55 protein-coding genes (2 of these 55 running past the window's edge) are annotated in these 56,252 nt (G+C 59.4%); 21 read left to right on the forward strand and 34 right to left on the reverse strand.

The genetic code is table 11. From position 1 onward, the window contains the following. From J8C06_RS08610 to J8C06_RS08630, 5 genes are all read right to left on the reverse strand, one after another. A protein-coding gene (locus J8C06_RS08610) for a ketopantoate reductase family protein (protein ID WP_211428302.1) crosses the window boundary here: on the reverse strand, positions 1-246 show its 5' end (the start). The gene continues 780 nt to the left of window position 1, outside the view; 246 of the gene's 1,026 nt are visible here — the first part of the coding sequence; its start codon is at positions 244-246; its stop codon lies off the left edge, out of view. Continuing rightward, positions 243-554, reverse strand: a complete 312-nt coding sequence (locus J8C06_RS08615) for a lycopene cyclase domain-containing protein (protein ID WP_211428303.1) — start codon at positions 552-554, stop codon at positions 243-245. Before J8C06_RS08615 ends, J8C06_RS08610 begins: the two co-directional genes overlap by 4 nt. Further along, the gene (locus tag J8C06_RS08620; RefSeq protein WP_211428304.1) at positions 551-877 is read right to left on the reverse strand and encodes a lycopene cyclase domain-containing protein; all 327 of its coding nucleotides are present in this window, start codon (positions 875-877) and stop codon (positions 551-553) included. The genes J8C06_RS08615 and J8C06_RS08620 overlap by 4 nt, the downstream gene beginning before the upstream one ends. A gap of 240 nt (positions 878-1,117) precedes the next feature. Then, a complete protein-coding gene (locus J8C06_RS08625; RefSeq protein ID WP_407064900.1) occupies positions 1,118-1,897 on the reverse strand; it encodes an ABC transporter ATP-binding protein in 780 nt (259 codons plus the stop codon). A 23-nt stretch (positions 1,898-1,920) separates the two neighbouring features. Beyond that, positions 1,921-3,393 carry an HlyD family secretion protein gene (locus J8C06_RS08630; protein ID WP_211428305.1) on the reverse strand — a complete coding sequence of 491 codons (1,473 nt, stop codon included), beginning with the start codon at positions 3,391-3,393 and terminating at the stop codon, positions 1,921-1,923. Positions 3,394-3,666: 273 nt separating this feature from the next. On the opposite strand from J8C06_RS08630, the gene J8C06_RS08635 reads away from it, so the two are divergent. The 5 genes from J8C06_RS08635 (at position 3,667) to J8C06_RS08655 (ending at position 8,350) form a co-directional block, all read left to right on the forward strand. Further along, positions 3,667-5,034: an amidohydrolase family protein gene (locus J8C06_RS08635; RefSeq protein ID WP_211428306.1), complete on the forward strand. Its 1,368-nt coding sequence runs from the start codon at positions 3,667-3,669 to the stop codon at positions 5,032-5,034. A 144-nt stretch (positions 5,035-5,178) separates the two neighbouring features. Then, positions 5,179-6,060 (forward strand): YicC/YloC family endoribonuclease, encoded by an 882-nt coding sequence (locus tag J8C06_RS08640; protein WP_211428307.1) that lies wholly within the window; start codon positions 5,179-5,181, stop codon positions 6,058-6,060. Next, positions 6,050-6,748 carry a guanylate kinase gene (gene gmk / locus J8C06_RS08645; protein ID WP_246602014.1) on the forward strand — a complete coding sequence of 233 codons (699 nt, stop codon included), beginning with the start codon at positions 6,050-6,052 and terminating at the stop codon, positions 6,746-6,748. The genes J8C06_RS08640 and gmk overlap by 11 nt, the downstream gene beginning before the upstream one ends. Continuing rightward, positions 6,726-6,974: a DNA-directed RNA polymerase subunit omega gene (gene rpoZ / locus J8C06_RS08650; protein WP_211428308.1), complete on the forward strand. Its 249-nt coding sequence runs from the start codon at positions 6,726-6,728 to the stop codon at positions 6,972-6,974. Before gmk ends, rpoZ begins: the two co-directional genes overlap by 23 nt. A gap of 218 nt (positions 6,975-7,192) precedes the next feature. Continuing rightward, complete coding sequence (locus J8C06_RS08655; protein ID WP_211428309.1) at positions 7,193-8,350, forward strand: hypothetical protein; 1,158 nt, start codon at positions 7,193-7,195, stop codon at positions 8,348-8,350. Between the two features lie 21 nt (positions 8,351-8,371). Here the strand turns inward: J8C06_RS08655 and J8C06_RS08660 are convergent, their stop codons facing one another. The 3 genes from J8C06_RS08660 to J8C06_RS08670 all read right to left on the reverse strand — a co-directional run bounded on the left by J8C06_RS08660 (position 8,372) and on the right by J8C06_RS08670 (position 12,760). Continuing rightward, complete coding sequence (locus J8C06_RS08660; protein ID WP_211428310.1) at positions 8,372-10,078, reverse strand: amidohydrolase; 1,707 nt, start codon at positions 10,076-10,078, stop codon at positions 8,372-8,374. A gap of 30 nt (positions 10,079-10,108) precedes the next feature. Continuing rightward, a complete protein-coding gene (locus tag J8C06_RS08665) occupies positions 10,109-11,044 on the reverse strand; it encodes a DUF808 domain-containing protein (protein ID WP_211428311.1) in 936 nt (311 codons plus the stop codon). Positions 11,045-11,182: 138 nt separating this feature from the next. Beyond that, positions 11,183-12,760 (reverse strand): ATP-binding response regulator, encoded by a 1,578-nt coding sequence (locus J8C06_RS08670; protein ID WP_211428312.1) that lies wholly within the window; start codon positions 12,758-12,760, stop codon positions 11,183-11,185. A 253-nt stretch (positions 12,761-13,013) separates the two neighbouring features. Between J8C06_RS08670 and J8C06_RS08675 the strand changes: the two genes are divergently transcribed. Next, positions 13,014-14,321 (forward strand): PP2C family protein-serine/threonine phosphatase, encoded by a 1,308-nt coding sequence (locus J8C06_RS08675; RefSeq protein WP_211428313.1) that lies wholly within the window; start codon positions 13,014-13,016, stop codon positions 14,319-14,321. Positions 14,322-14,496: 175 nt separating this feature from the next. After that, the gene (locus J8C06_RS08680) at positions 14,497-15,207 is read left to right on the forward strand and encodes a prepilin-type N-terminal cleavage/methylation domain-containing protein (RefSeq protein WP_211428314.1); all 711 of its coding nucleotides are present in this window, start codon (positions 14,497-14,499) and stop codon (positions 15,205-15,207) included. A gap of 101 nt (positions 15,208-15,308) precedes the next feature. Here J8C06_RS08680 and J8C06_RS08685 read toward each other — a convergent pair whose 3' ends face one another. Continuing rightward, positions 15,309-16,157 carry an alpha/beta fold hydrolase gene (locus tag J8C06_RS08685; protein ID WP_211428315.1) on the reverse strand — a complete coding sequence of 283 codons (849 nt, stop codon included), beginning with the start codon at positions 16,155-16,157 and terminating at the stop codon, positions 15,309-15,311. 18 nt (positions 16,158-16,175) lie between these two features. Further along, positions 16,176-17,471 (reverse strand): M16 family metallopeptidase, encoded by a 1,296-nt coding sequence (locus tag J8C06_RS08690; RefSeq protein ID WP_211428316.1) that lies wholly within the window; start codon positions 17,469-17,471, stop codon positions 16,176-16,178. A 134-nt stretch (positions 17,472-17,605) separates the two neighbouring features. On the opposite strand from J8C06_RS08690, the gene J8C06_RS08695 reads away from it, so the two are divergent. Beyond that, on the forward strand, positions 17,606-17,848 hold the full coding sequence (locus J8C06_RS08695) for a hypothetical protein (RefSeq protein ID WP_211428317.1): 243 nt from the start codon (positions 17,606-17,608) through the stop codon (positions 17,846-17,848). Positions 17,849-17,852: 4 nt separating this feature from the next. Here J8C06_RS08695 and cysS read toward each other — a convergent pair whose 3' ends face one another. The 8 genes from cysS to J8C06_RS08735 form a co-directional block, all read right to left on the reverse strand. Then, positions 17,853-19,259, reverse strand: coding sequence for a cysteine--tRNA ligase (gene cysS / locus J8C06_RS08700; RefSeq protein ID WP_211428318.1), 1,407 nt, complete (start codon positions 19,257-19,259; stop codon positions 17,853-17,855). Between the two features lie 247 nt (positions 19,260-19,506). Next, the gene (locus J8C06_RS08705; protein ID WP_211428319.1) at positions 19,507-22,854 is read right to left on the reverse strand and encodes a VPS10 domain-containing protein; all 3,348 of its coding nucleotides are present in this window, start codon (positions 22,852-22,854) and stop codon (positions 19,507-19,509) included. Between the two features lie 149 nt (positions 22,855-23,003). Further along, on the reverse strand, positions 23,004-23,948 hold the full coding sequence (gene hslO, locus J8C06_RS08710; protein ID WP_211428320.1) for an Hsp33 family molecular chaperone HslO: 945 nt from the start codon (positions 23,946-23,948) through the stop codon (positions 23,004-23,006). 69 nt (positions 23,949-24,017) lie between these two features. Next, positions 24,018-25,613, reverse strand: a complete 1,596-nt coding sequence (gene rpoN, locus J8C06_RS08715; RefSeq protein ID WP_211428321.1) for an RNA polymerase factor sigma-54 — start codon at positions 25,611-25,613, stop codon at positions 24,018-24,020. Between the two features lie 29 nt (positions 25,614-25,642). Beyond that, entirely contained in the window at positions 25,643-26,413 is a 771-nt protein-coding gene (gene lptB, locus J8C06_RS08720; RefSeq protein WP_407064913.1) for an LPS export ABC transporter ATP-binding protein, read from the reverse strand. Between the two features lie 142 nt (positions 26,414-26,555). After that, the gene (locus tag J8C06_RS08725) at positions 26,556-28,811 is read right to left on the reverse strand and encodes an ATP-dependent helicase (RefSeq protein WP_211428322.1); all 2,256 of its coding nucleotides are present in this window, start codon (positions 28,809-28,811) and stop codon (positions 26,556-26,558) included. Positions 28,812-28,942: 131 nt separating this feature from the next. Beyond that, positions 28,943-29,206: an NfeD family protein gene (locus J8C06_RS08730; protein ID WP_211428323.1), complete on the reverse strand. Its 264-nt coding sequence runs from the start codon at positions 29,204-29,206 to the stop codon at positions 28,943-28,945. Further along, positions 29,181-30,131, reverse strand: coding sequence for a hypothetical protein (locus J8C06_RS08735; RefSeq protein WP_211428324.1), 951 nt, complete (start codon positions 30,129-30,131; stop codon positions 29,181-29,183). The genes J8C06_RS08730 and J8C06_RS08735 overlap by 26 nt, the downstream gene beginning before the upstream one ends. A 341-nt stretch (positions 30,132-30,472) precedes the next feature. On the opposite strand from J8C06_RS08735, the gene J8C06_RS08740 reads away from it, so the two are divergent. Both J8C06_RS08740 and J8C06_RS08745 read left to right on the forward strand, forming a co-directional pair. After that, entirely contained in the window at positions 30,473-31,048 is a 576-nt protein-coding gene (locus J8C06_RS08740; protein WP_211428325.1) for a class I SAM-dependent methyltransferase, read from the forward strand. A 93-nt stretch (positions 31,049-31,141) separates the two neighbouring features. Then, positions 31,142-31,960, forward strand: a complete 819-nt coding sequence (locus tag J8C06_RS08745; protein ID WP_211428326.1) for an SAM hydrolase/SAM-dependent halogenase family protein — start codon at positions 31,142-31,144, stop codon at positions 31,958-31,960. 77 nt (positions 31,961-32,037) lie between these two features. On the opposite strand, the gene gatB is transcribed toward J8C06_RS08745, so the two are convergent. Genes gatB through J8C06_RS08760 form a run of 3 tightly spaced genes read right to left on the reverse strand, consistent with a single transcriptional unit; the run spans position 32,038 to position 34,742 of the window. Beyond that, positions 32,038-33,534 carry an Asp-tRNA(Asn)/Glu-tRNA(Gln) amidotransferase subunit GatB gene (gene gatB / locus J8C06_RS08750; protein ID WP_211428327.1) on the reverse strand — a complete coding sequence of 499 codons (1,497 nt, stop codon included), beginning with the start codon at positions 33,532-33,534 and terminating at the stop codon, positions 32,038-32,040. 36 nt (positions 33,535-33,570) lie between these two features. Next, positions 33,571-33,942 (reverse strand): response regulator, encoded by a 372-nt coding sequence (locus J8C06_RS08755; RefSeq protein ID WP_211428328.1) that lies wholly within the window; start codon positions 33,940-33,942, stop codon positions 33,571-33,573. A 35-nt stretch (positions 33,943-33,977) separates the two neighbouring features. Then, positions 33,978-34,742, reverse strand: a complete 765-nt coding sequence (locus J8C06_RS08760) for a rhomboid family intramembrane serine protease (protein ID WP_211428329.1) — start codon at positions 34,740-34,742, stop codon at positions 33,978-33,980. Positions 34,743-34,947: 205 nt separating this feature from the next. On the opposite strand from J8C06_RS08760, the gene J8C06_RS08765 reads away from it, so the two are divergent. The 5 genes from J8C06_RS08765 to J8C06_RS08785 all read left to right on the forward strand — a co-directional run bounded on the left by J8C06_RS08765 (position 34,948) and on the right by J8C06_RS08785 (position 38,900). Next, the gene (locus J8C06_RS08765; RefSeq protein WP_211428330.1) at positions 34,948-35,451 is read left to right on the forward strand and encodes a 3-hydroxyanthranilate 3,4-dioxygenase; all 504 of its coding nucleotides are present in this window, start codon (positions 34,948-34,950) and stop codon (positions 35,449-35,451) included. An 83-nt stretch (positions 35,452-35,534) separates the two neighbouring features. Next, positions 35,535-37,607, forward strand: coding sequence for a phenylalanine--tRNA ligase subunit beta (pheT, locus tag J8C06_RS08770; RefSeq protein ID WP_211428331.1), 2,073 nt, complete (start codon positions 35,535-35,537; stop codon positions 37,605-37,607). Between the two features lie 91 nt (positions 37,608-37,698). Next, positions 37,699-37,983, forward strand: a complete 285-nt coding sequence (locus J8C06_RS08775) for a hypothetical protein (protein ID WP_211428332.1) — start codon at positions 37,699-37,701, stop codon at positions 37,981-37,983. A gap of 154 nt (positions 37,984-38,137) precedes the next feature. Continuing rightward, positions 38,138-38,476, forward strand: a complete 339-nt coding sequence (locus J8C06_RS08780) for a cell division protein ZapA (RefSeq protein WP_211428333.1) — start codon at positions 38,138-38,140, stop codon at positions 38,474-38,476. 58 nt (positions 38,477-38,534) lie between these two features. Beyond that, positions 38,535-38,900, forward strand: a complete 366-nt coding sequence (locus tag J8C06_RS08785; protein WP_211428334.1) for a hypothetical protein — start codon at positions 38,535-38,537, stop codon at positions 38,898-38,900. A 195-nt stretch (positions 38,901-39,095) separates the two neighbouring features. Here J8C06_RS08785 and J8C06_RS08790 read toward each other — a convergent pair whose 3' ends face one another. From J8C06_RS08790 to J8C06_RS08820, 7 genes are all read right to left on the reverse strand, one after another. Further along, positions 39,096-39,419 (reverse strand): hypothetical protein, encoded by a 324-nt coding sequence (locus J8C06_RS08790; protein WP_211428335.1) that lies wholly within the window; start codon positions 39,417-39,419, stop codon positions 39,096-39,098. Between the two features lie 48 nt (positions 39,420-39,467). Further along, on the reverse strand, positions 39,468-40,469 hold the full coding sequence (locus J8C06_RS08795; RefSeq protein WP_211428336.1) for an FHA domain-containing protein: 1,002 nt from the start codon (positions 40,467-40,469) through the stop codon (positions 39,468-39,470). Between the two features lie 67 nt (positions 40,470-40,536). Further along, positions 40,537-41,277, reverse strand: coding sequence for a metallophosphoesterase family protein (locus J8C06_RS08800; protein ID WP_211428337.1), 741 nt, complete (start codon positions 41,275-41,277; stop codon positions 40,537-40,539). A 30-nt stretch (positions 41,278-41,307) separates the two neighbouring features. Continuing rightward, positions 41,308-41,571: an HU family DNA-binding protein gene (locus J8C06_RS08805; protein WP_211428338.1), complete on the reverse strand. Its 264-nt coding sequence runs from the start codon at positions 41,569-41,571 to the stop codon at positions 41,308-41,310. Positions 41,572-41,704: 133 nt separating this feature from the next. Continuing rightward, positions 41,705-42,742 (reverse strand): lysylphosphatidylglycerol synthase transmembrane domain-containing protein, encoded by a 1,038-nt coding sequence (locus tag J8C06_RS08810; protein WP_211428339.1) that lies wholly within the window; start codon positions 42,740-42,742, stop codon positions 41,705-41,707. A gap of 139 nt (positions 42,743-42,881) precedes the next feature. Next, complete coding sequence (locus J8C06_RS08815; RefSeq protein WP_211428340.1) at positions 42,882-44,900, reverse strand: VWA domain-containing protein; 2,019 nt, start codon at positions 44,898-44,900, stop codon at positions 42,882-42,884. A gap of 95 nt (positions 44,901-44,995) precedes the next feature. Next, the gene (locus tag J8C06_RS08820) at positions 44,996-45,829 is read right to left on the reverse strand and encodes a hypothetical protein (protein WP_211428341.1); all 834 of its coding nucleotides are present in this window, start codon (positions 45,827-45,829) and stop codon (positions 44,996-44,998) included. A 182-nt stretch (positions 45,830-46,011) separates the two neighbouring features. Here J8C06_RS08820 and guaA point away from each other — a divergent pair, with 182 nt between their 5' ends. The 3 genes from guaA to J8C06_RS08835 all read left to right on the forward strand — a co-directional run bounded on the left by guaA (position 46,012) and on the right by J8C06_RS08835 (position 48,583). Further along, a complete protein-coding gene (gene guaA, locus J8C06_RS08825; protein WP_211428342.1) occupies positions 46,012-47,556 on the forward strand; it encodes a glutamine-hydrolyzing GMP synthase in 1,545 nt (514 codons plus the stop codon). 356 nt (positions 47,557-47,912) lie between these two features. Beyond that, positions 47,913-48,167, forward strand: a complete 255-nt coding sequence (locus J8C06_RS08830) for a FitA-like ribbon-helix-helix domain-containing protein (protein WP_211428343.1) — start codon at positions 47,913-47,915, stop codon at positions 48,165-48,167. Further along, positions 48,164-48,583 carry a type II toxin-antitoxin system VapC family toxin gene (locus J8C06_RS08835; RefSeq protein ID WP_211428344.1) on the forward strand — a complete coding sequence of 140 codons (420 nt, stop codon included), beginning with the start codon at positions 48,164-48,166 and terminating at the stop codon, positions 48,581-48,583. Before J8C06_RS08830 ends, J8C06_RS08835 begins: the two co-directional genes overlap by 4 nt. 231 nt (positions 48,584-48,814) lie before the next feature. On the opposite strand, the gene J8C06_RS08840 is transcribed toward J8C06_RS08835, so the two are convergent. The 6 genes from J8C06_RS08840 to J8C06_RS15515 all read right to left on the reverse strand — a co-directional run bounded on the left by J8C06_RS08840 (position 48,815) and on the right by J8C06_RS15515 (position 53,913). Further along, positions 48,815-50,713: a restriction endonuclease subunit R gene (locus J8C06_RS08840; RefSeq protein ID WP_246602015.1), complete on the reverse strand. Its 1,899-nt coding sequence runs from the start codon at positions 50,711-50,713 to the stop codon at positions 48,815-48,817. Next, complete coding sequence (locus tag J8C06_RS15190; protein WP_246602016.1) at positions 50,689-51,477, reverse strand: DEAD/DEAH box helicase family protein; 789 nt, start codon at positions 51,475-51,477, stop codon at positions 50,689-50,691. The genes J8C06_RS08840 and J8C06_RS15190 overlap by 25 nt, the downstream gene beginning before the upstream one ends. 268 nt (positions 51,478-51,745) lie before the next feature. Continuing rightward, a complete protein-coding gene (locus tag J8C06_RS08845) occupies positions 51,746-52,192 on the reverse strand; it encodes a zeta toxin family protein (RefSeq protein WP_246602017.1) in 447 nt (148 codons plus the stop codon). 11 nt (positions 52,193-52,203) lie between these two features. Then, a complete protein-coding gene (locus tag J8C06_RS15505; protein WP_246602018.1) occupies positions 52,204-52,698 on the reverse strand; it encodes a hypothetical protein in 495 nt (164 codons plus the stop codon). After that, positions 52,656-52,913: a DNA methyltransferase gene (locus J8C06_RS15510; protein ID WP_246602019.1), complete on the reverse strand. Its 258-nt coding sequence runs from the start codon at positions 52,911-52,913 to the stop codon at positions 52,656-52,658. The genes J8C06_RS15505 and J8C06_RS15510 overlap by 43 nt, the downstream gene beginning before the upstream one ends. Then, entirely contained in the window at positions 52,831-53,913 is a 1,083-nt protein-coding gene (locus J8C06_RS15515; protein WP_211428345.1) for a site-specific DNA-methyltransferase, read from the reverse strand. Before J8C06_RS15515 ends, J8C06_RS15510 begins: the two co-directional genes overlap by 83 nt. Positions 53,914-53,961: 48 nt before the next feature. On the opposite strand from J8C06_RS15515, the gene J8C06_RS15520 reads away from it, so the two are divergent. The 3 genes from J8C06_RS15520 to J8C06_RS08870 form a co-directional block, all read left to right on the forward strand. Further along, the gene (locus J8C06_RS15520) at positions 53,962-54,309 is read left to right on the forward strand and encodes a hypothetical protein (RefSeq protein WP_211428346.1); all 348 of its coding nucleotides are present in this window, start codon (positions 53,962-53,964) and stop codon (positions 54,307-54,309) included. 232 nt (positions 54,310-54,541) lie between these two features. Next, positions 54,542-55,357 carry a TatD family hydrolase gene (locus J8C06_RS08865; RefSeq protein ID WP_211428347.1) on the forward strand — a complete coding sequence of 272 codons (816 nt, stop codon included), beginning with the start codon at positions 54,542-54,544 and terminating at the stop codon, positions 55,355-55,357. After that, positions 55,354-56,252 carry the start of a hypothetical protein gene (locus J8C06_RS08870; protein ID WP_211428348.1) on the forward strand. Its footprint extends 1,024 nt past the window's final position, so the window shows 899 of its 1,923 coding nt (coding positions 1-899); the start codon lies at positions 55,354-55,356; its stop codon lies off the right edge, out of view. Before J8C06_RS08865 ends, J8C06_RS08870 begins: the two co-directional genes overlap by 4 nt.

Genomic DNA, 56,252 nt, shown 5'->3' on the forward strand with positions numbered 1-56,252 from the left:
GGCTTTGACACTCAGCAGGATGGCATCGCCTGGGCTTGGCTTGAGCCTCGTCACGCTCGATTCGGCCGGCACGTCAAGGGTGAAGACTTCCGTTGGCGTTTCGAGTCGCAATCCCCGGTCGGCAATGGCGGAGACATGAGACGGACGAGCCATCAGGCAAACCTTGCGGCCGGCACGGTAGAGCAACCCACCGACGACGCTGCCCACGGCACCCGCGCCATATACAATGTAACGCTCAATGGTCATGCGCGTAGTTCTTTGGGAAGGAACAAGACCAGGCTTTGGGAGACCAGCAGGCTGGTTAGAAAAAAGAAAATAACTTCTTCGAGTGGAACGATACCAAGGTGAATACCCAGAATCTGATTGGCATCAAACAACCAGATTCCCTCGGCAATGGCCAGTGAGTCGGCGACGATGAAATACAGTCCGACGGCAATCACCGGAACAAAGACGGCGCGCGCGTTGCGCGTCAGAATCCGCCAACCAATGACCCACTGGAGAATGACGATAGGGAGCATCCACCCCAATAAGTGAAACAGGTAGTTGGTTTTCATGCCGGCCCTTCCTTGGAGTCCGGCGTTTGGCGCGGCCGCAGCAGGGCGACCGTCAAAAACCCGACACTGATGGTTTGCAGGAAGAAAAAGCCATATTCCTCAATCGGAAGCCGCCAAATACGGAACAAAATTTTGTCTTCCGGGAAATCCCAGATGCCAAGCTTGACGGCATGATTGTCCCACGGGGTCGTGAAGACAAAGACAATGAGACAGACCAGCCCAAGCCAGCGCGCGTGAGCGCGGGAAAACTTGCCACGCGCCAGCCAAGCCGTCACGAGGAGCAGTGGCAGGCTGAAGTAGAGGTGAAACTGCAAGTACGTCATGAAAGGAAAATAACCAGGGAACGCGCTAGGGGCAATACAACTGGGGGCCAGCGTATCCAAGCTCCTTGGGCAGAGGAAAGTCTATGGCTTTCCTTACCTAAGAAATAATCAACGTGACACTGGACTGCGCTCCCAACCCGCGCAAGGCAGGTCAGGTCGCCAGTGCCTCGGCACGTCCCAGCGCCGGCAGTTTGCGGTTCAGCTTGCGGTTGCGTCGTGAAGTCCCGGCACCGATTCGGGTCAGGTCGCGGAGGCATCGCTGCCTAATGCGTGACGGCGGTTGGGGTTGAGCATATCCGTCGCGATTTGTCCGTCCCGAATCGTCAGCACGCGATGGGCATGCGCGGCGATGTCAGGCTCATGGGTGACGACAATGATGGTGTTGCCGCGTTCGTGCAGCACATCCAGCAACCCCATGATCTCCCGACTCGTCGCCGAATCGAGGTTTCCGGTCGGCTCGTCCGCCAGAATGATGGATGGGTTATTGACCAGTGCGCGCGCAATGGCAACCCGCTGACGCTGCCCACCGGAGAGTTCATTTGGGCGGTGGTGCATCCGGTGCGCCAAGTCAACCTGCTCCAGCGCCCGCTTGGCCCGCCGCAGTCGCTCCGCCGAAGGTACGCCGCTGTAGATCAGTGGCAGTTCCACGTTATGAAGGGCGGTAGCGCGCGGCAGCAAGTTGAAGGTCTGGAAGACAAAGCCAATTTCCTGATTGCGAACCTGGGCAAGTTCATCGTCATCCATGGACGACACCAGCTTGCCGTTGAGCCAGTATTCGCCCTTGGTCGGCGTGTCGAGACAGCCGATGAGGTTCATCAGCGTGGACTTTCCCGACCCGGACGGCCCAACGATGGCAATGTACTCATTCCGCTGAATCGTGAAGCTCACGCCGTGTAGCGCGTGGATGATTTCCTCTCCCATCCGATACGTCTTCCACACATCTTTGGTCTGGATGACCGGCGGGGTGTGAACGATTGGGGGGATGGCGTCTGCCGTGATTGATGTGGTCTCAACAAACATAATTGGGCGGGGGTACTGAGGGATTATCCCTTGGCTTTGTCAACATTGCCGGTTTGCGCGTCACGGGTAATCGTCGCGCCAGGTTTCAGGGTGCGCAGGAGCCGGTATGGACCGACCACAATGTTTTGCCCCTCAGACAGGCCATTGACAATTTCAATGTCCGTTTCACCGAGGATGCCGGTCGTGACAGGAACAAACTTTGCCTTGCCACCTTCTTCAACGAAGACGCCTGAAACTTCAGCGCGCTTGGCCGGTTTCTTCTCGGTGTCACTGCCGGCCGCAGGTGGTGGGGTGGACGGCGTCGGTGCGGTGGATACATCGGCCGGATCGCGGCTGACCAGTGCTTGGAGGGGAATCACGAGGACGTCCCGCCGGGTGTCAGTCGTAATGACGGCCGTTGCCGACATGCCCGGCCGCAGGCGAGCCCGGTCTTTTTCGGAAGGGTTGAGACGAATCTTGACCTTGAAGTTTTTGGCTTCCTGGGACGTCGCATTGGCGGCAATGGTTTGCCCAGATCGGGTCACAGCGCTTTGACCGACTTCGGCAACCTGGCCGGGAATCTCCGTGTCACCGAGTGAATCCACCTTGACCTTGGCCGGCTGTCCAATGCGGACGTTGGCAATATCGGTTTCATCAACCTGGACCTCGATGTTGATTTCTGACATGTCAGCAATGGTCATCAGCGCCGTGGTATTGAGATTGGCAACGGCGAACTCACCGACGCGCACGGGCAAGCTTGACACCACGCCGTCAATCGGAGACTTCCGAATGGTTTGATCGAGAAAATACTGGGAGTTGACCAACTGCGCGCGCGATGCCTTGACCCGCTGCCAGGCCGACTTGCTCGACTCCTCAGCTCGTTGAACGCCAATTTCGGCGTCCTGGACCACCTGCTTGAGCCGCTCAATCTGAATCACCTGCGCATCGTAAGCGGCTTTGGCAACCTCATAGTTGGCCTGGGCGGTATCGAAGTCGGCCCGTGACACTACACCGGCTTCAAGCAGCTCGGTGGTGCGGCGGAGCTGGATTTTTTGTAAATCGAGCTGCGCCTTGAGCCGACTGAGGTCGGTTTCCGCCGCAATGAGCTGGGCCTTGTTCTGCGTGACCAAGTTACGGGCACTGAGGACTTGGGTCTCCGTGGCGCGCGCATCCTGCTCGGCGGCTCGGTAGTTGGCCTCGGCGCTCTGCTGAGAGGTCAGTTGCTGGGTGGGGTCCACCTTGACCAGAGGTTGCCCCTTGCGCACGACATCCCCTTCCTTGACGAAAATATCGGTGACACGCCCAGGAACTTCGGCCGTGAGGTTGTACAGTGCAGCCGGTCGAACTTCGCCCGAAGCCGACACTTTGGCTTCGAGAAGTTCGCGCCGCTTGACTTGTTCAATCTGCACGCTAATGGCATCGGTGCGGCGGGTCAGCAGACTGGCAGCCATGATACTGACGACAAGCAGGGTTGCTCCGCCGACAATCAGCAACTTTTTGGTTCGACTAAGCGCCATGATGTGTGGAAGCCTTGGAGTTCTCGAGCAGGTTTAGACGGCTTTGGCGTTGGTAGTATTACCAGACGTGATGCGGACGCTTACGCCGAAGCCGGTACGCAGGTTTCAAGAAAATACATGGAGCGGCAACGTGCGTTTCAAAATTCAGTTCTGCGCTGCGGGACCAGACGATAGCCAAGCTTGGACTTTGTGCTTGATGATACGCCGCCGAACGGCCAGGCTGTGTGTGGCGACGTACCTTGACCCTGGGGACACCAACTCAATCACGCTGCGATGACAATACTTTACACAGCTCAATGGGTGATACCGGTGGCCGGTGTACCGATCCAGGATGGCGCGGTTGCGGTCCAGGACGGAAAGATTCTGACGCTTGGCCCAGAGTCAGAAGTCCGGGCACGACTCGCGCGCTTCGGCAATCTGGAAACTGTGGCACTCGGAAATGCCGCCATCTGTCCGGGTTTCGTCAATGTCCACGCCCACCTTGAGCTGACGGCGCTCCGTGGCCGCCTCGAAGACCTGTCGTTCTTCGATTGGATTCGCACGCTCACCGACTTGCGCGGGGCATGGATGCAGGCCGAAGACCTGGAGCTTTCAGCCCAGTGGGGCGTCGTCGAGGCAATCCGGGCCGGCATCACCACGCTTGCCGATACTGAAACATCCGGCGCTGGTTTTCGCGCCCTGTGCGCCGGTGGTCTGCGGGGCATCGCCTACCAGGAAGTCTTTGGTCCTGACCCGATGCAGGCCAAGAAAAGCTTAGCCGGACTCAAACGGCGCATCGAGGCGCAGCGTCCAGCCGAAACCGACTTGGTACGCCTCGGGGTTTCGCCCCATGCCGTGTATTCCGTCTCGGCGCTCCTGTTCCGACTGGTCATCGAATATGCCGAACGCCAGGGGTTGCCGGTGGCCATCCACTGCGCAGAATCACAAGCCGAGGACGATTTTCTCCGCACTGGGCAGGGACCTTTTGCCGAGTTTTTGCGCAGCCGTGGCATCGGCTGGACCCCACCCCGCGTGTCGGCGATTCGGTATCTCAGCGACCTGAACGTACTGCGTGTCAAGCCGCTACTGATCCACGCCGTCCGCGCCACAGAAGAAGACATCGGCCTGCTGACCTTTCATGGCGCGCGCGTTGCCCATTGCCCCAAGTCGAACGCCAAGTTCGGGCACGGCATTGCCCCGGTAAGCCGAATGCGCCAGCGTGGCGTGCGGGTTGGACTGGGGACGGACAGCGTCGCATCGAACAATGTTTGCGACCTTCTCGATGAAGGGCGGTTTGCCCAGCTCCTGAGCCGCGCCACGCAAGGGGATGGACAGATGCTACCGGCAGCGGCGCTCTTGCAGTGGATGACCCTGGATGGGGCATGCGTGCTCGGACTCGACGACCAAATTGGGACGCTGGAGGTCGGCAAGGACGCCGATCTGGTCGGTATCTCACTGGTTGGACCGCACCTCGAGCCGGTTTATGACCCGGTGGCGACGGTGACAACGGCCGCTACCGGGCGCGACGTGGTGTTGACCGTCGTCAAAGGGCGTGTTGTTTACGATGGGAAACGGGTTCTGACGCTCGATGAAGAACAACTGCGCGACCGCCTTCGCGCGCTCGCCGGGCGCTTGCATCCATCGCTTGCATCCATTAGGTGATACGCTTGAGACCGGCAGACGATAGCAAATCCATGAAACCTGGATTTTTTGGTATCATCCACCAGGTGCCATAGCGAGAAGCCCCTGTGGGCGGGCAGTGGAGGCGCGTAAGCAGCGGGAAGTTAGCGACAGGTGTTTGTTGTCATGAAGAGCATGACGGGTTTTGGCCGCGCCACCGTGGCCACCGATGAATTTTCCCTCACCGTTGAGTTGCGCGCGGTCAACAACCGATTTCTGGACATTCATGCGCGCTTGCCATCCGAGTTGACAGCCACGGAGGCAGACTTTCGCAAGCTTGTGCAGTCACGGTTGCAGCGGGGGCGGATTGACGCCACAGTGAGCTTGACCCAACACCGCCCGGTGACCTTCCTGGTCAATATCCCGCTCGTGCAGGGCTATGTCACGGCGCTCCGCCAAGCCCAGGCGGCAACGGGTGTGGCTGGCGACTTTGACCTGAGTTTGTTGGCACGGCTGCCGGGGGCAATTCAGCCCGCCATGGAGACGGATGAAGTGTTTGCTGCGCGCTTGTCGAATGGACTGCTTACGGCAGCGGGGCAGGCCCTCGACGCCCTCGATGCCATGCGCCAAACTGAAGGACGAGCGCTTGCCATGGAAATCTCGGCGCGGCTGGAGGCAATTGCCGAGCGCATTCCGGTGATTGAGGCGGCGGCAGCCACAGTTTTTGACGCTCAACGGGCGCGATTCGAACGGCGCATGCAGTCTTTGCTCCGCGATCTGGGCAGCATTGATGAAGGCCGCTTGGCACAGGAAGCCGCCTATGCCGCCGAACGCTGTGACATTACAGAAGAAATCGCGCGACTGCGGAGTCATGTTGCCCAAATGCGCGACTTACTCGTTCGTGAGGCAGCCGGTATTGGCAAGGCAATGGATTTTCTCTTACAGGAAATGAATCGTGAAGCGAATACGATGCTTTCCAAGGCCAGTGACACTACGGTTCACGATGTAGCGCTTTCGGTCAAAACCGAAATCGAAAAGATTAAGGAGCAAGCCCAGAATGTTGAATAGCCACCTGCATCCTCGACGCCGCGGCATGCTGGTGGTTGTCTCTGCGCCATCCGGGGGCGGCAAGTCCACCTTGCTGCGGCGGCTCTTGGCTGAAGTGGACAATCTGCGCTACTCAATTTCTTACACCACGCGCCCGCCCCGGCCTGGCGAGCGGGACGGTGAGCATTACTACTTTGTGTCGCCGGATGACTTTGAGCGCATGCGCGAGCACGGGGAATTTTTGGAGTCGGCGCTCGTTCACGGGCACTTTTACGGCACGCACCGCAAGTTTGTTGAAGCAACCTTAGACCGCGGACAAGACCTCATTCTCGATATTGATGTTCAAGGGGCCGAAAGTCTGGCCAACATCATGCCGGAAGCGACGCGAATTTTCATCATGCCGCCAAGCTATGACGTGTTGTGCCAGCGGCTGCGCGCGCGCGGCAGCGATGACCCAGCGATCATTGCGCGCCGCTTGCGAAATGCTGGGCAGGAAGTCAGGCGCTTTCGCGAGTTTCACTATGTCGTCGTCAATGACGACCTCGACCGCGCTCTTCAGGCATTGATCTGTATCATTGGCGCCGAGCGCGAGCGGTGGCGGCTCACCGAAAAAGCGCTCGATGCCATCGTTGCCACTTTTCAAACTGGAATCACCTTGTTGCCAGTAGAAGGAGGATACCCAAGCTATGACGACACCCAAGGAAACTAAAACCGAAATACGTACCATTCCCGACAGCAAGTATCGGTTGATCCTGGTGGCCGCCGCGCGCAGCAAGCAAATCCAAAAGGGACGCGAGCCGCGGGTGCGTTCCGCCAATCACAAACCTACCCGGATTGCACTTGAAGAAGTCAGCCAGGGGTTAGTGCCGTTTGAAGTGCTGCCACCTCGTGAATCAACCATTCCCCATCACGAAGATGGCATCATTAGTATTTAGCTTGGTCAGGATTGATTTTCGGATGCGCACACTCTGGTGGATAGGTTCTCATCCAGGTGTGTTGCTGTTGCCGGGATGAATGCCCGGCAACAAAACCGAAGAGAACCAAAGCTGCGCGGAGCCTCCCCACTTCGCTTCGGCCACCGGCGGCGGATTGCGCCGCTGGTGCGCCGCCCTTGCGGGCGCAAATGCTGCACGGATAGCCAGTCGTTGACCCTATGCGAATGATAGCCAGCCACGCTGACGATGCGTGGCATGTGTTGCGCCAACCAGGCGCTTATGAGTGGTGGTACTTTGATGCGCTGTCGGAAGACCAAGACTATGGGCTGGTGGCCATTTGGTTCTGCGGCATGCCGTTTTCGCCGGATTACAACGCGCACGTTGAAGCCTATGAACGCGGCCGGGCTGCGGCTCCAGACCCCTGCGATTACGCGGCCTTTTCGTTTGCGCTGTATCACCGCGGGCGTCCGATTGCCTACGCGCTTACTGAATACGATACCTTCACCGCCTTGACGACGCAGCCGACGGTTTGCACCGGTCGGAACTGGTTTACCTATGACGCGGCGACAGCAACTTATCACCTCGTCGTGGACGTGGATTTAACGGAAGTCACAACTGCGATTCCGGTTGCCATCGGACGCCGTCTGACCGGAACGATGACCTTTCGCAACCTGACCGAGAACTGGTTTTCGCCAGCGCTGGCGGCATCGAGTCTCGGCCGGTTGTCGTCTGCCAACGGAACGCATACCTGGAATCTGGTTGCGCCCGTGTGCGCAACGCAAGGGACGCTCGAAATCACCGCGGCCGACGGACGGCGCGAGCGGCAGGTAGCGTTTGCCGGACGCGGCTACCACGACCACAACTACGACACGGTTCCGATGTCCCGCGCCATCAACCGCTGGCACTGGGGACGTTGCTGGCGTGGCGACCGCATGCTGATTTACTACCGCAACGAGCCGTTGCCTGGGCAGCCGGGAGACTTTTCATTTGGCGCGGTGTTCGACGGTGAGCGCCCCCAACTGGTCACGGACGCCATTGATGTGGCCTTTGAGGCCCAGCAGCGCAATTGGTTGGGGTTGAAGTATCCGCACCGCCTGCGGGTCACATTGCCGTCCACCGGCGAAACCTGGATGATTCGGCAGCGGCACATGGTGGACTCCGGGCCGTTTTACATCCGCTTTCTGAGCGGCTTGGAAGCCGAGTCCAATGACGATGCGCACGGCGTCTCAGAAACACTGGACGGCGTGCGCCTGCGGTGGCGGCTGTTCCGTCCGATGATCAATACGCGCATTCAACGGCCACCCAGCCGCCGGGCCCTGCTCCCAGCTCCGGTCATGCGATTGGGAAGGACGGCTCTGATCTGGCTCGTCACCTAGCCGGGTTGGTATCGTTTGGCGTCACTTGGCGCTGAAGACGATCTCGCCGCCGACAACGGTCATCACACACCGCAGCTTGAGGATGTCAGCTTCTGGGACGGTAAGGAGATCGCCGGACAAAATCGTGAAGTCGGCCCGTTTGCCAACGGTAATCGTCCCACTCTCTGCGTAGTCCTCGAAAGCGGCGTAAGCCGGCCAGAGCGTGAGCATTTTCAAGGCTTCAAGGCGGCTGACGGCCTGTTCGGGGTGCCATCCTTCGCCAGAAAAGCCGGTCAAGTCTTTCCGCGTGACGGCAGCGTAAAACTCAATCAGTGGCTCGCCGCGCTCGACCGGCGCATCGGACCCACCCGCGATGATCGCGCCGGCCTCGAGCAGTGACCGCCAGGCGTAAGCTCCGGTCAATCGCTCCAGGCCGAGCCGGCGCGGCGCAAAATGAAGGTCGCTGATGGCATGGGAGGGTTGCATCGAAGCGATGACCCCAAGCCGGGCAAAACGTGGAATGTCGGCCGGGTTGAGAATCTGGGCGTGTTCGATGCGCCACCGCACGTCACGGCCTTGCCGTTGCCCAACCGGGGTTTCAGCCAGGACTTGTTCATAGATGTCCAGGACTTGCCGATTGGCCCGGTCGCCGATGGCATGGGTTTGAATCTGAATTCCAGCGCGCAGCGCCTGCCGACAGAGCGCCCGCAGGTCATCGGGTGGCGTCAGAACGAGGCCGGACGTATCGGCATCGGCGTAGGGTTCGAGCAATGCTGCCCCGCGTGATCCAAGCGCGCCATCCATGTAAGCCTTGATGGTTCGCATGGTGAAGCGGCCGCCGGCCTCACCGACAATCGGACCGCTCCGCAGTAGCGCCTCGACTTCGAGGGGACGGTTGGCGGCCGCGTTATAGACCCGCAGTTTAATTTTTCCAGCACGGCACAGCCGCCGCAGAATGTTGGTTTCAAGCAAGGAGCTACCGGCGTTGTGAACGGTGCACCAACCAAGCGATAGCTCGCGCTGCGCACCGGCCAGGGCGGCTCGTTCGTAATCTTCCGGTGACAGGCGTGGCAACACACGTCGGACGAGGTCTTGTGCGCGGTCAATGAGCATGCCGGTCGGTCGGCCGGTGGATTGCTCACGCAAGATGTCGCCGCCAGGTGGATTGGGCGTTGTTTCGTCGAGTCCGGCCAGCTTGAGCGCCAGCGAGTTGACCACCGCAGCGTGACCATCGGCGCGTGTGAGAAAAACGGGGTGGTCAGGGGCGATCGCGTCGAGTTCGGCGGCGGTGGGGAACGTCGGAGGCGTCCAGAAGGTCTCGATCCATCCACGTCCAATGACCCATTCGCCCTTTGGGGTTTGGGCGACACGGGCCGCAACGGCCGCCAAAAAGGCTTCGCGGGTGCGTGTGCCTTCGAGGTTGAGCGTCAGCTCCCGCTCGCCAATGCCAAACAGGTGGCAATGCGCATCGGTGAAACCGGGATACATAACCTGACCGGCGAGGTCGACGATGCGTGTTTTCGGGCCGCGATAAGCAAGGGCTTTGGCCCTAGCCCCAACGAAGACGATGCGCCCGCGCCGCACCGCAACGGCGGTAGCTTGTGGTTGTCGGTCATCGAGTGTGTGGATGAGACCATTGATGAACAGTGTGTCGGCAGGCGGAATACGCCCCAACGCCACCACCGGGAAGCTCATGAGCCACCCGATACAGAGCAAGGTTGCCGTCCAACACACCACCGACTGCCTCATAAGTCACTGAACTTCCATATCAGAACTGGTTCAAGTGGCCCGAGACATCCGAACCCGACCAATGACTTGCTTGCCGACCATCACCAGAAGCAAGACGACGGCGCCAACTAGCACGCCAAATAACCCGTCGCTAATGGGGCTGACGAACCAGGCCAAGACTCGCCCAACGGCCGGGACGGTCTCTGTCCCATGCTCCAGCGCTTCCACCCAGTGATGCACCAGCGGCAAGCCATGGACCAGAATTCCACCACCGACCAAAAACATGGCGGCCGTGCCGGCAATCGAAAGAAACTTCATCAGATACGGAGCCAGCCCAACGATGCTCCGCCCGATGGTGCCCAGTGTGCCGGTGTAACGCTGGCTGAGATACAGCCCGGCATCATCCAGCTTCACAATTGCCGCGACCAGCCCATAGACGCCAATCGTCATGAGAACGGCGACCGTCGCCAGCACCCCAACTTGGATCGAAAAAGGCTTGGCGGCGACTGTTCCAAGGGCAATCACGATAATTTCGGCCGATAGGATGAAATCCGTTCGGATGGCGCCAGCAATCTTGTTGCGTTCATCGCCAGGTGTCTCGGATGCGCCGTTCGGCGACTCCTGTTCGGACGCGCCATGGTCCGCATCATGAGGCAGAAACTTGTGAACAAGCTTCTCGACACCTTCAAAGCACAGAAACGCGCCGCCGATCATCAGCAGTGGAATCACGAGCCAAGGCAGCAGGGCACTGATGGCCAAGGCGCTGGGCACAAGAATCAGCTTGTTGATGGATGACCCCTTGGCCACCGCCCACACGACGGATAGCTCCCGGTCGGTCCGCACCCCGGTGAGTTGCTGGGCATTGAGTGCCAGGTCATCACCAACGACACCGGCCGTTTTCTTGGCAGCTACCTTGGTCATCACTGAAATGTCATCGAGCGTTGACGCAATATCATCGAGCAGCAGAAGAAGGCTTCCACCAGGCATGGCTGGGCTCCCAGGGTAGGTGAATGGAGCGCAAAGCATTCCTTGACGCCGATACCTTGCAGGGAGCGCTTTGCGGCAATCGTTTGAAGTGCGTTTTCAAAATACCATGCTGGCCGTGGAAAACCACTCGTCGGACGTTCAAGTTTCTGACGTTGAGCCGCGAGTGGTTTCGCGCGCGCCGTTCACTTCCGAATCACCAGAGCTTGCCGGTAAGTAAATATCAAACCGTGAGCCTGAACCGACACAGCTTTCCACTCGAATAAATCCGCCCAAGTTTGCGATTGACAAGGCAACGGTGGCAAGGCCCAACCCAGTGCCCTCGTCCACCGGCTTTGTCGTGAAGAATGGCGTAAAAATGTTGGCCAGCGTTTCAGCGTTCATGCCAACGCCGGTGTCACTCACGGAAAGCAGGCTAAATTGCGCCGGTAAGCGCGTCAGCCAGGCGGTAACATCACCAATGACCCGCCCTGTCGTCATCAGCCGCTGGGCGGCGTTGCTGTCAAGCTCAATCAGGTCGGTACAGATGGTGACGCTCCCGCCATCTGGCATCGCGTCATTCGCGTTGACCAGAAGCGTTATCACCACCTGCAACAACAGCACCGGATCGGCGTGAACGTATGGAGGATTCTTGGCTAGCACGAAGTGCAGGCTAACCAGTGGACCAAGCGCCTTCTCTAGGGAGGCCCGATCCTGTTCAAGCAATGTGTTCAAATCAATTGGCCGTGGGTTCAGCCCACCAGGGTGCGCATAGGTCAGGAGGCGTTCGACTAACTGGTGGCCGCGGATGGCGGACTTTCGGATGTCGTTTGCCCGCCGGCGCTGGCGCGTTTCAGCTTCTGGCAAGGTGCGCAGCATCATTTCGCTGTAGCCCTGGACAACTGTGAGCAAATTGTTGAAGTTATGGGCGATGCCCCCGGCGATGTGGCTGAGGAGTTCGGCCTTTTGGGCTAGACGCAGGCGCTCTTCCTGCTGACGACTTTCCGTGAAGTCAAGCGCAACCACGAGAAAGCGCGCTTCTGGCGCTGCATCGCCTTGCACTGGGACAACTTTGAGATTCCACCACCGCAGGGCTTGGCCCTGACGGGCCAGCAAGGATTGCGCCGTGGCCACTTGCCCACCACGCGCCTGGTCAAGCAGGGACTTTAAGGTTTCGGCTGCGGTGGGCGTCCAAAGCTGAAGCCAGTCCTGACCCTGCACGTCCCTCAGCGCGTTCGCCCCCAAGGATGCCAGCCCGGTCGGATTGATGAACTGTACCCGCCCACCGTCGTCAAGCAGCTCAATACTGGCGGGCATGTGATCCAGAATGAGCCGGTTGAGCTGATCGGCCTGCGCCAGCGATCTGGCGAGCCGACGCCGCTCCATAGCATGACGGATGGCGTGCCGCAGGGAGGCGATACCCAATTCGCTTTTTGCCAAGTAATCCTCGGCCCCAGCCTGGAGCGCCTGCATGTCCAGATCGCTTCCTAGCTCAGCCGTGAGCACGATGAGGGGCAAGGTTGGCGCGGCGGCCGACATGGCAGCGACCGTGGCCACCCCCTGCGAGTCAGGCAAGTTGAGATCGAGCAGGCAAACGTCAAAGGACTCCGCCGCAGCCAGGGAAAGTCCGTCGGCGAGTAGGGTCACATGATGACACTCAACCTCTGGGGCAAGGCGTTTGAGGTACCCCTGTGCCACGGTTGCGTAAGCTACATCGTCTTCAATGAGCAGGACACGCATCTGAATTTCCAGCCTAAGTTCATGGGACAGCCTTCCGTATCCGGGGGACAGCCTTCTATGGAAGCAATGGTTGTCGGTTTAACGAGCAATCCGCCGCGCCAGCTTGTGAGTGTCCAGCAATACCGACGGCATAGCAAGCCATCCATCCTGGCCGGTGCCTAGATGGCCAAGGGGCAAGACGGGTCGTCAGCGTGTGAAAACATGGCATTGTGAGTCCGGAAACGCTAAGGTCATGGCAGGGGAAGAAACCATCATGTCTGCAACCTCCACCGACGCCACCGACACCGCCCCCTCAACCGCGACCGAAGCCCTTTCATTTGAAACAAAGTTTCGGCTCCTGCTTGAAATCACACGCGCCATCAGCACTTCGTTGGACCTCGATGAGACTTTATCGCTCATCATTGATTCCGTTAAGTCTTTTGTTCCCTACGACGCGGCGGCCATTTACATTCTGGAAACAAACGGGCGTGACCGGCGGATTCGGGCAACCGTTTATCGCGGCTATGATGAAGCCGCCATGGAGCGTATGCTCCATCTGGGCGAAGGCTTCGTGGGATGGGTCATCCAGTCGGGTGGCGCCATTGTCATTCCAGACGTGCGCAACGACCAGCGTTATATTAGCTCCGACCCGCTGACGATGTCGGAAATCGCCGTGCCCATCGTTGCCAACAATCGAATTATCGGCGCGCTCAACCTGGAAAGCCGAACCCTCAATGCTTATCGAGCGGCTGACCTGGAAGTGCTGACGTTGTTTGCCTCCACGGCGGCCATCTCAATCGAAAAGGCTATTCTACACCAGGAACGGCTTGAGAAGCGTCGTCTGGAAAGTGAGTTGGCCATTGCGCGTCAGGTTCAGCGGAGCCTCCTGCCGAATCACGCCCCAGCACTCGACGGCTTTGACATTGCCGGACTCACCGTACCGAACGAGGCCGTCGGCGGGGATTATTACGACTTCATTCCGTTCCCAAACCATCAGCTTGGGATTGCCATTGCGGATGTGTCGGGCAAGGGCGTCCCGGCGGCGCTCATCATGGCAACATTCCGGGCCTGCTTGCGCGCCCAGGTGCGCAACGACTTTTCCATCCGGGTCATTTTACGCAAGGTCAACTACCTGCTCTGGGAAAGCCTGGACAGCTCACAGTACGTTACGGCGATCTATGGCGTGCTTGATCCGGCAAACCGGCTCTTTAGCTACGGCGACGCCGGACATAACCCGGCGCTGCTCATCCACGCCGATGGCAGCCATGAAAAGCTTTCCTGTGGAAACACCGTCCTGGGGCTGTTCGAAGACCGAAAATACATCGAGTGTTACCGCGCCCTACAACCAGGTGACATCGTGGTACTGTACACTGACGGGGTGACCGAGGCAGAGCGGGACGGAGAGGAGTTTGGCACGGAGCGGCTCTTGGCAACCGTGCAGCGTCACCGGCAAGCTTCAGCCCAGGAGATCGTCCAGGCAGTCTATCGTGAAGCCCAGGCCTTTGCCGGCTCATCGGCCCTCGGCGATGACCTTACAGTTGTCATCATCAAGGCACTTGACGTTTCCACGGATGCAACTTGAAGTGGCTCAAATGGCACTAAAAGTAACACTCCTGAGCAACCCTCCGGCAGCGCGGCTTTTCCTTTGGAGGTAGCCATCTGATAGAAAAGCACTTAGCCTATGTGAGCGCGTGGCACTGAGTTTGCTGCTCATGCTTAGTAGATTGGAGTTATTGGCAAAGCGGAGGCTATCCACGATGAAGACGCGAGCTGTCACACACACCGTCCGGCGCATTCGGCGCCAACGAGCGCGGCAATCCGGGGTGACACTGATTGAACTCATTTTGGCGCTGATGATCTTGTTTGTCGGGATGTTTGGCGCGTTAGCGTTCATGTCTATCGCGCTGACGAGTTCACTCAACGCCAACAAGTTGCTTCTGGCGCGCAACCTCGCGGAAGAGACGCTCAATCAGATTGTCATGATTCGTGAAATGAATGCCTTTGGTGGGATTCCGTCGCCAGAAAACCGAAATGGCAACACATTTCGCCGGTTGAGCAATCGCCCTGACAGTGATGGGATTTTTCCACTTGCGTTTCAGCCGGTTTACAACAGTCCGGGTTCTGACATGATCCGGGCCACCGGAGACACCGCTGAAGTGGGAAGCGGTCTCGACCCACGGTATGAATCATTTTCCATCCGCGTCTTGGTGCGGACCTCAGACGCCACGGTGCCCAACTTAGGCAACCCGACTGGCCCACCGCTTCCCATTTGCTTTGACCGGGAATATGACAACGAGTACGACCTCGGCAATACTGGCAACTGCCCGGAGGAAGGCATTGGGGATACGGTCAAGCGCGTGGTTGTGCAGGTGCGCTACCCATTCACCCGCGCGAATGGCAGCGCACTGCGGACGGTACAGATTATGACGCTCTTGACACAACCGCCCTCCCAGATTCGCGGTATCTGATCGCGGGCGACATCGCGCCAAATAACATCGCGCCAAACAGAAGCCTCCAGCCGCCAAAGCTGGAGGCTCGTTACTTTTCAGAAACTGCCTGTTGTCAAGCTCTATCTGTAGCCGGTGTCTTGCTGAAACTCGCGCAACAGCGTATTGACTTGCTCCGGTTGATCTTCGTGCGGGCAATGTGAAGCATTTGGCAAGACTTCCAGCCGCGCATTGGGCATGACCCGCAGAAGCTGTCGTCCACGGAGCGGCGGGACGAAGGTATCGCGTTCGCCCCACACAAGAAGCGTCGGCTGCGCGATACGGCGCGCCATCGCGTCGTCCATCACGAAGTCATAAAACTGCTTTGTCACTTCAAACACGATTTCGCGGTTTTCAGGCGCAAAGAAACACTCCCGGTAATGCGCGATGACCTCTGGGGTGACGGCCGCCGGGTTGGCATACAGCCGGTTGCGGATGTTCCACTCGACGAAGCGCGGCTGCACCAGGGTGTCAAAGAGCGGACGTCCCAGCAGTGGCGTCCGCATAAGCAAAAAAGGAAAGTTGACCAGCGAGCTTTGCAAGTAGCTCGCCGCGCCGGCCGAGGCAATGAGCACCAGCTTGGCAACGAGGTCTGGCCGTTGGTCGGCCACGCAGGCAGCGATGAGTCCGCCGAGCGAGTTGCCGGCCAACAACACCGGACGACGCACGACCGCCTCCAGAAAGTCTGTCACTTGAGCCGTCCACAGCTCGACCGTATAGGTGATGTCACGCGGCTTTGCCGAGCGCCCAAAGCCAAGCAGGTCGGGCACGAATACGCTGAAGTCAGCTTGAAGCGCGGCGACTTGGTGTCGCCATGTGAAGTGCGAAGTCGCATGGCCATGGATGAGCACCACCGGCGGAGCATCTGGATGACCAAGCGCTTGGTAAAAGCAGCGCCGACCGCGCCAATCAAAATACGTTCCGTCCTGCATCAGACATTGACCAACCAATCAGGGATTGACCAGCCATCCAGTGGTGCGATTGTCGCGGTGTAGATAGGCCGCGGTCACCCGCTGGATATCTTCGGCCGATACTTGTCGCACTTGGTGCAGATAGGCATCGAGGTAGCGATAGCCACGGGCTTCGGCAGGAATCCGTTCTCCGCAGGCAATGGTTTCATATTCGCCCAAAAGCATGGCCTGGTTGAGGATTTCCTCGTTGCCGAGAATGAATTGCGCCTCGGTTTGCCGCTTGGCCTTGGCCAGCTCCAAGTCACTTGGGGGTTCGTTTGCCAACCGTTCGATTTCTTCCGTGATGGCGGCTTCCACGGTTTCCAGCCGGTGGTCGGGCTTGATCTCGGCGGAGACGGTAAACAGTGATGGATCAATATGTTCGGCATAGTGTGCCGCGGCAAACGTCACGGATTCGTCCTTTTCCTGGAGTCGCCGATACAGCCGTGACGTGCGCCCGTAGGACAGCAGCATTGAAGCCACATGCAGGGCGTAGGAATCCGGGTGCGCCACTTCCGGCGCGTGGTAGCCGATGGTCAAGCGCGGCAGTGGGGTAGGTTTCTTGACGATGACGCGCTTTTCACCGCGTTGGGGCGGCTCACAGGCATGAGGGGGTTCGGGAGTCAGCCGGGCCGTCAGCATGCCAAAGGTTTCCTCAATCCGCCGCAAGGCTACCGCCGGGCGAATGTCTCCCACAACGACGAGCGTGGCATTATTCGGGCAGTAATGACTTTCGTAGTACCGCTGCATGTCCTCCACGGTCAGGCGTTCGACATCCTCGCGCCAGCCAATCGTCGGGACATGGTAGGGGTGTTGCCGAAAAGCCGTTGCCCAAACCTCCATCTCCAACGCATCAAACGGGCTATCTAGGCACATCTGAAGCTCTTCCAGCACAACCTGCTTTTCAGCCTCGAATTCCGCCGGATCGAAGGTCGCGTTGCAGGCGCGGTCGGCTTCAATCTCAAGACCAACCTCCCAGCGGTCAGCCGCGAACGTGAAATAGTAAGCCGTGAAATCCATCCACGTGAAAGCGTTGTTGCGACCACCATTGACCAGCGTTAGATGGTCAATCTCTCCTTTGGCAAGCCGCTGCGTTCCCTTGAACATCATGTGCTCCAGAAAGTGCGACAGCCCGGTTTTACCCGCCGGTTCGTTGCGCGAGCCAACCCGGTACCAGATCATGGTCGAGACGATCGGGTGGGTTGGCACGTCCTTGACCAAAACCGTCAGGCCATTTGGCAATACGTGGCGCTGCACGCTGGCCGTCAAGAGTGAAGTCGTTGGTGTGGTCGTCATGCGGCATCCTTACTTGGTAATCTCACTTCAGCAATCCCAAAACACTTGTCTTCAGTGTACTCTTCAGCACCCCTTGTCAAAGCCTTTTCCAGCCATTGCAGGTAGGCAGATTCCGACAAAGCACCCACAAAGCCATGCCCAAACTCAAGTCGAGGCAGATCGCCCAAGCGCGGCTGCGCGGCGACATCTTCAGCGCGCTGCGCAGCGAAGGCTTTCTCCCCATTTCAAAGCATTCGGCCACGGCGGACCTCCTCCAGACTCGGTTTGGAACGACCCCCGACGCTTTTTGGAAAGCAGTTCACGAACTGGAACGAGAGCGTTGCGTCAGGGTCACGCCACAGGGCATCTATTTTGTTCCACCCGAAGAGCGCTGGTAAACGTTCAGGCCCGCCGCCAGCGTGTCCCGTCCTTACCATCTTCGAGGATGATGCCACGGGCCATCAGTCGCGCGCGAATGTCATCGGCGCGCGCGAAATCCCTGGCTTGGCGTGCCGCCAGTCGCTCGGCAATGAGCGCCTCGATGTCGGCCGCGAGGAGTTCGGCCTGTGGCGGGTCAAGAATGCCAAGGACCGCCTGCACCGCGTCAAAGGCGGCCAGGGCCGCGGCCTTTGCCGCTGCGGTGAGTTCGTCACGGCTCAGAAGGATATTGACCTTCGTTTCAAGTTGGGCAACGGCCGCCAACGCTTCGGCCGTGTTGAGATCATCGTCCATGGCCGCGCCGAAGGATTGGCTATAGGCTTGCAGGTCGGTCAGGGCAGCCGTGTCATCAGTCTCACCGGCAACGGGAACCGCTTCGCGCAAGCGCCGAACGGTTTCATTCAAACGTTTGAGGCGACGTTCCGCGGCCTCGACACCTTCCAGGGTGAAATTGAGCGGTTTGCGGTAGGGGACGGCGGCCAGCACATAGCGCACGGCGCGGGGCGCATGCCCTCGTTCGAGGAGGTCGCGCAGGGTGTAGTAATTCCCCTCGCGCTTTGACATCTTCCGCCCATTGACCAGCAAATGCTCGGCATGGAGCCAGTACTTGACGAATGGTTTGCCGGTTGCCCCCTCGGACTGCGCAATTTCGTTCTCGTGGTGGGGAAACATCAAGTCCACGCCGCCGCAGTGAATATCAAACGACTCGCCCAGATACTTCATCGCCATGGCTGAACATTCAATGTGCCAGCCCGGACGGCCTGGACCGAGTGACGAATCCCAGGTTGGCTCGTCCGGTTGCGTATGTTTCCAAAGCACAAAGTCGCGCACGTCGTCCTTTTCATATTCGTCGGCTTCAACGCGCGCGCTGGCACCGGCGACATTGCCGGACAGCTTGCTGCCCGACAGCGCGCCATACCCTGGAAACGACGCAATGCGGAAGTAAACCGAGCCATCGCTGTGGTAAGCGCAACCACAGCGGACAAGCCGGCTGATCAACGCCACCATGTCTGGAATGTGCTCAGTGGCGCGCGGCGCGACTTCAGGACGCTCAATCCCTAGGGCGTCAGCGTCTTCCCAGAAGTGGGTCACATATTTTTCGGTAAACGCCCGCAGCGACAATCCGGCCGCGCGCGCATCGCGGATAATCTTGTCATCCACATCGGTCAGGTTCATGACGTGCAACAATTCATAGCCACGCCACTTCAAATGGCGACGCAGAATGTCCACGAAGACGAATGTCCGAAAGTTGCCGATATGGGCAAAGTTATAGACGGTTGGGCCGCAGGCGTACATGCGGACCTGACGGCCTTCGAGCGGCGTAAATGGTTCACGGGAACGAGTGAGTGAGTTGAAAAAATATAGGCTCATAGCAGTATGGCATCGGCGGGCGCGTCGGTAGCCATCGTTTCACAGGTTTTGCTTGGGCGACGAGTATGCGCGCCAGGCCCCAGGTCTTTACTATCGCGCGACAGTTGAAGCTCTAGCGCCAACGCGCTCGTCACCGGATTCGGCCGATTCGCCAGGGCGCGCCAGCTCAGCCGATTCAAACTGTACCACCCAAAGCGCATACTGCAATGGCCGCCGGTCACCTGCGGCAGCGCATAGATGGCTTAGTTCAACGGTCTGGCCAAGCTGGGAAACGACCGGGCGTGTGGGGCGCGCCTAACGAGTCCAGCGTCTTCTCAATCCGTTCCAGGTCGGCGGCGATGCCCCGTAGGTCGTCAAGTGCCTGGCGCAGGCCTTCAACCACAATGGCGTACTGTGCCTCATGGGTTTGCGTCGGACGCGCCAGCGTGCTGCTCCGCTCGGACACCACTTCGGCCAGCCGTTCGGCCAAGCCTGGCGGGGTGTTCTCATTGCGCGCCTGAAGCGCCCGGTCGCCACGCAGGCGCACCATCAGCGCATTCATCCGCCGGGTCATGGCGCTGGTTTCATCGAGCAGCTTGAGGTCGGCAGCCGGGGCTTCCACAATCGCGCGCTTGACGGCATTGAGTCGCGTCTGGAGTTCCTGTGCCGTCTCCAACGCCCCGTGCATGGTTCGCTGGGCGGTCAGCAATCGGCGGTGAAAGTCTTCAAAGGCTCGGACGTCCTCTGCCGCTCGCTCGTCGAGGAAACGCACCTGGAAGCTTTGGGGCGTCCCAAGTTGGGTTGTCACGCCATCAACACGCTGGTAGAGCGTCATCGTGTACGTTCCCGGCGGGACAAACCAACCGGCCGGGCGACGGGCGAAAGGATTGTCCTCATCACGGGACGGCGGCGGCAACTGCGGTGCCGGGGCGCGCAGGTCCCACGCCACGCGGTTGAAGCCGGTCGCGTGCGGAGCCGTCACGCGCCGGACGACGCCTCCCTTGTCATCCAGCACGACGGCAAAGGTTTCGGGCGCTTCTTCCTCGGCTTCGGCGCGCAAGTCATCGCGGGTCGGGTAGGGCGCGGCGCCTTTCTTTTCGGCTTCCTGGCGACGTTGTTTCTTTGTTTTCGGCGATTCCTTCAGGTAGTAGGTCAAGACCGCGCCGAACGGCGGGTTGTCGGCCACGTACAGGGCATCCCCTTGGAAGCCGCGCTTCCCTCCCCCAAAGGGTTCCGCCTCGACGTACAAGTGAGCATCGCGCACCGGAAAGGTCTGCGCGGGTTGCTGCAACATTGCCTCAGTTGCCATCCGCAACGCGCGGTAATCATCCAGCACATAAAAGCCGCGCCCGAAGGTGGCAATCACCAAATCGTGTTCGCGGGTCTGGATGGCGATGTCGCGGACGGCGATGGTGGGCAGCCCGCCCTTGAGCCGCAACCACTGGCCGCCACCGTTGGGCGTGAAAAACAAACCAAACTCCGTCCCGACAAAGAGCAGGTTAGGGTTGACCGGGTCTTCGACGATACATTTGACGGAGCCACGCTCGGGAAGATTGCCAACGCAAGGCGTCCAGGTTCGCCCCAGGTCAGATGACTTGAGCAAGTACGGTTTGAAGTCGGCGTTTTTGTGATTGTCAAAGGCGACATACACCACATCGGCATCGTGCTGTGACGGTGTGACGCGGCTCACAAACGTCTGCTCAGGAACACCCGGAAACTTCTCCACCGTACGCCAGTTCTTGCCACCATCTTCCGAGATGTGAACCAGCCCATCATCCGTGCCGACAAAAAGCACGTTCTCACGCTTGGGTGACTCGGCAATGGTCGTGATGTTGCCGTAAAACGATGTCGAAGCATGCTTGGCGACGGCATCCGGTCCCCACACTTGGCCAAACACCGGGAGCTTGTCCCGGTCGAGCTGGCGCGTTAGATCGCCACTGACCGCGCGCCAAGAATCCCCACGGTCGTCGCTCCGAAAGAGCCGGTTGGCAGCAAAGTACAGTCGCTTGTGGTTGTGCGGACTGATGATGAATGGGGAGTCCCAGTTCCAGCGCAGTGGCGGCTCATCCTTGCCGATCTTAGGCTGGATGCCGACTCGCTCACCGGTTCGTCGGTCAAAACGGAACAGATTTCCATACTGATACTCGCAATACACCGTATTGGGGTCGGTCGGATCGACGCGAACATGGAAACCATCGCCGCCGACGGTCACAAACCAATCGGCGTTGGTGATCCCGTGCGCATTGCGCGTGCGGGACGGTCCGCCCAGGGTGTTGTTGTCCTGGGTGCCGCCGTAAACGAAGTAAAATGGCTCGCTGTTATCCACAGTCACGTCATAGAACTGGGTGACTGGCAAGTTGGCCTTGAACTGCCACGACTGCCCCCGGTCGAAGCTTTCATATACACCGCCATCGCAGCCCACGAGGTAGTAATCAGGGTCGGCGGGGTCAATCCATAACACATGATGGTCCACGTGGACGTGCCGCATGCCCGGCATCGGCGACAACGTTTTGCCACCGTCATTTGAAACCATCAGGAACACATTCAGGACATAGACCCGGTCCACATCGCGCGGGTCAGCCACGATGGTGCTGAAGTACATCGCCGTTTGGTCGAACGGATTGCGCCGCTCCCAGGTTTCCCCACCGTCGAGTGAACGAAATACGCCCCCTTTGCCATCGGCGGCCTCCACGCTGGCATAGACGACATCGGGGTTAGCCGGTGAAATTGCCAACCCAATCCGTCCGAGGTGAACCGCTGGCAAGCCATTCGTGACTTTGCGCCAGGTTTTGCCGCCATCGGTGGTTTTGTAGATGGCACTTTCCGGTCCACCGTCAATGAGCGTCCACACATGTCGTCGGCGCTGGTAAGCCGCTGCCAGCATGACCTCCGGGTTGCGCGGGTCCATGACCACTTCGGTCACGCCGGTATCGGGGCTGATGTCGAGGATGCGCTGCCAGGACTGCCCACCATCCGTGGTTTTGTACAGCCCACGGTCGCCGCCTGACCGCCAGAGTGGCCCCTGCGCGGCGACATAGACGGTTTCGGAATCCCGCGGGTCAATCAAAATCCGGGCGATATGCTCGGATTCCTTGAGTCCGACATTGCGCCACGTGCGCCCATCATCATCCGAACGATATAGGCCGTCGCCATAAGCGACACTGCGCTGCGAGTTATTTTCACCCGTCCCAACCCAGATGCGAAAAGGATGCTTCGGGTCCATGGCAACTGCACCAATGGAAAAAGACGGTTGATCGTCGAAAACGGGCGTCCAGGCGACGCCGGCATTGGTCGTTTTCCAGACACCGCCCGAGGCGACGCCGACGAAGTACCGGCGGCGATTGCGCCCATCAACCGCAATTGCCGCGATTCGGCCCGACGCGATGGACGGCCCAAGGGAACGAAACTTCAGTCCGGCAAAGGTGGCTTCGCTAAGTGAAGGCGCATCTTTTTTCGCGGCCGATGCGCTCGATTCGGATGGCTTGGGTTCAGCTTGTTGGCGATTGGCCGGTTGACGCCTGGACTGCGCCAGAGCAACGCCATCGAAAAAAGGAATCAAAACGAGCGCGGCGGCGAAGCACCGCGCCAGCCATAAGCAGCAGGTCGTACGTGGCATGGGCGAGCGGTCGAGCAATGTGGGTTGGTATGGGACAAACGCTTTGCCTGGATAACCAAAGCCAGACGCCAAAGCAACCTCGGCAAGCTTCCTGGAACCAGGCCTCCCAAGACATTGCCGAGCTTGGAAAACGCCTTTGCGAGTCCGACTTACGAATTTGGGGCCGACGACGAAGGACTATCCACCGTTTCAGCCTCAATCAGTCGTCGCAAATCGTCACCGGAAAGCCGATAAATGGCGTTGCAGTAGTGACAGGTCAGCTCAGCTTGGCCCTGCTCGGCCAGCAGGCCACGCATCTCATCCACGCCCAGGGCTACGAGCAGCCGTTCCGTCCGCTCCAGCGAACACGTGCAAACGAAGCCAAGCGGACGCTCAGTGAGGGGCCGCCAATCCAGGGCTCCCAACGCTTGACGAATAATGTCTTCCGGCGTCGCGCCGGCGCGCACCAGTTCGGTAATCGGCGGGGCAGCCGCCACGGTACGTTCGAGATGCGCAATGGTTGCCTCATCCGCCTCCGGCAACACCTGAACCAGAAAGCCGCCCGCCGCACCGACGACACCATCGCCAGCTTCCATGTACACACCCAGGCTCATCGCGGATGGGATTTGCTCTGAGTGGGATAGGTAATAAGTCAAGTCCTCGGCAATCTCGCCTGAAATCAGCGGCACCGAACCTCGGTACGCCTCCATCAACCCAATCTCAAAACCACCTTCCCGGATCACATGCAGCACGCCTTTGCCGACGGCGGCGCCGACATCTAACTTGCCGTCCGAACGCAGCGGCACATCCGTCTGAGGATGTCGCACGTAACCGCGTACCTCGCCGCGGGCGTTGGCTTCGGCGGTGATGGCGCCGACCGGCCCGCGCCCCTCGATATGCACCGTCACCCGCTCGCTGGTTTTGAGCGAGCTGGCGAGGAGTGCCGCCCCGGTCAGGGCGCGTCCCAAAGCAACCGTGGCAGTTTTCCACGAACCATGGCGGCGACAAGCTTCCTGGACGAGGTGGGTGGTTGTCGCGGCGACAACGCGCACCCCATCATCGGCCGCCACGGCTTGCAAGAGACGGTCGGGCGTTGACGTGGTCGAGTGCTTCATGCGGTTTGACGTCCTGGTGGTTTTGTGGCCTGGCAGCTTCGCCTCCAGGGCGCAAGCGTCATACACCACTTAGTTGGTCATGGCTCGGCGTTCACGGGAACCGGGAATATGCATCTGGTCACGGTATTTCGCCACCGTCCGCCGCGAGATGCGTTGCCCGTCGCGGGCCAGAATGCGAGCAACCTCATCATCCGTGAGTGGTTCGCGTGGGTCTTCGTCGGCAATGAGTTTCTTGATTTTCAGCTTGATGATGTCGGTCGAGACTGACTCGCCATCATCATTGGTCAGGCCTTCCGTGAAAAAGCGGCGCAGTTCAAAGATACCCAGTGGCGTCTGGACGTATTTTCCGTTGACCACCCGGCTGACGGTCGAAAGGTGAATCCCTACCTGTTCGGCGATGTCCTTGAGCAGCATCGGCTTGATATGGGTCGGCCCGTGGTCGAGAAAGTCCCGTTGGCGGGCGATGATGGCCTCGCAAATCCGGTAGATCGTCCGGCGGCGGTAATCAATGTTGCGCATCAGGTCAATGGCCGCGCGCAGCCGGTCGCGGACGTACTCGCGCTCCTCACGCGAAGCGTTTGGGTTTTCCAAAATACGGTAATACTTGGCGTTGATGCGCAACTGCGGCAGCCCATCATCGTTGAAACGAATGATGTATTCATTGCCAAGCTTTTCAATCACAATTTCCGGCTGGATGAGTTGCGCCCCATTGAGCAGGCCTTCGCCAATCCGCGTGAAACGCCGGCCGGGAAAAGGTTCGAGCTGACGAATCAGCGCTATTTCTTCCGCGATGGCATCGGGGCTGACGCCAAGCAACTTGGCCAGCTCAGTCCGCCGGAACGGCGTGAGGCGGTCGAGATGTTCGCTCACCAGCCGCACGGCGAGGCGGTCGCCAGCCCCGCGTTGTTCGAGCTGCGTCACAAAACATTCACGCACATCGCGCGAAGCGCAGCCCACCGGATCGAGCCGTTGCACAATCTGGCGGGCGGTTTCGACGACATCGAGCGGCCACCCGCCAATGGCGGCAATTTCTTCGTTGGTGTCCACCAAAAAGCCGCGTTCATCCAGGCTGGCGGCAATCGCTTCGGCCGCCGCCCGAACTTCCGCCGGCACCTGTAGCAGGTTGATTTGCGACTGGAGGTGCTCGTGAAGTGTCAGATGCTGTTTGAGCCGATTTTCGAGCGCATATTCTTCGCGTTCCTCATACTCCCCCAGCGCCCGATAGCCTGGGTCGAGGTAATGCTCAAAGGTCGCGCCAAAGTCTATTTCGGCAAACGGGTCAGGTGACTCGGTGGGTTCGTTGCCCGTCAGCTCCGAATCGGCGTCTGGCTCGGATGGCCCGTCGGGCAAGGCTTCACCTTCGGTGGCAAGCATGGTGGGTTGGCCATCCACGGCCCCATTCGTCAGCCCAAGGGTGGTCAGCTCACCGTCGGCCAGGCCATCTGCCTCTGGCAAGCCATCATCGGTCAGGGTCAAGCCTTCGGCTGGCTCATGCGGGTCGGCTTCCTCCAGAATCGGATTTTCAGCCATCTCCTGTGTGGTCAACTCAACCAGATCGGTCAACGTCATGCTTAGCATTTCGATGCGTTGCCGCATCTGGGGCGTAAGCACCAGCCCAAGGCGTTGCTCCGTGCGGGGCGCGAGTTGTGGACGCAGGTTCATCATAGACGCACAGGCCAAATCTAAGACCAGACCTAGAGTCGGAAGCTTTCTCCAAGGTAAACCTGCCGCACTTCTTCGTCCGTGGTCAGCTCGGCCGGCTTGCCAGCCCGAAAAATGCGGCCTTCACTAATGATATAAGCCCGATCGGTGATGGCGAGGGTTTCTCGCACGTTGTGGTCGGTAATCAGCACGCCAATCCCCTTCTTGCGCAGCCGCGCTACGATGCCTTGAATCTCAATCACAGCCTTGGGGTCTATGCCGGCAAAGGGTTCATCCAGCAGGATGAACTTAGGCTCGATGGCTAAACAACGGGCGATTTCGGTCCGGCGTCGCTCTCCACCGGAAACGGCGTAGCCCATCGTTCGCCGGACGTGGGCGATGTCGAGTTCATCCAACAGCGCCTCGAGTCGCGTCTGGCGTTCGGTGGCTGAAAGATTGAGCGTTTCAAGAATGGCAAGAATGTTGTTTTCGACGGTGAGTTTCCGAAAGATAGAAGCCTCCTGGGGCAGGTAGCCAATGCCACGGCGCGCCCGCCGGTACATCGGCAGCCCCGTAATGTCCTCATCATCCAGGGCGATGATGCCGGCGTCGGGCGTTTCCAAGCCAACGATCATGGCAAAGGTGGTCGTTTTCCCGGCACCGTTTGGACCCAGCAATCCAACGACTTCACCACACTGAATGGCCAGGCTGACGTCGGAGACAACCTCACGGCCGCGGTACGCTTTCCGCAGACGTTGTACGGTAAGGGTCACCGTTTTTTCTGGAAGCGAGGCAGTTTCATCGCCCGGCTCGACGACTTGCAAATGAACGTTTTTCTTCTTCACACCCAATCATTACTGCGTGTTTGAGTTATCAGGCACAGCCCTGCCGAACCGCACCGCGACTGTAGTGAGTCTGGCCGTGAAGCGTCAATGCACCTGTAAAAACTTCTGTTGGCTGACCGATTCACCGCCGCGCCAGCTTGGTCAACGGCGCGGCTTCCGTCACAAATCGCTTGATGCCCTTGCCCGGAAAAGCAATGTCGAGCTTGCCATCCGCGACGCGAACGATTTGTCCCACACCAAAGGTAGCGTGTTCAACCCGATCCCCGACCTTGAAGCCCTGGCGGTCTGGGGCGTCTGCCATCGGGCGGGCCGAACTGCCCGGACGCGCGCGCCTCGGCTCAGGGGAGCCATCTCGCCTCCAAGGGGTTTCACCAATCGGACGGGAGGCCGGTTCAAACCGTCCATCCGGAGCAGATGCCGTCTGGGCGCGGACGCCTGCCCAGGCGCTGATGGCGAGCGCGTCTTCCGGCAGTTCGTCGAGAAACCGCGATGGATCAGTGGGCTTCTCCTCACCATACACACGCCGCCGCTCAGCCTGGGTCAGGTATAGTTGTTGCTTGGCGCGCGTGACGGCAACGTAAAACAACCGTCGTTCTTCTTCGAGTTCTTCCGGATCAACGGCGGCGCGCGCATGGGGGAAGAGGTCTTCTTCCAGACCGGCGATAAAAACCAAGGGGAATTCCAAGCCTTTGGCGCTGTGAATCGTCATGAGCGTCACGCGGGCCTGTTCGACAAGCAGATCCGTGTCAGCGACCAGCGCCGCTTGGTCCAGAAAGGCGCGTAGCGACTCGCCACGCTCGTCGGCTTCGGCGGCCGCGGTGATGAGTTCTTCGAGGTTTTGCTTGCGGCTTTCAGCTTCGAGCGTGCCTTCCTGGGCAAGCATGTCCAGGTAGCCAGACCGTTTCACGACGGCCTGCAACAGGTCGGCCAGCGTTGCGCCCTCGACCATCGCCTGGAGTCCACGCATCAGGCTCACGAAACTGCTCAGTGCCGTCAGCGCGCGCCCACCCAAGCTGCCTTCCGCAAGGAGGTGTTCGGTGGCCGTCCACCGTGAAACGCCAGTCTGGGACGCCCGGGCCGTCAGAATGTCGAGCGTTGCCTTGCCAATGCCCCGCGCCGGCACGTTGACAATCCGATCAAAAGCCGCGTCGTCGTGTGGATTGAGCAACAAACGCAGATACGCCAGGGCATCCTTGATTTCTGCCCGCTGATAGAACGAAAACCCGCCCACCAAAACATAGGGCAAGCCGCGGCGCCGACAGGCCTCCTCAAACAACCGCGACTGGGCGTTTGTCCGATAGAGCACCGCCGCGCGCGTGTCGGCTTCAGGCAAGTGTTCACGCTGCCGCTGCCAGCGAATGATTTCACCCACCACGAAATCGGCCTCGGCTTCGGCGTCCGGGGCGACCACGCATCGGATTGGCTCGCCGGTGGCGTTCTGCGTCGTGAGGCTTTTTTCTCGTCGTGCGCGGTTGTGGCGAATCACCGCGTTGGCGGCTCTGAGAATGGTTTTCGTCGAGCGGTAGTTCCGCGCCAGCGTGATGGTTTTCGCCTGTGGGTAGTGACGCTCGAAATCGAGGATGTTGCGAATGTCGGCAGCGCGGAACTTGTAGATGGACTGGTCCGGGTCACCCACGACACACAAATTCTGTTGCCGCTGCGTCAGCAACCGAACCAAGTTGAACTGCGGCGGGTTCGTGTCTTGATATTCATCAATGAGCAGGTAGCGGAACCGGTCGTTGTAGTCGTCGGCCACGTCCGGGAAACGCCGGAGCAAGCGGACGGTCAGCAGGAGCAGATCATCGAAATCGAGCGCGTTGGCCGCGGCCAGGCGCGCCTCGTAGAGGCGGAAGGTTCGGACGATGGCGTCGCGCTTCGGGTCTGAGCTTGGCGGCAGGGTGTCCGGGGTGTCGCCCCGATTTTTGGCGGCGCTGATGGCAGACTGAATCATTCGCGGGGGAAACTGCTTTTCATCGAGTCCGAGTTCTTTCAAGCAGGCTTTGACGAGCCGCCCCTGGTCGTCCGTGTCGTAGATGGTGAAGTCGCGCGTATAGGTTCCGCCAAAGCGGTCGAGATGCCGCCGCAGGACTCGGACGCAAAAACTGTGAAAGGTCGAAACCAGCAGCTCACCCCGTCGGCGCGTGGGTGGGACAAGCTGGTGAACGCGCTCTTTCATCTCGAGCGCGGCTTTGTTGGTGAAGGTCACCGCCAGAATTTGCTCCGGGCGCGCCAGTCCCTGGTCAAGCAAATAAGCCATGCGGTGAACAATCACCCGCGTTTTGCCGGAGCCAGCCCCGGCGATGACCAGCAGTGGGCCGTCGGTCGTCGTGACGGCCAAGCGCTGTTCTGGATTGAGTCCATCGAGTAGGGGATGCATAAACCTCAGCGAGTGAATAACTGGTCAAGCCTAGCTTTCCAGGGGGCTTCGTCCATTTGTGGTCAGTGGTCAGAGTTCGGCGGTCAGTGGTTGGTGCGCGGTGGTCAGTGGCGCTGACCACGAATCACTGATCACTGGTCACGACCACAAGAACCGACCACCAGCCACACGCGGTCGGTCCCAACCACCGTCACGGGGCTTCCGTCCGCCACGAAACCTAGCGCTTGCGCTGCCCAGAGTTCACCGGCGATGGAGACGAAACCACGCGGATTGAGCGGGGTCACGGCGTGGCCGGCCGCGCCAATCGCTGCGGCATGGGTTCCATCCCGCTTTTCCTGCCGCGTCTTCCGCCAGTGCGCCACCAGGCGACTACAGGCGCAAAAAAATGTCTTCATCCAGCTTGGCCAGGCGAAAGCGTACGTCACGAAGCTCGATCCGTTGCTTGAGCTTGCCATTTTCATAAAGCTCCTTGCGCATCGGGACAAGCAAGTTCTGGATGGCACGGAAGTCGTAAAATGACTCCCGAAAGCGCAGCGGCTTGTCGTCCGGCGTGGGCTGGACTTCATACTCAAGGTGCAAAATACGGTAGGTCTGGCTGCTGATGAAGTACTTTGTCTTGCTGCCATCCCGGTGGGTGAGTTCGAGTCCAATGGTATCAATCCCCATGATGCGCTCGCCTGGCACGCGCGTCACCGTCGTTCCGTCTTCCTTGTAGCGCAAAAGCGCCAAGTAGTCGTGCTTGAGCGACGCCAGAAACGTCGCTTGGGCTTCCGGCGTCAACGTGATGGACTGGCGATTTTGCGCCGCCCAGTTGGTGTAGCCATTGAAACCGAAGACCAACTGCTGTGGGTCATCCCCCTGGGGATCAGGCAACTCAACCTCGATGCGGACGCAGTTGCGGTCGGAAGTCTCGCGGCGCAGGATATGTTCCAAAATTTTGCCTTCAACCGGCGGACGATCATCGCTGGCCGAAATTTTGATAACCCCTTCCAAACGGGCGTTGGTGAGCACATAGTCAATGACCGGCCGACTCCCGTAGGCGTAGATCACGATCTCGGCAATGGTTTCGCCATCCCAGGTTTCAGGTTTGCCGAGCTTGGCTGCCTTGGGCTTCTCTGCCTTGGGCGACTTGTCCTTGGCTGCGTCCGCCGACTCATTCGCGCGTTTTTTGTCATTACTTTTTTCTTTGTCCTTCTCGCCTTTATCCTTCTCAGCGGGCTTCGTCGCTGATTCCTGGGTTGACCACCGGGCAGTAGGGTGGCCGACTGACGACGAAAGCGCCGGATGCGGAGCCAGTCCAATCAGAGCAAAGAAACACACCCAAAAGCGCCGCCAAAGTTGTGGCCGGCGACCCGCGCCCTGGTTGACCGACCGAGAGCGCATTGCATTGAAAGGTATCCTTCCTAAAACCATCTTCAAGACATCCCAATCCAACAAAAGTGGTTAGTTTATAGCACTGTTTGGCGTGTCTGCTCCGCAATTGTATAGCGCAGAGCTGTTCCGTCGGCGGTATTCCCCAGCGAGCGCCCGCGTAGCTTACAACCCGTGGCGTCCGCGCGCGGCTGCCTCAAAAACACCGACACAACGAGATGTTTGTTCCACCAGGGCAGGTTGCGTTATACGTCTCAGACTCACATCTCTTCTGCCGCTTCATCTCAAGTATGCAACGCGCGACAACGATCTTCTGGAAAGCTTTCATCAAGCACCCACGTCAGACAGGCGCAATTGTTCCAAGTTCGCGGCGGCTCGCCCAAGCGATGCTGGCGCGGACCCGCTTGCAAACCGCTCGCCTCGTTATCGAGTTGGGACCTGGAACCGGCGCGTTCACCGCGAGCATTCTCAATGCCCTGCCACCCGATGCCACACTTCTGGCCATTGAACGCAACCCAGAATTGGTTGAGTTTTTGTGTCGCCAGTGGCCGCGGGCGCAGATCATCTGCGATGACGCCGCCCGTCTTTCCCACTATCTTGCTCGCTATCCGCATCCACCAGCGGCGATTTTCTGCGGCTTGCCACTTTCGTGGCTGCCATCCCAGGAACGAACGAATGTGCTGGACGCGGTCGCCAGCGCGCTCCCATCAGGGGGAACGTTTACGCTTTTCCAGTATCTTCATGCCGCGGCAACCCCGCCCGGACGGCGCGTGCGTCAGGAACTGCTGGCGCGGTTCCAGTCTGTCGAGCGTTATCCAATCTGGTGGAACTTGCCACCGGCCTATGTTGTACACTGTGTCCGCTGAACGAGCGAAACGTCGTGCCAGCGGCGCGGCGGCGTGTCGTGCCAGCGCGCTCAATCACCAACCGTTCCTATCTTCACCCTGGAGACTTCTTTCATGTCCAAGCGCCCGCTCATGACGCTCTTGACTGATTTCGGGACGATGGATCACTTCATCGCCGCCATGAAAGGTGTCATTCTCAATATCCACCGGGATGTGGACATTGTGGATATTTCCCATGACATTCCACCCCACGACGTTTTTGCGGCGGCGTTTGTGCTCAACAACGCCATGTCGTACTTCCCAAGATTTACGACCCACATAGCTATCGTTGACCCAACCGTTGGCTCGGCGCGCCGGCCGATTCTGGTCATGACGGATAACTACAACTTCATCGGACCGGACAACGGGATTTTTAGCTACATTTACCAGTCCGAGACGGTCAACCGCGTCATTCACATCACGGCCGACTACTATTTTCGCCAGCCCGTATGCCCCACCTTTCACGGACGCGACGTTTTCGCCCCCATCGCCGGCTATCTTGCCAAGGGCGTTGACCCCCAGAAAATGGGCGAACCGATTACGGATTACGTGCGCTTTGACGTTCCACGCCCGGATGTTTCCGATCCGAAACGGCTCCGGGGTGCCATCTTGCACATTGACCGGTTTGGCAACTGTTTCACGAACTTCACGAAAGAGCACATCCAATTGTCGGCACTGCGCGCTGGCGGCAAGTTCATCGTCATTCATCCGCAGGACCCGGCCAAGAGCCGTGAAGTCACGAAGGTCGTGACGCACTATGCCGAGGCCCAACCAAATGAGCTATTTGCGCTCTTTTCAAGCACGGGAAACCTGGAGATTGCCGCGCTCAAAGTTCCGGCCGCGCGGGTGCTCGAAGCGCGCCGCGGGATGGAAGTGCAGTTCATCGTGCCATAGTCACCGCGTTGGCGATTGCCGTCTGGAGAGGCTTTTGACGTAGCGTCCGGCGCGCCAAGCTCCCGGACTCCACACCGCTAGGTCGCATCGAGCAAACGCTTGAGCACGTCATTGACGACCTGCGGATTGGCTTTGCCTTTGGTCGCCTTCATGACCTGTCCGACAAAGAAGGCAAACAGTGGGGTCTTTCCGGCGCGGTACTCGGCCGTTTGCTTGGGGTTGCCCGCGATGACCTCATGGGCAATCGCCTCAATCTGCCCCACGTCTGAAACCTGACCGCCGCCTAGCTCCTGAACAATCGCTTTGGCCGGTTTGCCGGTCGCCAGCATGCGCTCGAAGACGTCCTTGGCCAGCTTGTTGCTCAACGTGCCATCCGCGATGAGGGCAATGAGTTCGGCCAGCGCCGCCGGCGTGACCGGCGAGGTGGACAGGGAAAGTTTCTCGGCCGGCACCCGCGCCAGCAGCTCGTTGGCAATCCAGTTGAAGGCGGCGCGGGCGTTGCCGCTGGCTTCGACGCAAGCTTCAAAGAAATCCGCGATCTCACGGGTGGTTGTCATCAGCGACGAGTCTTCGAGCGACAACCCATAGCTTTCGGCAAAGCGCCGGCGGCGCGGCTCAGGCAGTTCCGGCGTCTTTGCCCGGAGCGCGGCGATAGTCTCCGCGGTGATGACCAGTGGGGGCAAGTCTGGTTCTGGAAAGTACCGGTAATCATGCGCCTCCTCCTTGCTGCGCATGGTGTACGTTCGCCCCTCCCGCTCGTTCCACAGGCGCGTTTCCTGGACGATCCGCCCGCCTTCCTCCAGCACCCGAACCTGCCGGGCGATCTCGTAGTCAATCGCCCGCTGAATGAATCGAAACGAGTTGAGATTCTTGGTTTCCGTGCGCGTGCCAAGGGTCGGGCTGCCACGCCGCCGGATGGAAACGTTGGCATCGCAGCGCAGGCTGCCTTCTTCCATGTTGCCGTCGCAGGCATCCACATACAGGAGCGCCCGCCGCAGGTACTGCACGTAATCGTAAGCCTCCCAACTGCTGCGGAAGTCCGGCTCACTGACGATTTCAACCAAGGGAACCCCACTCCGGTTGAGATTGACGTATGACGTGGTGGCCGAGTCGGGCATACCTTCGTGCAGGCTCTTGCCGGCGTCTTCTTCGATATGCATGCGTTGGATGCGAAACCGCTTCAGTTGCCACCCGGTGGGACGCCCCGTTTCATCCCGCTCACTCGTCGGAATTTCGACAAAGCCTGACACCGAAAAGGGCTGATCGTACTGAGAAATCTGATAGCCCTTGGGCAAATCTGGGTAGAAGTAGTTCTTCCGCGAAAAGACTGAAACTTCATTGATGCGCAGATTCAGCGCGAAAGCCGCGAAGATCGCCTTTTCGACGACGGCCTGGTTGAGCACCGGAAGCGCCCCCGGCAACCCCAGGCACACGGCGCAGGTGTTCGCGTTTGGTTCGGCGCCGAAATCGGTCGGACAAGGGCAGAAGATTTTGGTGCGCGTGCTCAGTTGGGCGTGAATTTCAAGGCCGATGACCGGCTCATACTTTTCAAGCAGCTTGGCAAGTTCAGTCATGTGGGCGTCTATGTGAGGCAGCGACGGCAAGCGTGGTCAGGCGCGGTTGCGCGTCGTGGCCTTGACGATGGAAAGTAACTGAGAGGGTGAAAACGGCTTGCGGAAATAGGTGACGACCCCGGCCTGCAAAGCCTCCATTTCGGTTTGAACGCTCGTGTTTCCGGTGAGGATGATGACCGGCAGATCGGCAAGCGCGGGGATTTGCCGCAGGCGGCGGTAGGTTTCGCCGCCATTCATCTCCGGCATGTCGAGGTCAAGCAACAGGCAGGCAAAGTGCGGATCACGCTCGAGCATCTCCAGAGCGAGCCGACCATTTTCAACGGTAACGACCTCAAACTCACGTCCGAGGGTGCTTTTGATGACAGCACGAATGCCAATGTCGTCGTCGGCGGCGAGAACACGCTTCATACAAGTCAACTCCTTACCTTCCAAGCGCAGTCTGACTAGCGGCGCGGGCTTCGGTCTTCACGGTTCAGGCGCTCCTCCAAATCGTCCCACATTCGCTGCATTTCCGACTCGACAACGCGAAAGTTCTTGTACTTACGACGAATGCGCCACCGGCGGAACGGTCCCGTTACCCAGTCCCAAGCCGTGCGGAAACCAGTCAACTCAGGGCCCCGAACCGTCAGAAAACCCACGCCCAGCGCCCACAGCGCCGAAACGGAGTCTGGGTAGCCATAGAGCAAAAAGACGATGTCAATGGCAGCCGAGACGTAAAAAATTGTCCGACCGCGGAGCTGTACGAAATTGAAGAACGTCGGCGTATGCCACAGACGGGCTGCAAAAACGCCCACCATGAGCGAAAACAGTGTCGCTGAACTGGCGGCAAATATAAACGATGGCACCGGCGACGGCAGCAGCAGGCCGACGCCCATGGCGGTCGCCAGCGTCCCCAGGTAGGCGGCGGCTCCACCGCCAAAACACAGCAGCAAAAAGCGCCCCGTGCCGAGCATGCGCTCAATCACATTCCCAAAGAGATACAGCACCAGTAACCCAATCAACCACCCAAACGGCGTCAGGGGGGTCACCGTGGCCGTGAGGAATTGCCACACCGCGCCGCTCACAACGGCTTCTGGCAAGAAGAAGAACGGGGCGGCCGGTAGGAGCGCCCGCACCACCACCATAACCGTTGTCGCGGCCATCAGAAACATCACACCCGGCAACGGACCGCCAACGCCCAAAGGTGGATCATCAAAAACACGGCGCATAGTGTGAATGGGAACGTCTTGCAGGGTATCGCAGTGTCGCCAGAGTGCGCGTGCGCCACAATCGGCAACGCCCACTGCGACTATCGCACGGCATGGCGATCAAAGGCAACGCATTGCCTCACGCTATCGCCCAGCCTAAGTCTTTCCATCTCACCAAACAACAGCATACAATAGCCAGGTGACCCTGACTTGTGGAGCGCGTCGCATGCTCACCACGATCAACTTTCGCCAGTGGATTGAAGACCACCGCCACCTGCTTCGCCCCCCAGTTGGGAATGCTCAGATTTGGAAAGACCGCGAGTTCATGGTAACGGTCGTGGGTGGGCCGAATCAGCGCAAGGACTACCACATTGACCCCGGCGAGGAGTTTTTCTATCAGCTCGAAGGCGACATGACGTTGCGCCTGATAGAAGACGGTCAGTTTCGGGACTTGCCCATCCGTGAAGGTGAAATCTTCTTGTTGCCGCCGTTGGTTCCACACTCGCCGCAGCGTGGTCCGGGGACGCTCGGACTGGTCATCGAACGGGTTCGGCGTGCTGATGAGCAGGATCGCTTCGAGTGGTACTGCGATCACTGCGGCAACCGGCTGCACGAGGTAGCACTCCATGTGACCGACATCACCACCCAGCTCAAGCCGCTGTTTGATGCCTTCTGGTCAGATGAGCGCGCCCGCACCTGCGCCGCCTGTGGACATCAACTACAGCCCTGAACGCGCCGTCGAGCAACGCGGACCAGTAACGACCCCGACCTCAAATCACCCATTCCAAGTTCCCTGTTGAGTAACCTGCTGCTATGAAAGCTAGCTATGATTGGCTTGAAACCTACGTCAAGCCCAACCTCTCGGCGCAGGAGCTGGCCGAACGGTTCACCGCCGCCGGACTTGCCGTAGATAGCGCCACGCCACTGGGCGATGACTTTATTTTTGACTTTGACCTGACGACGAACCGCCCAGATGCCCTGTGCCACTTTGGGTTGGCGCGCGAGGCGGCCGTGTTGACCGGCGCCAAGCTATCGTTTCCCGACATTCACTTCGCCGAGCAGCCAGCGACCGGCCGGCTGACGACCCAGGTTGAAATCCTGGCACCACACCTGTGCCACCGCTACGCGGCGCGGCTGATTGACGGCGTGCGTGTCGGACCATCACCGGACTGGCTGGTGCGTCGCCTGACTGCCGTTGGGCAGCGCAGCATCAACAACATTGTGGATGTCACGAACTTTGTTTTGCTGGAGTTGGGGCATCCGCTTCATGCCTTTGATTTTGAACGCTTGATTGAGCAGCGCATCGTTGTCCGCTGCGCCCAGCCTGGGGAGACACTGGTGACGCTCGACGGCATGACACGCGAGTTGTCGCCCGACATGCTGGTGATCTGCGACGCCAAGCGCCCGGTGGCCGTGGCCGGGATCATGGGTGGCGCGGAAACCGAAATTTCCGCCACGACAACGCAGGTGTTGCTCGAAAGCGCCTGGTTTACCCCGGCGTCGGTTCGCCGTACGGCACGAAAACTTGGATTGCACACCGAAGCGTCACGCCGCTTCGAGCGGGGGGCTGACTATGAAAACGTGCGCCGCGCGATTGACCGCTGCGCCCAACTGATTGCGGAAGTAGCCGGCGGCGACGTAGTCGGAGGCCCAGTTGACATCGCTGCCACGCCTCGGACGCCAACCACAGTTCGCCTCCGGCACGCGCGCATCGCTGAACTAACGGGCCTTGACGTTGCGCCGTCCAGAGCCGCCGATATTCTGACCGGGTTGGGGTTTGAGCTGGTCATGGATGACGAGGGCGAAACCGAGTGGATTGTCCCGAGTTTTCGGGTGGATGTGTCCATCGAAGAAGACCTAGTGGAAGAAGTCGTGCGCCATGTAGGCTACGCCGACATCCCGACAACGCTTCCGGGATGGCATGGCGCGGGGGAGTATCTACCTGGCGCTGAACAGCGCCGGGCAGTACGTCAAACCCTGCTGGCGCATGGGTTTCACGAAGCCATTTCATTGAGTTGGTGCGCCGGTAACACGCGCGCCCTAGCTGGATTGCCGCCAGGGGTAAACATTGCCAATCCGCTTGACCAAAATGAGAATGAACTTCGCACCTCACTGCTGCCAGGGCTTCTCACCGCAGTTGCGCGCAATTTCCGATTCGGCACGGAGGATGTCCGACTCTTTGAGATTGGCAAAGTGTTTCATCTCGTGGACGGCAAGCTTGTCGAAACTGAACGCCTTGCCCTGGCACTCACCGGCCGCCTGTTGCCTAACGACTGGCGCGGGCAGCCGACGATGGAAAATTTTCACACGCTCAAGGGGGTCGTCGAGTCGCTTTGCGAGGCGGCGCGCTGCCCACAGATTGTCATCACAGCGCCGCCAAAGGATGAATTGGATGAGCACATCCTGACCAGCTTTTTGCCGGGACAAGTCGGCATCCTGCAAATTGCTGGCCACGCCGCAAGCCACCCGCTGGGTCAGCTTGGGCGCATCAGCCAGGCGCTGGCCGCGCACTTTGACTTCAAGCAACCAGTCTATGTCGCCGAGCTTGAGCTAACTGAACTGATTACTGGCCAACGCACCCTCACCGCCTATCGCCCACTGCCACGCTACCCACGGGTTGAGCGGGATATTTCGGCACTGTTCGACGCAGCCCTGCCATTTGCCGCCATCGAGTCCTTCATTCGTGGTCTGGCGATTCCAGAACTCGAGCAGATTCGGCTGCGAGATGTCTTTACCGGAGCGCAGATTCCACCCGGACAGCGCGCCGTTACGCTCAACTTGTGGTATCGTGCGCCTGATCGCACACTCACAGATGACGAGGTGACTGAACGTCATCACCAGGTTGTGGAGGCACTCCGCGCCCAACTGGCAGCGACGATTCGCTAACCTGCCAAGTGCTGTTACCTAACCGATCGAGCTGGAGCATAAACCGAACTAGAAACATCCAACAAAACGTGATCGAGCCAGAGGGAAAGCCGTGACAACGCTCAACGGAATGGAGAAGTTCAATCATCTGGAGGACAAGCTTTACCGCATTGTCGAGTACGCCAAACTGTTACGCCAAGAGAAGGAGTCACTCGAACGCGAAGTGACCACCCTCAAACGAGAAGCGGCTTCACGCGCCGAGGAAAACGAGCGCCTCAACCAGCGGTTGCACCAGATGCTCAACGAACGCGATGCAATCAAAAACAAGGTCGAGGCCATGCTCGATGCCATCGCCCTTGTCGAACCGGAACTGTCTGAGGCGGCGCGGCGTGGGTGAACCCAACGGCATAGCTCGCCACGCTCCCGCCGGCACGGCTTGTCCGACACCATGCGCACGGGAAGCACGTCAGGGGGCGGCTTACGACAAAGGCTGACCAGGGAATCTTTGCGCCGGTTCAGTCGAGTTCCGGCACAAGCGCAGAGGCAATCCGATGGCAAACCCACGTGAAGCTGGCACGCAAACGGTCGAAGTCCGTATTTACGGCCAGGTTTATAACATTCGCGGCGACGGCAACAGCGCCTATATTTCGGAGCTAGCCGCCTATGTTGACCGCAAGATGCGGGAAGTGATGAGCAGCACCCACACGGTGGATAGTCTGCGCGTTGCGATCCTCTCTGCACTCAACATCGCGGATGAACTTTTCCAAGCCAATCGGCGGATCGAGCAGCTTGACGCGATGGTTGGCGAGCGTAGTAGCGACTACGCCAACCTCATTGACTCGGTGCTGCGTAAAGAGAAAAGCCCCACCCGGGAAACTAGCTCTCAGTGATGCCACAATGCACTTTGCTCCACACATCGGCGGCGAACCCTCGCCACAGGGAAGACCTATGACGCCCGAACAGTTTGACACCATCAATCGCCTATTTCAGTTGACCTACCAGATAGGCGACCGACTGGGCGCGGAATCAAGCGATCCAGCACAGCTTTGGCTGACCGACCACCCTGACTTGGGAAGTTGCCAGGCGCTGTTTCCGGCTGAGTACACCCTGGAAACACTCGATGATGAGCGATGGCAGGAATACTTGGCTGATGCTCCGGCGCTGACCGACCTGACGCGCGAACTTGGCGCTTGCGCGCTGCACCGTGGTCTTTACCGCCAGGATGAAGTCTCGTGGTGGATTGTCGCCTTTTGGGAAGCGCGTGCGCGCCTTGGCATGAATGTCTTGTTTCGCGCGCACCGCGTCGAGACATAACCTGCTCACCGCCGCCACTGAAGTGCGGTGGAGGCGCGCAGCGACAGTCTTGGTTTTTTTGGAACCGAGCACGGACAGGCCTGTCGTGCCACGCTGCCCAACACCGACTTGTTACACAGGCAGGAATGCCTGCGCTACGCTCTATACCTACTTGTTACACAGGCAGGAATGCCTGTGCTACGCTCTATCCACAAGCTAGCTGATGGATTCCTCGCTGCCAAAACCCAGATAGTCGGTCACGCTCATGCCAATCCGCTTGGCAAATAGCTGCCCCATCGAGTGAATCTCACCCAGTGACTCATCGAGCAACACCCGCTCGACACGCCACATGGGAAAAAAACTGTGCGTCAAACCAATGTTGCTTTCCCCATTGCTGATGGCGCTCAACCAGTCATCAAAGGCATTGATGTCAAGCCCTCTGAGGTGAACGCCAGAAGGATCAAGGCTCGTCAGAATCCCCCACAGTTTTTCGCGCGGACTATGTAACCCAAGGACAACACAAGCGCCTGGTCGGATCATATGAGCCTCCTAAAGATTCGGCCGCACTAGCCGTTCAACCACAAAGCATCATTCGGAATCCAGCACCTTGCTCGTTTCAAAGAGAATTTCGCTCCGTAGAATCCGAACTGTCGCGTTGCCAGAGGTGGGGTTGAGGTCATCGGCCGGCGCGTTCGCTTCGGCTGCCGCCAAGTCTGGCAACTCAGCCGGCGGGGGATCAAGCTCAAAACGCACCAAGGCCGTCCCCAGCCGGATGATGTCACCATCTTCAAGCTTGATCCCGGTCGCGTCGCTGGCTGGGGTCTCGATGGACTGGCCAGCCCGCTCAACAGCAGTCCCGTTGGCGCTGCCCGTGTCAAACAGGTAAAAGTCACCATTGTCGAACACTATCGAGGCATGCTGCCGGGAAACACTTTTGTTGGGGGTGTTGGCCTGGTCCTGGCGCGCGTAAACAAAGTCGTTGCGCCGCAGCACTTCCCCTGACTTCAGGTCAAGAACCGTCCGCAGTCGCCCAAGGAACGTCGTCCGCTTGGTGATGATGAACGGCGAACGATACACCTCGCCATTCAGGGCAGTTAGGCGGGCTAGCCGTGGAATTTGCGGCTTGAAACCCTTGACATCCACGATGCGGCCGGATTGTTCGTCCACCGTCACGGAAAAGCCTTCAGTCGGCTCAGCCAGCGAAGACCATTCAAAGCTGACGGAGCAGTGCGATGGGACGCCAGCCCCCTCCAGGGTTGGACGAATCTCGATGGCCAGCGGTTCAAGCAAGCGGAAGCCAGAACCCGCAATGTAGTCATACACCATCTTCGTAAAAACGATGGAGTTGAACAAAACCTCCAGCTCCTCCAGCTTGGCCGGACGCATACTGGGAACCGAAAACACCATGCGATGGGGAACAAACGTCTGATTCCCAACCCAGATAAAACGCTTGAGCGATAGTTGATCCAAAATTTGACGCACCAGAAGATTTGGCTTGACATCATCTGGCGTCAGGATTGGATTTGACCGAATAGCCTCGGTCAAGAAGCGTTCAAGCTCAAGCAAGCTTCGGCGTGTGTCGTTATTCATTGGGGGCACCACCCATCACGAAACTCCTACCGGGCGCGACGCTCGGCTGGGGCAATGTTGACAAAAACTAAACCGAAGAGCTTAGAAGGCATGGAATTTCTATCTCGTACGCCGATACCGACGAGTTCGGGTACTGCCGATAGACCGTCTGTGACTCAACGTGCAGGCAGCTCAGGCAGTCTTCCTCGGTACAGCCGGTATCCAACCCAATCGCGCTGCCAAATACATAGATCTCGCCCGGATTGCGAACGCCTTCCGTCGGAAGTAAGCGTGCTGGGGTATGGCCAAAAAAGCACGGCTTTTTGTCATAGAGCGTGAAAAAGTTCAGGTCGCGTGTCCACATGAGGACCTCTGGCTCACACTCAGCCGGATGTTTCCCAGCGGCGATACCCGCGTGAACGTAAAGCGCTCTATCGTCTTCGTAGAAAAACGGCAAGCTCCGCAAAAATTCGACATGCGTATCTGGAATGCCAATGGATAACGAAGCAGTGCTTTCGTCTATGTCAAAGCCATACTGCTGGAGTGTTTGAATCCCGCCATTTTCTGGAATCAGCCACAAGGGGTCGCCGTAATCCAGCAAGTCCAGTAGCATCTGCTCGTGATTACCCCGCAGGCAGACGACACCTGGGTTGCGCCGACAGAGTTGCAAAACGTATTCAACAACTTGCGGCGAATCATCACCTCGGTCAATGAGATCACCCACGAAGATGACACGGTCGCGGCGCTCATCGTAGTCAACAGCGTGGAGTATCTCCTGTAGCTGCCGCGCGCGGCCATGAATATCTCCAAACACATAGGTATTTCCCATATCAAAACCCTACCCAAACCAAGGTGGAAATCAATGCGCAAGCTCCTTGCCTGGCTTGAAACGAATGGTTTTTCCAGGTGGAATGTCAGCCGCCTCGCCGGTGCGCGGATTACGCCCAATCCCGCGCTTGCGCGGCTTGACCACAAACACGCCAAATCCGCGCAGTTCAATCCGTTCGCCCCGCTCAAGCGCCTGCTTGAGGCCATCAAACAAGGCATCCACGGCGACTTCTGCCTTAGACTTGGCAATTCCCGTTGCTCCAGCAACCCGATTAACAATGTCTAGCTTGATCACGGCTGAGATACACCCAAGGTTATCGTGAAGTTGCCTATCTCCGTGGCTGGAAATAAGCCCCTGCTCACTAGAAACAAGTCTGACCGACCAGTACAGCGCAGATAAGGCAACGTAAGTGCCATGCCAAAACCTGTCAAGCTGGAAGTGACTCATCCAGCGGCTCAGTTTCCGGTGGTTCAGCTTCCGTCAACTGTCCCCAACTCAAACGCTCCCGCAAGAAAAGCAGCAGCCCGAGCAGTGTCAACGGAAGATACCAAATAATGTGTGAAACAAACGAAAACGCCAGGGCTGCTTCTTTCTCAACCCCAAACGCGCCTAGACTATGCGTGCAAAACCACTGATAGGTACCGACGTATCCAGGCGCTGACGGTAGCATCGCGCCTAGGTTGACGTAACACATCACGTAGAGAATCTGCGTGATGCCGACTTCTAAGTTACAGGCCAGCGCGACAAACCAGGTCATGTAGAGACTGGCCAGCCAGATGAAGAAAGAATCCACCCAAACCCACGCCAGCGTGCGCAGCGAGCCACCACAGCTTACGCCACGTAGAAACCGATTCGTGATGTCCGCCAGGCGTGGAGCGTACTTGGCAAGGCCAACCAGGGTCAGCGCGCGCTCGACAAGGCGCACGACGGTGGGGCGTAACACAATCGCCGCGACGAGTCCGGTCGCGCACCCAAAACCCAACCAGGCCACGCCAGTCGCAATGACCTTACTTTCCGGCGGCAGCTTCAAGGTCAAAAGCGTGAAGGAAATGAGCAAAAGCAGCATCAGCACGTCCGCTAGCCGCTCCGTGACAATCGTGCCCAGGGCGAAGCTCTTGGTGGTGCGGGTTTTCCGTCCAACCAGATAAGCCCGCGCAACTTCCCCGATGCGCGCCGGGAGGATGTTGTTTGCCATGTAGCCAACCGTCATGACCGAAAAACAATCGCCAAACCGGATGGACTCATCTGGTGGACGGCCAACATCGAGCAGTCGCTTCCAGCGCACGGTGCGCCAAGCGAAACCCGCCCACATCAGCAAAAACGCAACGGCTAAGTACGGCCACTGGACGGCACGCAGCGCCAACCCAGTCTTCTTCCAATCAATGCCGTAGAAGGCAAGTCCGGCAAACACGATACTGAGCAGAATGCCAAGCCAGATCGTAATGATCTTAATTTTGCCCTTCATAAATCAACTTGCCCACCACCTGAAGCCCTCTGATGCCCGACAAAACGACGGTCCTTGCCACCCCTCGGCAGACAAACCAAGACAGCTCACCCGTAAGCGCCGGACGTTTCAGTCCGCCCTGGTTCGCCAGCCGACGACATCACCGGTCGTAATATCCACGGCGCGTCCGAACCACAACGCCGGGGCGACGAGCGACCACCTTGACGCGACGCCACTGGTTGTTATGTTCAGTGCTGGATGGGTAATACGCCAAACCATAGACCGTACGCAATTCGGCAATGACTTTTTGATAGACGCCGGTCAGGTCCTCAACCCGCGACGCCAAGTACAACGTCGCACCGGAGGCATCGGCAACCTGCTGAAGTTGGGTGCGCGCCAATGCATAGACTTCAGCGGTTTCTCCCCAGTGATTCCGGTAGTTTTCCTCTTCCGTGTCTAGGTAAATGGGGTAAACCAAGGTTCCGGATTCCAAAATTGCCTCAACCATCTGGCGGAACGATACTCGCGACGGCGCGGGATAGGCCGCGCTAATGCTGTTGTCCACGCCATCGGTCATCACGACAATGGCATTTCGTTCATCCTGAAATGGCGCCAGTACCTCGGTCAGCGTAAACCACATGGCTTCATAGTAGGCCGTGCCGCCATCCGTAGCGCGCATCTCGGCAATCCGCTGCTTGAGCAAAGTGCGATCATTGGTTGGGCGGCAGAGCACGTGCAGGCTGCGCGTAAACGTCACAATCGCTATCCGATCCTGTGGGCTAGCCGCCTCGACGAAGTGCCAGGCGCTTTTCCGAATGGAGTCAATCTTTTCGCGGGTGCTACCACTCAAGTCGAGCAGTAGGACGAGGTTGAAGGGGGTCGTCGTCGGCTTGAAGTGGGCGATTTCCTGTTTTGTGTCTTCATCAAAAATCGTGAAATCATCGGCGGTCAGGTTGGTCACAGCGCGACCGTCCTGGGTCGTGGCAACAACATTGAGATTCACCAGGCGCGCATTGATGCGAATGGTGTCAGCATCCGTAGCCGGGTCGGTCGCGTCGTCTGATGCCAGCTCAAGCGCGCGCCGGCGCAGCGTTGGGCGGTCGCCTGGTGTTGCGCGAAGGGGATCACGGCGTGGCAGATTGGACAACGCTTCATCCGCGGCCGAGAGACGACCGGCGTCTCTGCGTGGCACGCGAGTTGACGCGCTGGGGTCGCTATCGCCTCCGGGCGAGTAGGAAGGTATCGTTCCTCCAGACGGTCTTGGCGTGGACGTTGTCCCCGGTGGCGGGATGATGCGGACGCCAATCCCGCCTGACATCGTCGTGTCATCGCCAATGCGTTGTTGTCGCCGCCCCAGTCCGCCACTGCCGCCGTAAGTCGTGCTAAGGTCATCTTGGGACTGATGCCCCCCGCCAAAGATTGGCGTCAACGGACGGTCGGCTGGGCGGTCATCGGGTGGTGGAAAGCGGACTGACTGAACCGGCTGCTCATCGGCCGCCGTGGGTGTCACCGGTGATGGCTCGGCAATGGCGAGGCCCGCTCGAAGCGACTTGAGATCAATATGCCCACTTGACGACCGCATGATCAGGGCCCGCCCACCGCGTCCGAGCCGGCCCTTGGTGGTGCGGCGGCTTTTTTCATCATAGCTGGTCAGTGTGAGATGACTGGTCGCCGTACCACTCTCTGAATAGAGTTCAATATCCGCGTCAAACCACCGCGGCACTTCAACGGCAATGTCGCCGGTGTCAGTTTCAGCCGTGGCGCTGGCAACTGGCCCAATCAGTTCAATTGCGCCAGACTGCGCCGATAGACGCACATGCGACTCCGCCGGGATGTAGAGCTTCAGGTTGACACCGCCCATCATCGGGATGCAGCGCACCGACACGCGGGACGGCGAAGCTACGATGCTAATCTCTCGCTCATCCACCGGTCGCCCATCCGGGCGGGTTGCCATCACATGGATGAGGTCCTCGCCCCAGACTTCAACTTTCGTCGTCCCAGACGTGTTTTCGACATGAACCGTCCGGCCCAGACCGGCTTCGAAGCTTCGCTCAAACACTTTGAGCCGTTGGGCTGTCGCACGCTGTGCCAGTGCCGACCCGCCAAAGCAACTGCCCAGGACCGACAGGCAAACGAGCAAGGCCGCGAGCCGCCGCCACCAACATTGATAAGCTGTCATAGGGTCTCCTTTCGGACGTTCTGAAGGAACACCTGACGTAGCTCAAAGTGGCGCTAACCCAAATCCAGCTTGGTTGCCACACTTGGACTCGCTGCCTAACGCAACCAGCCCGGCGGGACGCCAAGCCGCCGGGCCTCTTCTTGTAAAACCGCGTATTGCACGTACAACCCGGTCAGTCGCGCCTGGGCGTCTCGAATACGCTCATTGACCTGTATCAGTTCTTGTTTTTCAGCCGAGATAACTTCTTGCGGCAGCATAATCTGGTTACCGAACACATCGCGGCCGAAAAGATAGGTTCGTCCTTGCTGATCAACCTTACGCTGGAGTGTCCGTGCCTGTTCGTTGAGTGAGCGGATGATTTCCTGTTGGGTATAAATCTCCGTAAAAATCGCCTGCGCCCGCCCACGCCAATAAGCTTCGTCATTGGCGCGCGTCAGGGCTGGCACTGACTCGCCTCGATTTTCGGCCACATTCGATGACGGCGAGCTGGAAGCCGACCGCGAGCGTACGGCCGCGACATCACGCATTCCGCCCCCAAAGTCGGCATTGGTCAGCGTCCGGGTTGGTTTGCGTGCCGGTGGTGGTGCAGCCGCGCGCGGAGTAACGGGCGATGGCGTCACCGCCTGGAGGGAAGTGACCTGATTATCCGCCCCAATCACACGGGGCAGCCCAGCTTTTGCTCGAAACTCGCCGTCACCTTGCCCATTGACTCGCTCGGTTGCGGCAATGTCAATGTTGACCAGTGAAATGGAAACGCGCTTTCCGTCGGATGTCGTAAACACGGCAACATCATTGACGATGCGATACTCCGCCCGCACATCCAGGCGCTTGCCATCCCGAAGCACCAGTATGTAGTCTGCGGCAGAGGCAGTGCCTGACCAGAGCAGCGTTACCAGCCCAATCACAGTCGTGGTCATCCAGCGCGTCATAACGTCCTCCCAGCCCCGCCAAGTTCCCCACGAAAGCCACCATTTTGCGTAACCGAGTACGCATCACAGAATCCATCAAGTGACATCCAAACATAGCACGGCGCTTTGCTCTTCGGCGATATGACGTGCTTAGATATGGTGACTCTCGACTGGATGCCAACCTTATTCCAGTACCCTGCACCATGCCCGTGACGCATTCTGAACTCGCGCTGATTCTCGACTTTGGTTCGCAATACACCCAACTCATCGCTCGCCGCGCACGCGAGTTGGGTATTTATTGTGAGATTGTACCCTGCCACACACCATTGGACGATATTCGCTCGGCGGCGCCCCAAGCGCTTGTGCTATCTGGCGGCCCGGCGTCAGTTTATACGCCGGACGCGCCCCGGTGCGATGCCGGGATTTTTACCCTTGGCATACCAATTCTCGGTATTTGTTACGGACTCCAAACCATGGCAGTTGAGTTCGGCGGAACGGTTGAGCCTTCCACCCGACGCGAGTTTGGATCCGCCCAGCTCCGCCACATTGGGACAAGCCAGCTCTTTGATGGCCTACCGGAAAGTTTCGATGTCTGGATGAGCCACGGCGACCACGTCACGACCCCGCCGCCGGGCTTTACCGTGACGGCGCACACCGCCGATGCGTTGGGCGCGCTCGAAGACCCCAGCCGACGACTCTACGGTTTGCAGTTCCACCCGGAAGTTGTGCATACGCCACTTGGCCGCGACATTCTCCGCAACTTTTTCATCGGCATTGCTGGCATGCGCGCCGACTGGAACATGCAGAGTTTCGTCGAGTCGGCGGTGGCCGACATTCGCGCCCGAATCGGCCCGAACCGTGCCGTGTGCGGACTTTCTGGCGGTGTGGATTCGGCTGTGGCGGCGGCGCTGGTGGCCGAAGCCATCGGCGACCGGCTGACGTGTCTTTTCGTGGATAATGGACTGTTACGGCAAGGCGAGTTTGACGAAGTGCTGACGATGTTACGCGACAAGATGGACTTGAATGTTAGGGGCATCGCCGCCGGTGAACGCTTCTTGACGGCGCTGGCCGGCGTCGAAGACCCCGAAGCCAAACGTAAAGTCATCGGGCGAGTATTTGTTGAGGTCTTTCAGGAAGAAGCCGCCAAACTCGGTCAAGTTGATTTCCTTGTCCAGGGAACGCTTTACCCGGATGTCATCGAATCGGTATCGGTCAAAGGGCCGTCAGCCGTCATCAAAACTCACCATAACGTTGGCGGACTGCCGGAGACCCTCCATTTGAAGTTGATCGAGCCGCTGCGCGAACTCTTCAAGGACGAGGTGCGGGCCATCGGTCGCCACCTCGGACTGCCGCCGGAGCTTTTGAACCGGCATCCATTTCCAGGGCCGGGGTTGGCGGTGCGCATCATTGGAGAAGTGACCCCGGCGCGCGTTGCCTTGCTCCAACGCGCTGACGCCATTGTGACCGAGGAAGTCCGCGCTGCCGGCCTATATGACGACATTTGGCAGGTCTTTGCCGTCCTGCTTCCCGTGCGCAGCGTAGGCGTCATGGGCGACGAGCGCACATACGAACACGTCTGCGCGATTCGCGCCGTGACGAGCGAGGATGGCATGACGGCCGATTGGGTACGGTTGCCCTACGACGTGTTGCACCGCATCAGCCGCCGGATCATTGGCGAAGTGCGCGGCATCAATCGCGTGACCTACGATATTTCCTCGAAGCCCCCGGCAACGATTGAGTGGGAATGATCTGACGTCCGGCACAAGCCGGTAGGGTCTAGCGCCAACTTTTCCTGGCATAGTCACTGGCACGGAAACGATGTCATGCCATGTCGGCTCTCGATACGGTGCACCCTGTTCTGAGGTAGTCATAGTGCCGGAATCTTGTAGGCTGATGACCTAAGACGTAGAGGCTTTGATGAAAGACCTCCGGGCTTGTAAGACTGAACTGCACAAGCTCATGGGGCGCGCAGTTCAGGGAGATGAGGGGATAGCCCGCAAGCAGCCCAAGGTCAGACGAGGAGGCGCTGCCGTCTGAACCTTGCATTAGTGCTGTCATCCAGCTATAGCTGCTTTCATTGACAGCATAATGGAGGCATTGCATCATGGCGGTCTTGACGATTAGGAACGTGCCTGAAGACGTGCACCAGGCACTGCGGGTGCGGGCGGCACAGCATGGCCGCAGTACCGAGGCCGAGGTACGAGAGATCCTTGCCGCGGCAGTCAAGCCGGAAAACCGCGTGCGCGTTGGGGATGCTCTGGCTGCCATCGGTCGGAAGATCGGTTTGACCGAAGAGGATTTCGCCGTCCTTGAGAGTATCCGGGACAAGACGACGGCCGAACCGCCGAGGTTCGAATGATCGTCCTCGATACCAACGTCGTATCCGAGGCGATGAAGCCGGAGCCGAACGCGGCCGTCATGGCCTTTCTGAACGACCAGGCGGCGGAGACCCTGTACATCTCCAGTGTCACAGTGGCCGAGTTGCTGTTCGGCATTCAGGCGCTGCCGCAGGGTAGGCGCAGAAACATGCTGGACGGCGCTCTCAATGACCTGCTGGAGCTGTTCAAGGATCGTGTGCTGCCCTTTGACACGGATGCCGCGCGGCATTACGCCGAGCTGGCGGTTGCGGCCAGAAATGGCGGACGCGGTTTCCCGACACCGGACGGTTACATCGCGGCCATCGCGGCATCGCGTGGCTTCAGCGTGGCATCACGTGATACCGCGCCCTTTGAGGCGGTGGGGGTGGCCGTTATCAATCCTTGGGGCGGTGCATAGGCTCTGATACCTCCGAAGTTACGCAGATTGCCTGCGCTCGGCAGTGGCCATTTACCACTGGGCTGAGCAAGCACAGGCAATGCACGACAGCAAACAAAAGCCTCCACCTTATTGGGATGGCTTAAGCAGCAAAGTCATCGGGCGAGTATTTGTTGAGGTCTTTCAGGAAGAAGCCGCCAAACTCGGTCAAAACGACAGGTAGGTTCCCAAGGCTAAATGAGGCTTCGGGTATTACAACGACTTATCTGGATCGGACCGCATCCATGAGGTGGAGTCCAACGCCTTCCTGATGAGATGCCACGCCCTATTTTCTACCCAGACAAAGCGGCAGCGCCCCTCGCTGCGCCGCGCCCACAACTCGCCGATGCGCCTCTTCTCTTGGCTGTTGTGACTGCTGGCGATGTACGCACCCTTGTACTCGACGGCCAGCAGCGGGCCATCTTTCATTTGCACGATGAAATCAGGATAGAAACGGTCGGTGGCGGTTTGCAGCCAGAACGACGTCGGCTTGCGCTCGACGTTGCGTACCCACCAAGACACGCCCTCGAGATGGTTGGCGATGAACTCGGCGCACTCGAACTCCTCGCCGCTGCTCTTCAAGTTACCAATCACCGGGAAGAAGTGGCGCTTGAGCGGCATCAGTCCGGTGTACGGGTAGTCATAGGCATAGCGCCCCTGCTCCAGCGTGATGCTGTGTTCATCGCGCAGCGCGAACTTCTCCTCGTTGTTAAACAGCCCATCGAACACCCGCTGCTTGGCCAGCACTAGGCCCGCCGCCATCTTGCGCTGCAGCGCCCCACGCAGACGGAACTTGCGGTAGGCCAACTCGTCCAGCGTGAAGCCCCGCGCCTCGATCAAGTGGTTCAGCGCCGCTACGATCCAGGCCACCTTTTGGTCTCGTTCCGAATAAGGAAAGTACAGGTTGCGGTCCAGCCAGTAGATCAAATCGTTGAGCGTCCAGCCCTCTTCCCGGCCAAACAGCGCCAACTGGCTGTCGAGCCGGTCGTACACGTCGCACTCGATTTTTTCCAGTTGCGAGATCGAAAGCGTTGCCCGGCGCATGGCCTCCACGTCGCGGGTAAACTCGCTCTCGGTTAGCTTCGGGTCGAAGTCGGTGATCTCCCAACCGGCATCCAGCAGCGGTGTTTCGTCGAACACATCGAAAAAGCCGCGCCGAGCGTCCTGGGTGTAGCTCAAGAGGGGCACGTGCACTTTGTGACCCTGCTCCGCCAAGCTGGGCACCCGCGCGGGCGGCGCGCTTTGCGCGGCCAGTGCCGTGTCCAGCCATTCGCGCACCTGCTTGGCAACTTCCTCATCCCGGAAGGTCCGCGCCAGTTGCTGAATCTGCTGTGGCGTCGCCCCGCCTTTGACCGTCAGCGTGCCGCTTTCGGGCGACACATCCACCTTGTCGCGCAGCGCCTTGGGTAGCGCGGACAGCTCCGCCTCATCCGGCACCACCACCGCATTCTCCATCTCCGGCAGCGGGATCACCAGATCGTCCTGCGGCGCAAACAGGCCTGGCGTGATGGAGACATCCGCCGCCGGGCAGATGAGGTCCCGGGTCTCCAACCGCTCGAAGCCGCTTTGCACCAGCCCGTCGCGCAGTCCCTGCACCGTGGCCGCCAGCTCCGACGACACCACATAGGCATAGCTGCGGTTGAGCGCCTCTCGCCGTTTGCGCGTGACGCGCGGCATGCGCAGCACCCGTCCCAACACCTGCTCCACCGCCGTAGCCGAAGTGGTGTTGCGGAAGGAAAACAGCACATAGGCATTGGGGCAGTCCCAGCCCTCGCGCAGCTTGTCCACGGTGATGATGAACTGCGGATAGTCTGGATCATCCAGCCGCTTGCCGGTCAGTTCGTCAAAGGCACCTGTGGCAATGGCAATCCGATCGGGCGGGACGTTGAAGTCCTCGATCAGATGCTGCTTGACCCGCTCCGGCGTGAAGGTCTCTTTGTCTGCGGCCTTGCGCTCGGCCTGGATCAGCATCACCACCGGGCGGATGACCTCGCCAGTCTGCTGTTGCTCCAGTTCTGCCTCATTTTCTAGTTGGCGTAAGCGGGCAATCGCTTCGGCCAGCGAAACCCGCCACTCCGGGTGGACGGCTAACTCCAGCGGCAGCTTGAGCATGTCCTCCGCCTGCAACGTGGCGGCAGAGACGCTGCGCAGCACATTGGAGGGTTGGCTGGCGCGTCCGGCGTGGCCGTCAGCTCCAGAATGCAGGCCGGGTTTAGGCGCACCAGCGTGTCCACCGCCAACGGCGTCCCCTGGTTGTGCGCCTCGTCCACGATGACGAAGGGGCGGCGCAGGCGGATCACATCCACCAGCGAGTGCTCGCCTTTCTGCTCAGGCGAAACGCCTTCGAAGTGTGGCATCAGCGCACCGTTTTGGCGATAGACACGCAAGCCCTCGGCCGTGTCGCGCTTGAAGCTCTGCATGGTGGCCACGATGAAGGTGTTGCCTGTGTTGAGCGTGGCCGGTTGCAGATACAGCGCCTCGGCGATGTCCAGCACATGCGCCGCACCGAAGAGAGCGCGCATGTCCTGGTGCAGCAGTTCCCCTTGCGTCCTGAGTGCCCGCAGCGTCTGTTCGCGGATCGGGTCGGAGGGCACCAGCCACAGCACCAGCGCGTGTTCCGTGGCCAGAAATGCCTCGTTCACCCGCCGGATGGCCTGCCCCGCAATGCGCGTCTTGCCGCCGCCGGTAGGCACACGCAAGCAGACATAGGGCACCTGGGGCGCCCCAGGCAGCGGGTGGTACGGCAAGGCATGGCCGAAGTGGGCACAGGTCGATTCTGCAAAGGCGGCGACAGGGTTCCTAAGCTCGCGGCAGCGCTCCAGATACGCGGCAAAAGCGTCGAGCAGGTCTCTTTGAAAGTTCTTCAGTTCGTTCATTTTGGGGAACCACCGGAGGATGGCGCTTCACCGGGATGGACTGCGTCCACCTCGTCAGGCTTGATCAGCTTGACGCGCCCATCTTCGCTTATGACCAAAGCCGTTTGCGTTTGCCGCGCCAGCTCACGCGCGCGCCGCGCAGCGCGCTTAAGGGCCTCAAAAGAGGCAGAAATATCGAAATTTTTCACCTGATCCAAGGACCGTTGGTTCATGATTTTTCACCCCAATCCAGCAACCTCGGCTGCAACCCCGAATTGTCGTACAAAACCTAAAAATCCACGACAGCCGCATAATAGCGCTGCAAGTTCTCCAATCCTGCCTTGAAGCGGCGTCGGATGGTCTCGGGCGCAATGTCATGGCCGCCTTGTTTGACTCGCTGGGCCACGCGCGCCAGGGCTTCTTCAGGTGTGTTGAGCTTTAGAAAGATCAGCTCTACGGTATAGTCTGCCGCCTGCCAGCGCTTGATCCATTTCAGGTATCCACGCCCAGATAGTGTGGTCTCAAAAGCAAAACTTTCACCTGCGGCAAAATGGCGCTCCATTGCCTCTAACATCAAACGCCCTGCCTGCACAGCAGCGCGTTCCGGGGCAAATGGGGCAAGACCGGCGGCAATGAGAGCGGCATTGATGAAGACCGGACAGGCAGCCTCGTTGGGCAGGAACTCGCGCGCGCAGGTCGTCTTCCCGGCGCCATTTGGTCCGGCGATGATGATCACTTTGCGCTGTGTCAGAACCAGGTCTTCACCGCCAGTTCATAGGGCAGTTGGTGGAACGTGATGCGAAGTCGCGCGAGCTTGGCCTTGTCGAAGCGCGCGCGCGCCCCATACACCACGCGCGGGCCGTCAAAGCTGGGCAGCGCCTCGTCCAGCACGGCTAGTGTGCGGCTGTTGAGCACGTTGCCGCCCAGGTCCGATTTGTCTCTGAGGATGCCGTTGTAGAGCAGATAGATGGCGCGGCCCTCGTGCACGCCGAGCAGCAGCGAATCAGCCGGGCCCGTGTAGCCGGTGCCGGTCTCGGCAAACCAGACGAACTCGGCCAGTTGGGCAAAGGTCACGTCCGGGCGGATAGAACCATCCGCCCGGAACAACGGCTCCTCCGACAAGCGGCAAAACTGGAAGCCGCCGCCAAGGCCAGCGACGGCTCGGCCTTTGGCGTTGGTGTAGCCCTCGGCCACGTGCTTCACACGATTGCGCGTGACGTCGCGGGCGATGTTCCCGTCCATCTCGACAAGGATGAAGCGGCGGTGGCCGCCGTCTTCGGCTTTTGCTTGAGCACCCCATGCCCGGTGGTGCCAGAGCCTGCGTAGCTGTCCAGCACCAGCGCCGTGGGATCGTTCATCATTTGAAGAATGCGTTCAATCAGCTCGACGGGCTTGGGCGTGTCGAACAGGTCGGCGGTGTTGAACACGTCGCGCAGGAATGCCTTGGCCTGCCGCATCGTCGGCAGGTCGGCCCAGATGCTTGGGTAAGGGCGCTTGGGGTCTTCTGGCGCGTACTCGCGCGTGTAGGGCTCCCATTGCGCTCAAACCCAACCCAAGCCATTCTGATGCCGCGTACTCGCGCGTGTAGGGCTCCCATACCGTCTGCCCCGGGCGTTCGCGCTGCTTCCAGATCAGGGTGCCGGCTGCCTTGTGGCGATCAATTCCGGCTCGACCCATTGCCCAGACAGCCTCCTCTCCGTTGTCATGGGTTGGGTGGACCTCGCTGCCATCGGGCGCGGTCAGAGGGAAGTACATCGTCGGGCGATCTCGCCGCAGACTGTTTCGCCCATTCTTCTTGAGCAGTCGGTCGCGGTAGCGGCGCCCTTCCTCATCGACCCGACCGTAGGCCTCGACAATGCCCGGCGCGGACATCTGCGCGAGCTTCAGGCGATCCTTGCTGCGGGCGTAGGCCAGCACGTATTCATGGTCTGGCGTAAGCGGGACTTTGTTGTCGTTCGGGCTATCGACCTTACGCCAAATGAAGCCAGTGATGAAGTTGCGAGCACCAAAGACTTCGTCCATCAGAGTCCGAAGGTTGCCGACCTCGTTGTCATCAATGGACACGAAGATCGCGCCGTCGTCGCGTAGGAACTGCTTCAGCAGCACGAGCCGCGGATACATCATGCACAGCCAGCGGTCGTGCCTATCCAGTGTCTCGCCTTCCTTGCCCACCACCTCGCCCAGCCACTTGCGGATCTCCGGGCTGTTGACGTTGTCGTTGTAAACCCAGCCCTCGTTGCCGGTGTTGTAGGGCGGATCGATGTAGATGCACTTCACCTGTCCCGCATAGCGGGGCAGCAGGGACTTGAGCGCATGCAGGTTGTCACCCTGCACGATGAGGTTGCCGCTCCCACTGTCGCCACCGGACAGCCCGGGCACCGGCTCCAGCAGGCGGAAGGGGACTTCCTTGTGATGCTTGACGACGGCTTCCTTGCCTATCCAGTTCAGTGTAGGCATGGCGCCTCGTGACCTTCAGTTCTGGCGGGCGTTGTTGCCGGCCGCGCTTTGTTCTTCATCGGCGTCCCCGGCGCGCACCCAGTCGTCCACCTCGGACAGCTTGAATTGCCGCAGCCGCCCGACGCGGTGCGCCGGCAGCCCGCGGTGTTCCCGTCAGCGATGGACGGTGTCCTCGGCCACGCCTCGCAATTCACAACTATCAGTAAATACGCGATAGCTAGGAGATTGCGCAAGGTGTTGCTGGCCCACAAGCAAGCTTCTTGGGAATGGTCCAAGGTCTGGTATCAGTTGATACTTAGCAGCGCGAGAACAAAGCCCGCGCAGAAACCAGCTCTTTTGTTTCAGCAACCGTTGCGCGCCGGCGCATTGGGCATTACGCTCCTCGCTTCCGAGTGATGTAGTCACCAGTCGGCCGAACAGTCACTGCCTTCCTGTTTCTGTGCCACTGCTGTTTCACAGGGGTAATCAACCAAACTATGTGTTACTGACCCTAACGTCATACCTGGAAGTTTCGAGAAGGCATCCGTGACGGCATGTTCCCAGGGCTTTAGTGGTTCGGCATCATAGTCTTTCGTTAAATAGGGCCTTGGGTGGTTGAGTGGAATCGCTATCGGGCGAAATAACAGTTATGTTCGTTGATTCGCACTGTCACGTAGATTTTCCCAGTTACGCCGAAGACCGGGCGGAAGTGCTCAACCGCGCGCGCGCGGCCGGCGTCGAAATGATGCTTGAAATTTGTGGTGGCGACATCGGGCGTGGGTCGCTGGACATCGGCATGGGAATCGTTGACCGGGAACCCGACGTGTACGGCGCGGTTGGCGTACACCCACACGACGCTGCCGATTATGGACCACCGCTGGAAGCCAAGCTGCTCGACCTGATGACGCACCCAAAGGTCATCGCCTGGGGTGAGATTGGACTGGATTACTACTACGACCGCTCGCCACGTCCGATGCAGCGCCAGGTGTTCACGCGGCAGATGACACTCGCCCGCGAACGCAACCTGCCGATCATTCTTCACATCCGTGACGCCGATGACGATATGGTCGCCATGCTGCGTGACTACTGGGTCGGCGTCGAGCGGCCGGGCATTTTTCACTGCTTCAGCGGTTCTTGGAAGCTGATGGAAGCCGGCGTCGCGCTGGGCTTCCACATCTCGTTTTCGGGCAACGTGACCTTCAAGAAAAACCACGAACTCCGTGCCATTGCCCGCGCCGTTCCGCGTGACCGTCTGCTCATTGAAACCGATTGCCCGTTTTTGTCGCCAGAACCCTTTCGGGGCAAACGCAACGAACCGGTGCGCGTCATCGAAGTCGCCCGGCAGTTGGCGCAGCTTCACGAAATGGACCTTGCCGACCTCGGCCGCCTGACAACGGCAAACTTTTACCGCCTCTTTCGCTTTGAAACACCTGTCTCGCCGGTGGCGACCAGTGGGACGGCATGAGCCGCCTCATCCAAGTGGTTTTTGACCTCCTCGTGGTTGGGCTGCTGTTTTCGGGGTTACGCTTCGGCGGACACCTGATCGGGACAGCCCTGCGTCTGCCTACCGACCGGACAGCACTGGACGACCTGGCCCTGGGTGGCATTGGCGCGGCATGGCTGGCCTTTGCCGCGCAAACGTTTGGCGGCTACGGTCGGCCGCTGGCGTTTCTTTGGCTTGGACTGGGCTTGCTCGGACTTTGTGACCGGACGTGGTGGGCGGCCTGTGTTCAGTCCTGGCGCAGTCGGCAACCTGTTGGATGGGTGGCGCGCGCTGCCCAGGGCGTTGTGTTGCTGAGCCTCGGCAGCGCTTTGATAGCGGCGCTGGCCCCACCGGTTGCCAAGGATGCGCTCGTCTATCACTTGGCAGTTCAAAAGACCTATCTGGCGGCCGGGCGGTTCGTTGAGCTGCCACACAACATTTTTGCCTACTTTCCACAGTTGGTTGAGGTTCTCTACGCCGTTGGACTGAGCGTGGGGAGTGACCGGACGGCCGCGCTCATCCACACCGGCTTTGGCGGCCTGCTGTGCGCCACCACCTACCGACTCGCCGGCCAGTGTGGACTCTCCACGCCGAGCCGGTGGCTGGCCACGGCGACGCTGGCGGCCACGCCCATGGTCTGGCTTGAAGCCGGGTGGCCCTACGTAGATTTGGCGCTGGCTTTCTATATCGGACAGACCATGGGCTGGCTGCTCAACTGGCAGGCAACCGAACGCGCCAGCGCGCTGGTTTTGGCTGGCATCTTCTGTGGCGGCGCGGCCAGCATCAAATATCTCGCCTTGCCACTGGCCTTGGCGCTGACGCCGGTTTTGCTCGGATTGATGGCGGCACAATCGGTCGCGCCCTCGCTCTGGCGCGC

This window comes from Chloracidobacterium validum (genome assembly GCF_018304825.1).
GTDB lineage: Bacteria > Acidobacteriota > Blastocatellia > Chloracidobacteriales > Chloracidobacteriaceae > Chloracidobacterium > Chloracidobacterium validum.

What these genes read in the sequence shown, in the direction of transcription:
- J8C06_RS08615 (WP_211428303.1), bottom strand. Translation starts at nt 554, where the DNA reads ATGAAAACCAACTACCTGTTTCACTTATTGGGGTGGATGCTCCCTATC.
- J8C06_RS08620 (WP_211428304.1), bottom strand. Translation starts at nt 877, where the DNA reads ATGACGTACTTGCAGTTTCACCTCTACTTCAGCCTGCCACTGCTCCTC.
- J8C06_RS08625 (WP_407064900.1), bottom strand. Translation starts at nt 1,897, where the DNA reads ATGTTTGTTGAGACCACATCAATCACGGCAGACGCCATCCCCCCAATC.
- J8C06_RS08630 (WP_211428305.1), bottom strand. Translation starts at nt 3,393, where the DNA reads ATGGCGCTTAGTCGAACCAAAAAGTTGCTGATTGTCGGCGGAGCAACC.
- J8C06_RS08635 (WP_211428306.1), top strand. Translation starts at nt 3,667, where the DNA reads ATGACAATACTTTACACAGCTCAATGGGTGATACCGGTGGCCGGTGTA.
- J8C06_RS08640 (WP_211428307.1), top strand. Translation starts at nt 5,179, where the DNA reads ATGAAGAGCATGACGGGTTTTGGCCGCGCCACCGTGGCCACCGATGAA.
- gmk (WP_246602014.1), top strand. Translation starts at nt 6,050, where the DNA reads ATGTTGAATAGCCACCTGCATCCTCGACGCCGCGGCATGCTGGTGGTT.
- rpoZ (WP_211428308.1), top strand. Translation starts at nt 6,726, where the DNA reads ATGACGACACCCAAGGAAACTAAAACCGAAATACGTACCATTCCCGAC.
- J8C06_RS08655 (WP_211428309.1), top strand. Translation starts at nt 7,193, where the DNA reads ATGCGAATGATAGCCAGCCACGCTGACGATGCGTGGCATGTGTTGCGC.
- J8C06_RS08660 (WP_211428310.1), bottom strand. Translation starts at nt 10,078, where the DNA reads ATGAGGCAGTCGGTGGTGTGTTGGACGGCAACCTTGCTCTGTATCGGG.
- J8C06_RS08665 (WP_211428311.1), bottom strand. Translation starts at nt 11,044, where the DNA reads ATGCCTGGTGGAAGCCTTCTTCTGCTGCTCGATGATATTGCGTCAACG.
- J8C06_RS08670 (WP_211428312.1), bottom strand. Translation starts at nt 12,760, where the DNA reads ATGCGTGTCCTGCTCATTGAAGACGATGTAGCTTACGCAACCGTGGCA.
- J8C06_RS08675 (WP_211428313.1), top strand. Translation starts at nt 13,014, where the DNA reads ATGTCTGCAACCTCCACCGACGCCACCGACACCGCCCCCTCAACCGCG.
- J8C06_RS08680 (WP_211428314.1), top strand. Translation starts at nt 14,497, where the DNA reads ATGAAGACGCGAGCTGTCACACACACCGTCCGGCGCATTCGGCGCCAA.
- J8C06_RS08685 (WP_211428315.1), bottom strand. Translation starts at nt 16,157, where the DNA reads ATGCAGGACGGAACGTATTTTGATTGGCGCGGTCGGCGCTGCTTTTAC.
- J8C06_RS08690 (WP_211428316.1), bottom strand. Translation starts at nt 17,471, where the DNA reads ATGACGACCACACCAACGACTTCACTCTTGACGGCCAGCGTGCAGCGC.
- J8C06_RS08695 (WP_211428317.1), top strand. Translation starts at nt 17,606, where the DNA reads ATGCCCAAACTCAAGTCGAGGCAGATCGCCCAAGCGCGGCTGCGCGGC.
- cysS (WP_211428318.1), bottom strand. Translation starts at nt 19,259, where the DNA reads ATGAGCCTATATTTTTTCAACTCACTCACTCGTTCCCGTGAACCATTT.
- J8C06_RS08705 (WP_211428319.1), bottom strand. Translation starts at nt 22,854, where the DNA reads ATGCCACGTACGACCTGCTGCTTATGGCTGGCGCGGTGCTTCGCCGCC.
- hslO (WP_211428320.1), bottom strand. Translation starts at nt 23,948, where the DNA reads ATGAAGCACTCGACCACGTCAACGCCCGACCGTCTCTTGCAAGCCGTG.
- rpoN (WP_211428321.1), bottom strand. Translation starts at nt 25,613, where the DNA reads ATGATGAACCTGCGTCCACAACTCGCGCCCCGCACGGAGCAACGCCTT.
- J8C06_RS08725 (WP_211428322.1), bottom strand. Translation starts at nt 28,811, where the DNA reads ATGCATCCCCTACTCGATGGACTCAATCCAGAACAGCGCTTGGCCGTC.
- J8C06_RS08730 (WP_211428323.1), bottom strand. Translation starts at nt 29,206, where the DNA reads ATGAAGACATTTTTTTGCGCCTGTAGTCGCCTGGTGGCGCACTGGCGG.
- J8C06_RS08740 (WP_211428325.1), top strand. Translation starts at nt 30,473, where the DNA reads ATGCAACGCGCGACAACGATCTTCTGGAAAGCTTTCATCAAGCACCCA.
- J8C06_RS08745 (WP_211428326.1), top strand. Translation starts at nt 31,142, where the DNA reads ATGTCCAAGCGCCCGCTCATGACGCTCTTGACTGATTTCGGGACGATG.
- gatB (WP_211428327.1), bottom strand. Translation starts at nt 33,534, where the DNA reads ATGACTGAACTTGCCAAGCTGCTTGAAAAGTATGAGCCGGTCATCGGC.
- J8C06_RS08755 (WP_211428328.1), bottom strand. Translation starts at nt 33,942, where the DNA reads ATGAAGCGTGTTCTCGCCGCCGACGACGACATTGGCATTCGTGCTGTC.
- J8C06_RS08760 (WP_211428329.1), bottom strand. Translation starts at nt 34,742, where the DNA reads ATGCGCCGTGTTTTTGATGATCCACCTTTGGGCGTTGGCGGTCCGTTG.
- J8C06_RS08765 (WP_211428330.1), top strand. Translation starts at nt 34,948, where the DNA reads ATGCTCACCACGATCAACTTTCGCCAGTGGATTGAAGACCACCGCCAC.
- pheT (WP_211428331.1), top strand. Translation starts at nt 35,535, where the DNA reads ATGAAAGCTAGCTATGATTGGCTTGAAACCTACGTCAAGCCCAACCTC.
- J8C06_RS08780 (WP_211428333.1), top strand. Translation starts at nt 38,138, where the DNA reads ATGGCAAACCCACGTGAAGCTGGCACGCAAACGGTCGAAGTCCGTATT.
- J8C06_RS08785 (WP_211428334.1), top strand. Translation starts at nt 38,535, where the DNA reads ATGACGCCCGAACAGTTTGACACCATCAATCGCCTATTTCAGTTGACC.
- J8C06_RS08790 (WP_211428335.1), bottom strand. Translation starts at nt 39,419, where the DNA reads ATGATCCGACCAGGCGCTTGTGTTGTCCTTGGGTTACATAGTCCGCGC.
- J8C06_RS08795 (WP_211428336.1), bottom strand. Translation starts at nt 40,469, where the DNA reads ATGAATAACGACACACGCCGAAGCTTGCTTGAGCTTGAACGCTTCTTG.
- J8C06_RS08800 (WP_211428337.1), bottom strand. Translation starts at nt 41,277, where the DNA reads ATGGGAAATACCTATGTGTTTGGAGATATTCATGGCCGCGCGCGGCAG.
- J8C06_RS08810 (WP_211428339.1), bottom strand. Translation starts at nt 42,742, where the DNA reads ATGAAGGGCAAAATTAAGATCATTACGATCTGGCTTGGCATTCTGCTC.
- J8C06_RS08815 (WP_211428340.1), bottom strand. Translation starts at nt 44,900, where the DNA reads ATGACAGCTTATCAATGTTGGTGGCGGCGGCTCGCGGCCTTGCTCGTT.
- J8C06_RS08820 (WP_211428341.1), bottom strand. Translation starts at nt 45,829, where the DNA reads ATGACGCGCTGGATGACCACGACTGTGATTGGGCTGGTAACGCTGCTC.
- guaA (WP_211428342.1), top strand. Translation starts at nt 46,012, where the DNA reads ATGCCCGTGACGCATTCTGAACTCGCGCTGATTCTCGACTTTGGTTCG.
- J8C06_RS08830 (WP_211428343.1), top strand. Translation starts at nt 47,913, where the DNA reads ATGGCGGTCTTGACGATTAGGAACGTGCCTGAAGACGTGCACCAGGCA.
- J8C06_RS08835 (WP_211428344.1), top strand. Translation starts at nt 48,164, where the DNA reads ATGATCGTCCTCGATACCAACGTCGTATCCGAGGCGATGAAGCCGGAG.
- J8C06_RS08840 (WP_246602015.1), bottom strand. Translation starts at nt 50,713, where the DNA reads ATGCTCAAGCTGCCGCTGGAGTTAGCCGTCCACCCGGAGTGGCGGGTT.
- J8C06_RS15190 (WP_246602016.1), bottom strand. Translation starts at nt 51,477, where the DNA reads ATGAACGAACTGAAGAACTTTCAAAGAGACCTGCTCGACGCTTTTGCC.
- J8C06_RS15505 (WP_246602018.1), bottom strand. Translation starts at nt 52,698, where the DNA reads ATGGACGGGAACATCGCCCGCGACGTCACGCGCAATCGTGTGAAGCAC.
- J8C06_RS15510 (WP_246602019.1), bottom strand. Translation starts at nt 52,913, where the DNA reads ATGCGGCAGGCCAAGGCATTCCTGCGCGACGTGTTCAACACCGCCGAC.
- J8C06_RS15515 (WP_211428345.1), bottom strand. Translation starts at nt 53,913, where the DNA reads ATGCCTACACTGAACTGGATAGGCAAGGAAGCCGTCGTCAAGCATCAC.
- J8C06_RS08865 (WP_211428347.1), top strand. Translation starts at nt 54,542, where the DNA reads ATGTTCGTTGATTCGCACTGTCACGTAGATTTTCCCAGTTACGCCGAA.